The organism is Companilactobacillus musae (assembly GCF_003967595.1).
GTDB lineage: Bacteria > Bacillota > Bacilli > Lactobacillales > Lactobacillaceae > Companilactobacillus > Companilactobacillus musae.
In genome coordinates, this window is the sequence record NZ_BIFW01000004.1 from 57,672 (window position 1) to 115,342 (window position 57,671).

Genomic DNA, 57,671 nt, shown 5'->3' on the forward strand with positions numbered 1-57,671 from the left:
AATCACATTGCTGGTTATATGGTTGGACAAGATCTTTCCGATCGTCAGTTACAATTTGAAAATGATCAACCACAATTCTCATTAGCCAAATCCTACGAGAATTTCTCACCCATTGGACCTTGGCTAACAACTCCAGATGAAATCGATGATTTAGGAAAATTAACTATTACAACCGAATTAAACGGTGCCGAAAAACAACATAGTCAATTAGGTAATTTGATTTTCGATCCACAAAAATTAGTAAGTTATCTTTCAGCAATTACCGAATTATTCCCAGGAGACTTAATCTTCACTGGTACACCTGGTGGTGTCGGCGCAGGTCGTAACCCCAAGGAATTTATCAAACCAGGCGATCAATTGATCAGTAAAATTGATCAACTTGGTCAACTAACAATTAATTTCAATTAATAGCTTCAATTATCATTAATTTGATTTTTGAAAACGTTATAATCAAGATAGAAAAACAAAGAGAGGAATTTTGTTTATGAAAAAAGCAATTTTTGAAAAAGTAGGTCAAATGAAGGTCGAAGATGTTGAGATGCCAAAAATTCAGGCACCTGATGACGTTATCATCAAAGTAATCCGTGCCTGTGTCTGTGGTTCTGATCTATGGGCTTATCGTGGCTTAGAAGACAAAGCTGAAAACTCTGAAAATTCTGGACACGAAGCAATCGGTATTGTGCAAGACGTTGGTTCCGATATTACGACTGTCAAAGCAGGCGATTTCGTAATTGCTCCATTTACTCATGGCTGTGGACACTGTCCCGCATGTCTAGCTGGTTTTGATGGCGATTGCCAATCACATACTGATAACTTCAGTAATGGTAACCAAGCTGAATATATCAGATTTCAACATGGTCAATGGGCTCTAGTCAAAGTTCCCGGAAAACCTAGTGATTATAGTGAAAGCATGCTTAAATCACTCTTAACCTTGGCTGACGTTATGGCTACTGGTTATCATGCAGCAACCGTCGCTAATATTAAACACGGTGATACTGTTGTAGTTATGGGCGATGGTGCTGTCGGGCTTTGTGGAATTATTTCTGCTAAATTACTCGGCGCTAAAAAAATCATTTCAACAAGTCGTCATCCCGACCGTCAAGCACTTGCTGCTAAATTTGGAGCAACTGATAACGTTGCCGAACGTGGTGATGAAGGTGTCAAAAAGATTCTAGAATTAACTAATGGTTTTGGTGCTGATGCCGTTTTGGAATGTGTTGGTACTGAACTATCTACTGAAACAGCTTTGAAAGTTGGACGCCCTGGTTCAATTGTCGGTCGTGTTGGTTTGCCACACACTGGAAAGATGGACATCTCTACTTCATTTGGCAAAAATATCATTATTGCTGGTGGCCCTGCTTCTGTTACTACTTACGACAAGAATCGTTTATTGAAGGCTGTTCTAGATGGTGAAATCAATCCTGGACTTGTCTTTACTAAGAGCTTCAGTCTTGATCAAATCAACGACGCCTATCAAGAAATGACTGATAGAAAAGTTATCAAATCAATGGTTGTTGTTAGTGATTAATTTATAGTCGAAAAAGGCATTGCATAGAATTATATGCAATGCCTTTTTATTATCGAAGTATTGAGGCAAAACTAATAATAAACGCTAATATAAGTATCACCCACCAATAACCAGCAAGAAAATCCCAAAAATTCATCTTGCCTAATCTCCTTACATAACGATTGTGCTTGGGATCAAAAACAAACTCATCTTGATCTACTTTTGCATCTTTTTCAGATCCAAATACTAAAGTATCCAAACTGATATTGAAAATATCAGTTAACTTAATTAGATTATTCAAATCAGGTGTGGAATCCCCAGATTCCCACTTTGAAATTGCCTGCCTCGTTACAAACATCTTACTAGCAAGTTCATCTTGAGTAATACCTGAATTTTTTCTAATATTTTTTAATTGTTTTGGAAAATCACTCATAATAGTCCTTTCACATCAAATTATCTAAAATTTTTTCTTTTTAAAAATTACGTAACCTAAACTGAAGAATAATAATGAATAGAAAATATTTCCGATTAACAGTTGAGAATTACTTAAATGACTAACAATATGATATGAGCCATAATTATAATACTGTTTTGTTAAGTTAATCATATTCAAAGGATTCCATTTAATTATATCAATATATTTTAGGTTTGCGATCATAAGACTAGAAGATGCACTTTGCCCTAGGAAGACAATCATTAAATTCAAGGTAATTACTATTGCATTTAAATTAACAATACAAGAAGTAAAAAAAATTATACTAATTATCAAAGTAGATGAGACAATATCAACTAAGATAGTCATTAACAAATTTGATAATAATGTCTGCTGATATTGATTAATCATTAGCCAAGAAAGATGAACATTTAAAGGTGTAAGTTGTAGTACTATAGTAAAAATAATTGCCAATATATGCAAAACAATATTGTAAATAAAGACAAGTATTAATTTTGAGCCATACACTTGTAATTTATTATCGGACTTATACAACATTGTCAAAATTGTATTATCTTGAAACTCTAAAGTAAATATCGTAGATGACACAACGACCAATGCAAACAATATCCATTCACTTGAATCGTAACTTGTCATGATTAATAATTTTTGTTCGGAACCATTCATTAAAATACCCATAATAATCATAAGGATAAGCACAAAGAGTGGTGCAAACCAAGTTATTTTTTGATGAACTAATTTATAAGCTTCCTTATTTAAACTACTTACCATTTTCCATTACCTCTTTTAAACTCGACGATTTTTAAAGGTCCAATATCCGATTACCAAAAAGATCATTGCATAACCAATCGTTCCCAATACTAACTGCATATTATTCAACAAGGAATATTTAAAGTACTTAGAATCCGATAATTGATTAATAATATAAATCATATTCAATGGATTCCATCTTATTACCCTATCCCATGTATGAAATAAAGAAGTAAATATATTAGAAAATGTAGCTCCTAGAAAACCTAGCATTAATCCTATTAATATAACAATGGCATCAATTTTAACTAAAGAAATTAATAACAACGATAACGTAACGATAAAAATCGTATACAAAAATATCTCAATCATATTACATATCAATGCTCTTAAAATATTAATGGTTAATAATTGATGACTGAAAATTGTCTCTAAAATCGTGAACACTATTCCACATAAACTAAGCAATACACTATATAACACAAGTGTAATAATTTTTGAAAAATATATATTAAATTGATTTGAACTCTTATAAAGCATCGTAATAATAGTATTATCACGATATTCCATGGATAAAAAATCAGACGATATTGTAACCAAAATTATCGAAATCCATTGGCTAGCTCCAAACAATTGAATTATATCCATCTTATTGTGATGCCCCGTAATTAACGAATAATACATCAAAATGAATAAGGTCAAGATTCCCCAAAGTGGTTTTTTTTGATACCAAAACTTTTTCGTCTCCTGATATAAATTATTCCTCATTATTTGAACCTTCTTTGTCAGATAGTATTCTTATTACTTTTTCCTCTAAATTCAATTTCTCAGGTTCTAACCTATTCAAATAAAATCCATTTTGAAAAATCAAGTCTTGCATTAATTTTACGTCTTGAGAATCTATTTCTAAGCAATTATCTACCCATTGATAATCAATATTATTACGGCTAAGTAAATTTTCGATTAAATTTTTCTTATCTACTTGGACATAATATTTTTTACTACTATCTTGATTAAGTAAATCCATTGATCTATTCAAAATAACTTTTCCTGACCGCAAAAGCACCACTTGGGTCATAACCTTTTGTAATTCACCTAATATATGACTGGAAATCAGAAACATGCATCCTTGGTTTGCATACTTTCTAATTACATCACGAATCATAATGGTTGATTCGATATCTAATCCATTCATAGGCTCATCCAATATTACTAGTTCAGGATTATTTAATAAGGCTATTCCTATCCCTAATTTTTGTTTCATACCTAATGAATAATTTTTAGATTTTTTATCGATAAAATTTTCCATTTTTAAAGTGCTAATTATTTCTTCTAAGTCTTTATTACTTTCCGAATACAACAACAGATTTTGTCTACCTGTTAAAAAAGGATATATTGCTGGATGCTCTATTAATGCCCCTACTTTTTTCAAAGCTTGATGATTATTTTCAGTAATTCTTTGTTTATCAATTGATATACTCCCAGTAAACTTGGTCAATCCCAATACGGTTTTCATAAAAGTTGTTTTCCCCGTTCCATTAGGCCCTATCAAACCTACAATTTCTCCTGGTTTTATGTCTAAAGAAATATCATGGATAATTTTCTTACCTTGAATAAATGTAGTTACATCTTTTACAGATAACATTTCTATTCCCTCCATTCGTATCCTCGTTAACTTTAATTCTGCGCTAATTGCCTTTAGTGACAAGCAACCAATTTAAAGAATTAGTCAAAAGTAAATAGATATTTGCGCAACTCAAATACTCAAAGCTACTTATAATTACTGGTCTATCAATCTTCTAAGCGTTGCTTTTAATTTTTTAATCAAAGATTAACTTTATCCGTTATAACGATTCCTTAAAATCGACAAAAAAAGAACACCCTCCAAAATTATTATTGAAAGGTGTTTCTTTTCATTTAAACTACTTTTACTTGATCATAATATTTTACCTATACATAAATCTAATTAGCCTTTAAATACTGCAATTTAGATGACCACATTTCTAATTTCCATCCTCAATTGCATCAGTCGCATACATTGAAACTGTTGATTTATTATTATTCTGCGAATATAAACTGGTTGATGAATTACCCAGATCACTATTAGTTTTATTTAACTGAACTTCTTCATTTTCATAATCATAATTTGCAGGATCTACTGGTTTGAAACCAACAGGTGTATAAAATCTCAAAAGATTCTTTTGATTAACTGTGTCTGATATGTCCAATAGATGTCGCTCTTGATCATACTTTTTAGTAATCTTTTTGTACAATTTTGAATTTGAGTCAATGTCTAACAACTGTCCATTTTCATTGTCATAAATATTGTACAAGTCCTTAGATTTCTTAATGACTGTATATTTTTTATTAACAAGACCATTATTTCTAAATATAACGTTACTATCATGGTGTTTAGACAATAAATCTGTTCCTAATTGAATATAATCTTTAGTATTAACACCCAACAAATGCAATATAGTTGGTAAAACATCAATTTCACCACCGTATTCATTGTCAACTTGACCAGAGATACCTTTCATATGGATCATAAATGGAACTCTCTGTAATTGAATATCATCAAATTCATTCCATTCATCTGGATTCTTATCTAATAATGGCGCCAAAGTTTTATTTCTATCATCTGAAATACCATAGTGATCACCATAAAGGACAATAACTGATCGATCATATAACCCACTTTCTTTTAAGTAAGTAAAGAATTCACGCAAAGAAGCATCAAGATAATGGGCCGTTAGAAAATAATTATTAATAACATTATCCTGTGTTTCCGGCTTAACAAAACCATCATTATCCTCATCTGGTAAATCAAATGGATAATGATTCGTTAAAGTAATATATTTCACATAAAATGGTTGTTGCAATTTTTCTAAATACTTTACACTCTCTTTAAACATCAACTTATCTTTTAGTCCAAAACCAACGTTAGAATTTTCATTTTGTTCAAAATAACCTTGATCAAAGAAATAATTATAGCCCATATTCTTATAAATCTTATTTCTCGAATAAAAACTTCCGACATTCCCATGAAAAACGGCACTCTCATGGCCCTCTTTTTGACTTAGAATCGCTGGTACACTTTGAAAAGTATTAGTTGGTCCTAGTTTGTTAAAGAACGAACCTGTTGGCAAACCAAACAGACCTGATTCAAGCATCGTCTCCGCATCACTTGTCTTACCTTGACCTACCTCATGGAAGAAATTGGAAAAGCTGACAGTATTTTTATCTGAATACAAACTATTCAAAAATGGTGTTACTTCTTGGTCGTTAACTTTCATATTGATTAAGAACTGCTGGAAACTTTCCAAATGAATTACGATGACATTCTTCTTACGTGCAATCCCATAATATTTTTTATTGGGTTGTACATAAACTTTAGCTGTTTCTTGCAAAGGTGAATCAATATCAACTGTCGTTACTTTATTTTTTTCAGTATCTTCGTTGACTTTGTTTGCAGCATTGTATGCCATGTAAAAGTTCAAACCAAGATATTTAACGATATATGTTTGATCAAAAGTTCTACCTAATAATTGAGGTCGATTCATTTCTGAAACTGCTAGATTTAAAACAACCAAAAATGCACTAAAGCATGATAAAGCCACTTTATTAACCACTCTAATAGGAATGGATAGCAAACCATTTTTAGCAAAAAATGGTAGTCCAATAACAAGAATTAAATTTAATAAATAGATTACATCATGTGGTGAAATCAAAGTAACAATACTTTTCCCCATCGCTCTATTGAATTTTTGTGCACTCAACATCGTATTTATTGAAATAAAATCAGAAAACTCACGGTAATAAATAACATTGGCAACTAACAATATTGTTTCCAAAGTAAACAAAACCATTAAGGAAATCACAAATGATTTTTTACGGACAAAGAAATTAGCAAAACTCAAAATTAGCAATATAAAACCAACTGGATTAAAAATGGAAATAATCCCTTGTAAAGGACCTTCAATTCCCAATTTGAAATCTACGTAATAAACCATCAATGTCTCTAGCCAAATTACTGCACTTAATATTAAAATCATTTTTGTTCTGGTTAGCTTAATCATTTCATCCCCCTTGCTTTCTTTTCCGTGTCGTTACCGTTAATTCGTATACTTAAAGTATATGCTTAAAAAAATATGATTTTCAATGTCATTTGTGAATTAATTAACTATTTATCAAAAAAGATTATAGAATTCTCAAGTATCTATTTTAGAACTTTCTGATCTTTTATTCTAAATCAATCAAATCATGGATATTATCGGTCTTTTCCAATTCAGCTTGATATTGAGCCTTAGTATCAGGATCAACTAAATTTTCACCAGGCACAAAATGAATCTTTTCTGTCCCAGCTTCAACCGAAGTTTTGTAGTACCATTTCTTAAATCTAAGAAATGCTAATTTATCATTCAAATCAGAAATCTTCTTCTCCAAATTTACTTCTTCATTATTCAAATAATCGTAGCGCTCGCGTAATGTTTCATCCCCTTCCATACATAATCTTACAAAATGTGCAATGTCTTTTACTGGCACACCACTTTTCTTTAAACAGTCAATCACTTCCAAAAAGTTCATATCTTGTTGTTTAAACTTTCGACGTCCTGCCTCATCTCTCTCAATAAAAGGCAAAAGTCCTTTTTTATCATAAAATCGAATTGCTGAAGTGTTAATATTCATTTTTTTGGCTACATCGCCAATTAAATATTCCATTTTTAAAATCCTTTCTTGACTTAAACATTAGTTTAAGTTCTAACATAAATTTTGTTAAGAAATCAAAACTTTGGAGGCTTTTATTATGAATCAACTTAAAAATAAAGTTGCAATTATTACTGGTGCTAGTTCGGGTTTTGGCTTAGGTACTGCTTATAAGTTTGCTTCTGAAGGCTGTAATTTAATAATCACAGCCAGGAATGAAACAAAGTTAAAAGAGGTCGCTGACAAATGTCAACAAATGGGTAATCAAACATTTTATTATGCCGGCGATGCTCGTGATGAAAAAACTGCAAAAGCAGTTATCAGCCTAGCTATTAATAAATTCCACAAAATAGATATTCTAATCAACAACGCCGGAATTGGAAAACTGTTATCTATAGAGGAAACATCCGTTAAAGATTTTGAATTAATCATGGATACCAACGTAAAAAGTGCCTTTTGTTTCACTAAATGCGCTGTTCCAGAAATGAAAAAAGCACATTCCGGACAAATAATAATGACTTCTTCAGTCACTGGTATTAAAGGTCATGCTGACGAAACGGCTTATACATGCAGTAAATTTGCCATACGAGGGCTTGGTCAAGCACTTGATCAAGAGCTTTTGGATTATGGAATCAAAACTTGCGTCTTTTGTCCACATGCCGGAGCCACTAATTTTGAAGTCGGTTTTGGAAGAACCTCCAAAGAAGTTGCTCAATCAGATTTCTTAACACCAGAAGATGTTGCTAGTGCACTATTATCTGTCTGCGTACAGCCTAAACATTCACGTATTGTAGAACTGCGTCTAGCTTCCAATAATGTTAAATACTAATTTAAGGAGAAAATTTACTATGAATAAAAAAACTTGGCTTGTTACTGGTACATCTACCGGTTTTGGAAAATCGTTGGCCACTTATTTGGCTCAACAGGAGAATGTTAATCTTGTTGCCACAGCTAGAAATATTCAAAAACTATCATATTTAGATCAATTCGATCACGGTCAAATTGAAAAATTAACTCTCGATGTAACAAATGAAAATGACATCAACAATGCTGTTAACAATGCAAAAGTAAAATTCGATACAATTGATGTTTTAGTTAACAATGCCGGAATAGGTTACTTTGGAACCTTTGAAGAAAGTAATATCGCCGATGCTAGATATATGTTTGAAGTTAATGTATGGGGATTAGTTAATATGAGCCGAGCAGTTCTAAAAATTATGCGTCCACAAAAATCAGGTACAATCGTAAACTTTTCATCCATCGGTGGTTTAGCATCGTTCCCAACCTTGTCATTCTATCATGGAACAAAATACGCTGTTGAGGGTATTAGTGAATCACTAGCTGAAGAGGTTAAAGATTTGAATATCAAAATTCTCTTAATTGAGCCAAGTGGATTCAGAACTGATTGGGCTGGTCGTTCATCAAAGAAGGCTTTACCATCCATTTCAGATTATCAACAATTTGCCGAATTTATCGAAGGCAATGAAAATGGAGCTCATCATGAGGCAGGAGATCCTGATAAAGCAGCACAAATTATTTACGACCAAGTAACCAATAATTCCGACTTGCCTTTAAGATTACCGCTAGGAAAATATTCATCTGATACAGCCATTCAAAAGTATCAGTCTTCATTAAAATCATTTAAAGAATTACATAAACTATCTATTTCAGCGGATACTCCAAAACAATAATACATATTTAATAATCATTTAAATCAATAAATATGATAAACGTAAAAAAGTTCCATTAATTTCTCAATATTGAAAGAAATTAATGGAACTTTTTATTTTCCTAGCTTCTTAATTACCTTAGCGGGAACACCACCAACCAAAGTATCATCAGGTACATCTTTAGTAATGACTGCCCCAGCAGCAATCACAACATTATTGCCAATCGTAACACCTGGCATAATTGAAACTTTACCGCCAATCCAAACATCATTACCGATTGTTACAGGAAAGCCCTTTGCCATATATTTGCGTCGACCTTGAGCTGTCATTGGATGATTGACCGTATAGATATCAACGTTTGGTCCAATCATAACATTATTACCAATATTTACTGGTGCAATATCTAGAATAGTTAAATTATAATTGCTCAAGAAATCATTACCAACATGAATATTCTTTCCATTGTCACAATTAAATCGACTTTGAACCGAAATATTTTTTCCGTATGAACCAAATATCTCTTTAATTTTAGCAGTTTGTTTCTCAGGTTCAGTAGCTGATATTTCATTAAATTCTTGGCACAACTTAGCAGCACGAGCCTTTCTTTGAGCTACTTCTTGATCCAAAAAATAATACCATTCACCATTATCTAATTTTTCAATTTCCTTCATTAATATCACCTCAACTAAAAAAACGATAACACTTAAACCCTAGTCCAAGTCAAAAATTATTCACTTTTTGTCAGACAACTGAGAATGAATATACCAATAATTACATAGAAAACTGTAAAAATTCCTAAAATCAAACTAAATAAATCGAAAATACACGGTACTGCATATAGCGCATAGATAAATTGAAATGGATTGATCATCGTCAAAATATAATTCCATGTTCCCGCTGGCCTTACCTGCAATAAAAATAATCCTGCTAAAAGAAAGATATTCACGATCATCACAAAAGTTACTTGTTTTATTTTAAGTAATAGCAACAAGGACATCATCGAGATACTAACAATAGTAGTCAAAAATGAAACCAAAAATCCGTATAAAAATGTATATGGAGAAACTGGTGTCACTAAAAAATGAGTTGCCAGATTAAAAAAAACAATCTCTGCTTGAATAATTAACAACTGTGTAAAAAATGCCGTCATCAAAACTGAAAACTTCGATTCAATCAAAGGTGACGGTCGTTTGAAAAAGCCACTATTTCTAATTTGAATCAAATTCATTAAAAAACCGTTTAGCACAGTCGTTACAACAATATAGGCCCAATAAATATACAAAACTTCATTACCGTGAAAATTAGGACCTTTGTTCAAAAAGGCCATGATTATTGGAATTCCCAACGTATAAAAAAAGACAATTTTTTCTTTAGCTGCCATTTGCAACTGGATTTTAAAAATAACCCAATCATTTCCAAACATCTAATTTCTCCCCTATAACAGTTAAACAATTACACATAAAATTAATATAAGTTAATATTGAAGTCAATTACAATTATGGTATAGGAAAAAACGCTTTTTAATTATAAAATAAAAAAATATTCTAATAACTATACAAAAGCTCTTTCTCAAATCTGGTTATAACAAAAAAGAACAGTGCCTATTAAGTATTCAAAGTAGTAAAGCTACCTGAAACTAATAGAAATTGTTCTTCTTTTTTGTATTTAACATTAAATCACTAAAACAATAGTCTGGAACAGCAAAACCGATGGGCTCAGCCGCGAAATTCTACTTAGTGAGGTACTCACTTAGTAGAAGGTCAGTATTTGAAACAATTCGCAGAATTGATTCAAATCTGTGCCCGCAGCGTTCCAGCCCAATCGGGTTTGTTGTGGAGGACGGCAAAAACAAACTTGAGATAGTATCTCTTTACTTCTCTATTTACCACCGCCAAAAATATGATCCAAAGTACTATTAAATTTCTTTCGATCATCAACAGTATGTGGCTCACTACTCAATTGTAATCCATTATGGAAAGCTGTAATTAGGAAGTCCCAGAATGTTCCGTACAAGCCTAATTCTTCATGGTCAGCAGGAGAAATTGTATAGCGAATGGCTTTTTCATCCCCAGCAATAACTTTTTGAACCCAATGTGGTTCACGAAGACTTTCACGACCAATAGCCGCAAAATCAATACCTTCATCTAATACTTTTTCAGCATCAGCAGGTGTTTGAATATCACCAACACCAATCAATGGCAAATCACCAAGATGTTGTTTGATAGTCAAATTCAACGGAACCGTAACTGACTTGTCATTAAGTGACTTTCTCCAAACATCTCCCATTGAAACGTGAAGGTAGTCAATTGGTTTTTCCTTCAAAGCATCTATCAACTTCAATGTATCATCGAATCTAATACCTGGTTCTTCAATTTCCTCAGGTGAAATTCGATACCCCATTAAAAATGGCTTATCAGCGTATTTATCAATTGCTGATTGAACTTCATCAACAACTGCTAATGGGAAAGTCATTCTCTTTTCAACTGATCCACCCCACTTGTCACTTCTACGATTTGAATGTGGTGAGAAGAACTGTTGAATCAAATATGTGTTAGCCCCGTGAATTTCTACTCCATCAAATCCGGCTAAAATAGCACGTTTAGTAGCTTGACCAAAATCCTTGATTGTTTGTTCAACTTCAGTTTCAGATAACTCACGAGGTGTTTCTGAATTATTCCGAGTAGCTTTAACAGCACTAGCACTGACTGGTTGTTGCCCTCTTAAAATGGCAGTTGAAGACATTCTACCAGCACTAAAAATTTGTAAAATAGCTTTAGTTCCATCTTTATGCATAGCTTCAGCTAATTTACTCAAACTAGGAATAAATTTATCATCAGCAACACTAAGTTCACCCTCAAAGCCTTTACCTAGTGAATTGACATTAGCTGTGGCAGTAATAAACATACCAGCACCACCACTATGCATATGATAATAACGTAATTCATCGGCTGTTACCTCACCGTTTGAAAAACTCATTTCCTCAGTCATTGGTGGAATAACAATTCGATTTTTTACTGTAATACCTTTTTTAGCAAAAGTATATGGTTTCAAAAATTTATAATCTGTCATTGTAGTACCCTCTCTTTCCTTGTTCAGGTTATCACAATGATTATATTTGTAAATCATTTTAACTTTCTTTTATTGCCAAAAAGAATTTTTTTCATTTTAAGAAATAATTGGTGTATTTTTGAGAAAAATCAGGTATGATATTGAAAGAAAATTTTTAGCCGAGGAAAAGCCTATGAATTACTTACTACTATTAGTATCAATCGGTTTTGAAGTCTTAGGAACTTCACTTTTGAAAAAGACAGATGGTTTCACCAATCTCTTACCAACAATCGGTACATTGTTATCATATTTTATCTGTCTATTCGTTTTATCACACGTCTTGAAGAGATTGCCCTTAAGCCTTACTTACGCTACATGGGGTAGCGTTGGATTGATACTTGTTACTATTGCAGGAATTGTTTTCTACCACGAATCAATTTCAATAGCTTCAATTGCTGGACTTGTTTTAGTTGTTTCTGGCACTGTTTTAATTAATGTTTTTTAGATCATAAAGAATTAATATATTTATTTACTAATATTCAAATAGCACCTATTTTCTGCATAAAGAATCCCTGTATAATGGTCCTCTTTAAAGGTCATTACACAGGGATTCTTTTATTGAATAATATTCTTTTTAATCTATTTACTTCTTATTCTTTCTGTAAGCAAAAATTACACTACCGGCAATGATCACTAGAATAGCAATTCCTCCAAGAATGATCCAAATATCCTTAGAACGATTTGGAGTTGTCTTGTTGATCTTAGCAATTTGTTTATTAGTTACTGTGAAATTACGCTTTAGCTTCCAAGCGTTCTGCCCATTATTTGCTTTTACATTCAAATACATTGTATAAGTTCCAGGTTTTAGACGCTTATTTTTGCTAGGTCCTGTAACAGTGTTGACATTAACTGGATAATCAAAATCACTATCAGGTGCCATAGATAGATTCTTTTTACTTGAACTTAAAAGTACTTTACTACTACTATTCTTGGGTGTTACTTTAGCAGATACCGCAACTTTCTTTTCGAGAGTTGGAACATCATTATCCATTTCCGCATCAACTGAAACTTGACCGTTATTATTGGTTTCAAAAGCTTTAACTAATTTCAAATCTGGTTTAACGGCATCAGTATTTTGTTGAAGTTGTAGTCCTAAAACATAATTATATTCATTTCTAATCGTAACTCCTTTAGGTAATTTACCAGTATTTTGAGCTTGACCATTTTCATGTACTAAAATACCACCAAGCAATTCGCCAGAGAATTTTCCATCTGGAGCAGTAATTTGAATTGAAACTTCTTTGGAATTATTAGCACTAACGTCTACTTCTTTAGGATAACTAACTAGTTTTTCAATATTATATTTGAGATCTTTATTAGCTAATTTGCCATGATCATTATAATCAATAACCCCATTGGTATCAGTTTCAGCACGATTTACAGAAACTTTGTAAGTGTGGTCAATATTGTCATTATTATTAATTTTGAATTTAATTGTTTCTTTTTGACCAGGTGTGACTTTCAAATCATAATAACCAATACTTTTGTCAATCTGATTATCGGCTGGAATGCTGGATACACTGTAATTAACAGGTGATTGTGTTGCTGCATTGACCGTTTTTTGATTAAAAGTAAACGTTAAAAGTAAGCTTCCAAAAACCGTTAAGAGAATCATCAGATACTTTTTCACAATACTACCTCCCGAAAAAAAAGAGGCGGCATATTAGCGTTTAATATACCCCTCCTTCAATTATTTTATGATGGTGCATTTGTCAAAGTCCAAGATAGCGTTGATGTATATGATCCACCAATATTACCAGCTGGGACTGAGAGTAAAGCATCGCCATTGTTATATTTAGCTGTAAATGAACCAACACCTTGTCCAGCGGCCGCATTCAAAACGATTGCAGGAGCGCTAGTGATTGGTGTTTTGGCTGTAAAGGTTGGCAAAGTTGAAACGTTATCAGCATCATCAGCTGCAACAGGTGTCGTTTCAGTATCATCCATAGTTAAAGCTGCACCCTTCAAGGTTGCTCCACCAGTTGTTCCAGTCGTAAATGGTGTACCTGATACTGTCACTGACCAACCTGTAGCTTCACCAGGGTTAGCAACTTGCAAACCACTGCTAAAACTACTTGAAATATAATTAGTATCATCAGCGCTTGAATTTACGGTACCAAATTCAATACTTGGTGCTGACTTGATTGCAATCGTACCAGGTGTGATCGTGGTCGTTGCCGTAGCTGGTGTCGTTGTTGGCGTTGTGGTCGTATCAGCCTTTGCAACTAATCCACTGGCTCCAATTGAGCCAAGTCCTAAAAATGCTGCGCCTATTAATAAACTGTTCTTTAATAATCTTTTCATAATATTCCCCTCCATATCCGATATATTTATCGATATGAACTGGGACCAGTCTTTTTAAGATAGCCTTTAGTCTAGGGTCCCATAGGGAATGACACTTTCATGCCATCTTTTAGAGGAGATTTCCTAATCTCCAAACATAGTTATAAATCCATTCGAACCATTAGACAAATATAAAGGGCAAATATTGCTGTAACTGTACAGAAAGTAAATTATAATAGAACCAACGATAATTGGAGGGTGTCTTTTAGCATGGATGAGTTAAAGAAAACTAACAATTTTATTATCAACGTTATTAATATTATTTGGAGTTTCGATTCTACCAATAAGAAAGTTATGATTCTTTTAGTCAAAAATTCCTTGGGAATCAATGCTGACAAATGGGGATTGCCGACAACTATTTTACGTCCCGATGAAAATGCTGAAGAAGCATCATTACGTTTGATCCGTGAAAAAATTGGAATTAACCTACCCGATTTTTATACTGAGCAATTGGCAACTTTCAGTAATATTCATCGTTCTCCAAACCATCGAGAAATTGCTTTAACTTATATGACTTACCTACCTCACATGACCGAATTAAAGGCCGGCTATGGAGCTAAAGATGCAGAATGGTTTACAGTTGAATATTTGCCCGAACAATATCTTTTACAATATCATGACTTAAATTTCAAAACTTTATCGATTAAAATATCGGAAAGTGAATTTTATAACAATATTCAAGATTACTATACTGACAAGGATTTGGCTGCCGATCATGCTCTTATTCTCAAATTGGCTTTCCAAAGAATTACTAATCGACTTGATTACTTACCAACGATTTTACTAATCTTAGGTGATAGTTTTACCCTAAAACAAGCTCGTGAAGTCTATGCTACTTTTTGGAAAGAACCTGCTACAAGCATTGATAACTCTAACTTCCGAAAGACTCATTCACATCTTTTTACAGAAGTTGGAATCGAGCATGGTAAAAGCGGCCGTCCTGCCAAACTCTACAAACTTAGTGGAATACTTGACCCCCAATAAGACTAATGCTAGTCTTATTTTTATTCTATTAAAGGTAATTTTTACCTTTAATAAAATTCTTTATATATTTTATAAATAATTGGAGGTAAGTTTTGAACTCAAAAGAAATGGAATTCTCAGACAAAAGTGGTCTGAAATTGCTAATGGTTATTGGTACTGCCTGGTTATTTGACGCTGCCGACGTTGCTTTGCTGTCTTTCATAATGCCATTGCTCAAAAAAGAAATGACACTAACAGATGCTCAAGTTGGATTGGTCAGCTCTATTACTACTGTCGGTATGATTTTTGGTGCCATTCTATTCGGTTATCTTGCTGATAAATTTGGTAAAAAAAATATTATCATCATTACGTTATTATTATTCTCAATCAGTAACTTAGCTTTAGCTTTGACTACTAATCTATCTCAATTCCTATTAGTTCGTTTTATTACAGGTATTGGTCTAGGTGGAGAATTGCCAGTAGCAACGACAATTATTGCCGATTCTTTCTCAGGTCATCGTCGTTCTAAAATGCTTATTCTAGTTGATAGTTTTTGGGCTATTGGTTGGATCTTGGCATCATTATTAGCATTTTTATTCATGCCTGTCTACGGTTGGCGTCCTACCGTTATTATCACTTCTGTTATGGCACTTTATACTTTGGTTATTCGTCGCCACTTGCCGGAACAGACCAACGTTAAAAATGAAAAACTGAATTTAAAAATTGCTTTAAGTGAAATTTGGTCACCTAAATACCGTCGAGCTACCTTATGTTTAAGTATTCTTTGGTTCATTATTATGTTTACTTACTATGGAATGTTCCTTTGGTTGCCTAGTGTTTTGATCAAACGTGGCTTTTCAGTTGTTCACAGTTTTGGTTACACACTATTAATGAGTTTTGCACAACTACCTGGTTACTTTTTTGCCGCTTATTTAATGGGTAAAATAAGCCGCAAAAAAGTATTAGCAATTTATTTAGTCGGAACAATTATCGGTGCATTCATGTTTGGAACTGCTCAATCTGTATGGGTCGTAGTTTTGAGCAGTTGTATCCTTTCATTCTTTACTTTAGGTGCTTGGGGAATCATGATTGCTTTAACTCCAACGCAATATCCACTTGAAACTCGTGGTGTTGGAATTGGCTTTACTCAATCAATAGGACGAATTGGTGCCACTGTTGGACCATACTTGATTGGATTCTCATTGGGCTCAGGACTAAGCGTTACTACTGTTTTCTTTTACTTCGTTATAGCTCTAATTATCGGAATCATCGTACTTGTCTTTGGAATGGTCGATCGTGATCAAAAGTAATTTCTAAATAATTTAATTTATGGATAAAAAAGGTCCCCATGCGACAACCATTTTTGGTTATTGCATGAGGACCTTTTACTATTCGGAAATTATAGTTCAGCTGTTTCTCTATGATCACTTGTTAAATGTTCAATCTTACCCGTTACTTTAAAGTAATCTTCTGTCAAAGTCTTTAACTCTTCAATTGCTTCAGTAGCTCGCTTAGCTTGCTCAGCATTAATTGCTTCAATAACTAAGACTGAATCAGTAGTGTCCTCTGTCAACATTGTTCTTTGAGCTTCACGCCAGTTTAAGCATCGACAAATTGCACCAGAATTATCATAATAAATAATTTCTCCAGGTAAAGCTGGTGAATCTTCGGTTGCTCCAAGTGGCTTAAAACCTTCGCCACCCTTAGCTTCACCCAAGTGCATATCACCGTCAAAAGCATTCATGTTTTCACCACCGCAAGGTACACCATACTTCAATGAGATACTGTTATAAATATCTACCAAAGGTATAATTGGTGAAAACTTGTGTCCTTGGTTGGCCCGTTTCAAAAGAGCCTCAATTGAACAACGAGCACCCTTTTTTGTCTTAAATTCTCTAAAGGCCTGACGCCATTGGTCAATAACTTCATTCTCTCTAAAAGTTTCATTTGTCAAAAATTTCTCTGATTCTTTAGTTGCATCATCCAATAATTTAGCAAAATATGGATCATCTTTTTCATCCACATGATTATCAATACCATGGATTGTTAAAGTACTTATTTGTGCTTCTGGGAAAAGTTCCCAAAACTTATCATCTACTACTACTTTTGTCATATTATTTCCTCAATTCTTTTTTTAAAATATAATCTGTTTGTGACGATCCACCCATTACAAATCTATGTTCACTAAATCTTGTAAAGCCCATATATTTATAAAACTCTTGTGCTGGAAAATTACTTTCCCAAACTCCAAGCCATATTCGTTTACGATGTAATTCTTTAGCTCGGCTTATCGCCAGTTTAAGTAATATTTTACCTAAACCTTGTCGTTTAAATTGCTTACGAACATAAATTCTCTGGATCTCTAAAAAATCATCTGGCATTTTTTCACTTTGAGCATCTAAGATATTGATTTTTAAATAACCTGCCAATATCCCATCAACGTATAAAAAATAAAATTCTGAATTAACATTATTCATTTCTTGACTTAAAGTTGCTAAGTCATAAGCTTTATCCAAATATGCATTCAAATTTTCAATCGTATTATAATCACCAAAGGTATCAGTAAAAGTCTCCCGACTAAGCTTTTGTAAAACTTCAAGATCTTCAGTCGTACATCTTCTTATCTTAGTTACCATTTAATATATCCGCTTATTACCTTTCTTCACATACTCCCAATTTTCGGAAATATTGTCCTCTACACGTTCCAACAATTCAAAAATTTGCTTTCTTTCAGTTGGGGACAATCCCTCCAAGGCAATTTCATTTGAATAATGTTCTTCACGATCAAGAATCGGATAAGTTTGCTTTCCCTTTTCAGTGACATAAAGCTTTTTTTCTTTTTTATTATCTTCAGATTGTTTTCTAACTATAAAATCATTATTTTCTAATTTTTTTATTGCCCGAGCTGCCGTAGTGCGATCTACTTTGATCATTTCAGCAACTTTTTCCTGAATAATTCCTGGATGCTCATAGATTCGAGCTAAATAAATATATTGACCCTTTGTTAAATCATATTGTTTAAATTCAATATTACTAATCGAATCCAACGATCGGGCAATTACTCCAATCGATCTCAAAATATCTGCCACAACTTTGCCTCTCTTTCAAACAAGATATATCGTATAACTATTTTGTTGCAATTACAACAAAATTAATAAAATAAAAAAGTAGCAATCTTAATGAAATTGCTACCAATTATTATTATTCAGTTTTTAGTTGATGGCATAGCCAACATTATGTGCAAATTGATCAATCTGTTCAATGTATTCGTCACCGTTATCAAGTTTGGCTAAAGTATCTTGAACTTTGCGATCATCACGTAATCTACCAAACAGATATTGGAATGAATAGTTCTTATTCAACAAATTATATGTCTTTAGAACAAAATCCTTAGAATAATCCTCTTTATCCAAGTCCTTTGCATTATTAATATCGGTATACAGCTCCGATAAAATTCTCTTTGCTTCTGTATTGTCATTTAATTTCATCAATACGCACCACCTAATTAATTATTAAAGCTCATACTCGAAATAAGCAAATGTAAGCGTTTACTATATTCCGTATTTCTATTATACGACTAATAAGTTTAAATTTCACTTAAATGCCAAATATCGTTTAATTAATTATTTTGTGTTTTGAAATTATGTTTCAACGCTGGCCAAATCCACTTATCTGCTGTTGCAATCAGAATACCATTAAAGATAAATGAGAAAACAGTTCCAATATTAACCGAGTAGACATTGTGGATAGTAATACCAGATATAATAATTATTATAATTGGTGGGATAAAATCAATAATCTGTGCAGCCGTCGAATTTCCTTTTAAATACAAGAAACGCAAAATATTCGTCGTATCATCATTAGGATGCATAACAATATTAGCTCTCTGATAAAGTGAAATAGCTACGCAGAAGAACACTACCCCCAAACAAGATAAAATTGTTCTAATAACTATTGGTAAACTAGGTACTCCTACCATATTTAGCAAATTAGTAAAGACATTTACAAAATAGCTAAAAAACATTACATACAAAATTTCTCCAATTAATCTCTTGCCATCGAATCTTTTTATCAAAAATTGATTAATTATGGCATTCATTACCCCAATAATAAATAACAATAATCCGGTGTTCCAACCGAACCACTTATTCATATTAACAGCCGAAGCAGTCCACAAACCACTACCCATATTAGCTGAAATACATAAGCCATTTCCAAAAGCATTTAATACCAATCCCGAAACCAAACCGATTATTCTTGCTTGAATTGAATTTTTAATACTATCACTCCTCATCACATATGGTAAATATGGTACAACAAATACACCCCTAAAAACAAAAAAATCTCAGCATTCAACCATTATGTTTGGTTACACACTGAAATTTTTAATATTTATTCTTGATAGTTTTTTACAAGAAACTCTTTTAATGGCATGGCCGAATGTCCCATAATTTTTTGATAATCATTACTTATAACGTTCAACAAACCACGGCCACCAGCATCATACATTGAAGATAGCATATGTCCTTCGTTACCTTCATTATAGATCTGAGCAAATTCATCCAAACTAACTGGTTGATAGCCAATTTCTGATCCTGCTACCTCAGATAAAACTTCTGCCAATTGTGGCATCGTATAGTTTTGATCTTGAGTTAAGGTATAAATTTTACCATTTTTCAAAAGTTCTTTCGTGGCAGCAACTTTGGCAAAAGCTTTTGAACTATCTTCCAAACTTATAAAACTCAAAGCTTGATCTTTCATTGGGTAGATAACATTTTTACGCTCAATCAACTCTGGTAAATATGGTACCAATGGATCAGCGTAAAGGGCATTTTTAACAATTGTATAAGGAATACCTGAGGAAGCTAATCTTCTTGGTAGATAACCATAAAATGCTGACAAATCAAACGGATTGTTTTCTTGATCAGCAATGAATCCCATTGCCAAAATATGTCCAACTTGTGCTTTTTGAGCAGCCTTAATAACATTTTCTAATTCTGATACTCGACTAAAACTATCATGACTTTTACTTGGAATATAAATCAAAACATCTTTATTTTGAAAAGCAGTGATTAAAGTATCTTCATTTAAAAAATCAATTGCTTCAACATTTGCCCCAGCGTCAACAATGTGTTGAGCTTTACTAATCGTATGAACCCCAGCAGTTACATCTGAACTGGGTACCAATTTAATTAATTCATCAAAAATATGTTTGCCCAAATGTCCCGTGGCACCTGTTATTAAATACTTCATAGTTAATTACCTCCTGATTGCAAACTACATGTTACTTTAAAAATCACAGATAGTCAAACAATTAATCTTTAATAACCACAATTAAAAAAAAAACAGTACCCATTAAGCACTCAGGGTTGTAAAATACCCCAAACTAATGGACACCATTCTTCTTTATTATATAAGATAGAAACTAAATTACAGCACAAAACATACTACCATTGTTCATGATTCCAAAGACGACCATCGACTTCGCCTTTTAATTGTTCTAAACGTTTATTTTGCTCATTGACGACTTTATTCATGGCCACTAAAAAAGCTCTATTTTCATAAGCTTTTTGTTTATCAGATAAAGTTTCGATTTGTTTACTGAGCCATAGACCTGTATCATCCATTTACTCATCCTCCCCTTGCTTTATCAAACTAATAGTACTCTTCAACTGATCAATATCTTCTTTTTGCTGAATAAAGGTATTTAAGATTGTTTCGCATTCTGTACAAGTTGTTTCATCAAAATTTTTAAAACGGTCAGCAAATTCTTGTTCAAACCATTCTTGACGATGAGCCAAAGTATCAGGATATTCTTGTGTCAAAAAGCGTTGATAATCAATCAATAATTGCATTTGTTCTTGATCATTCAAATATTGAAATTGAGCAATTGTGAATGTAGGCAATATCTTCATTTTAGCCCGATCAGCAATCGCAAAATATGGTGCCATTATCTCATCAATCGTGATATTTTCGCTACCACCACGCTGAAATTCTTTTAAAGGCATTCCTGTACTGACAACAATTCCAAATTCTTTATCTCCTAAATTATCATCGCCATCACCATAAACAAAATTACGAGTTAAAACCTTATCTTCCCAGTTTTTCAAACCTGCCGGAGCAGCATACCAATAAAGTGGGAATTGAAAAATTATTCGATCATTCGCCATTAAAAGTGCTTGTTCTTTTTCGACATCAATTTCTTCTAATTCTTCAACATGATGCCATGTAACATCTTGCAATTTTGCACCCTGCAACAAAAACTGTTGCGTTTGAGAATTATTTATTTCCGGATGTGAAACCACTACTAAAGTCTTCAAAATTAACATCTCCAGTCACTAATAGAATAGCAAAAAACACCGAATCTTTAAACCAAACAAAACTACACAATGATATAATTTAAAAGATACTAGTTTTATTTAAGATTCTTTCTTCAATTTAGTAAGGGTTAACTCATAAATGCCGTCGTCCATGAAATCTCTGTGGACCGCTGGAACGTGGTGGGCACAACTTGGAGCCCCTTGGCCTGCCAAGTGTCTTCAAGATTGACCTTGTTCTAAACTTGCTACGCAAGCTAAGAACAATTTTACCACTGAGGGTCCACAGAGATTTCATTCCCGACTAGAGATTATTTTTACTTAAAGTTATACCCCTAAAATTTTAAGCATAAAAAATATAATAATAAATTAGTCCGGAATAACAAAAGCGATGGGCTCAGTAGTGAAATTCTACTTAGCTCGCAACGCGAGGTTAGTAGAAGGCCGAGATTTGAAACAATTGTGATTTTCAATTGGTTCAAATTCGTGCCCACTACGTTCCAGCCCAATCGCTTTTGTTATGGAGGACGGCACTCTTAACCAAACTCAAGAAAGAACCCATTAAGGAGATAAATAATGGAAAAATATTATATTGTCGATAGCTCTATTCTTCCTGAATCTTTCGATCGTGTCATCAAAGCCCGAAACTTGCTACAAACTAAAAAGGTCCACAATGTCAGTGAAGCTGTTAAAGAAGTCGGCATTAGTCGAGGAACTTATTATAAATATAAAGATTTGGTTTTCTTGCCTGATGAAGAAATGAACGATCGTAAAGCTGTTATTTCTATGATGCTACATCATCAACAAGGAATTCTTTCCAAGGTTTTGGTCGACATTTCCGAATCAAATGCCAGTATTCTAACAATCAACCAAAACATCCCTATTCACAATATTGCAACTGTTGTAATCTCCCTAGATATCGGTCATCTTAATGGAACTATTGACGACTTATTAGACAAACTGAGATTGTCTGATTCCGTCGATAATGTCCGTCTTATCTCTATTGAATAGTAAACCCAAAAGGCTCTCGAATCATCTAATTTGATTCGAGAGCCTTATTTATTTTCTAAAACTTTATTTTGGCCAAGCAATATACATTGCCAACAAAACATTAAATGCTCCTACTAAATAAAATATCTTCGCAGCAATTTGACTTTTGAGATGACCTCCAGATATTAAAAGGAAAAGTCCTAGAACAAAAACTAATGCCATTAACAAGAAATTCATTACGTCACCTATTTTTTTCGATTTAATATTTTACTCAATGTTACTTTAAAGAAAAAATGTGACGAAATAATGAACTTGCTATGTAAATTCGATAAATTTATTTACGGATCCACAAAAAATGTTCCATATCATGCAAAACTTTGGGATTACGGCGCGTTAAAGCACTGTGTTCTGCCATTGGTCCAGTGAACAATCTGGCATGATAAGTTTGATGAGGGCCTCGAAAAACTTTTCGTAAAGATTTTGCTGATGAAACTGGCACTGCTTTATCAAAATGATCTTCCGGACTTAATTGTCCCATAATATTTAGTTCTCTCACATGTAATTGCCTAATATTAGAATCAGGAGCTATATATGTTCTAAAATCTTTTCGCAATTGATTAGAATAACGCCAATCGTTACGGCGATAAATATCATGATTCAAGACTTGCATTGGGGCGGCAATATTAACCAAAGAATCAATTTGTGGCTGTCCAGACTTCTTACTGTAAGTTTCTAAATAATACATGATGGCGTTATTACCCCAAGAATGAGCTACTGCATTAAAACGAGTTACACCGTATTTTCGATGCAAAACCTTCAATATCGAATCAATCCACATTGCTGTATGATGGTAATCTGATTCATGATTATTTAAAAATAGTACTTGGATTTCTGGATTCTTAGCTTTTTTAGGCCAAATTCCATAAGTCCTAACCTTACCCTGTGGCGATACTGTAACCGTCAAAGTTCTAGTTGCATATCCATCAGCCTGCGATTGATCAATCAAATAATCCATTGAATGAACTGTACCACCAAATCCATGAAAAAAGAGTGTAGGCATTTGTCGTTTCTGATCTGACTGCACAGTACTAGCCGAAACTTCCTTTTCAACCACCGGACCAGCTATTAAAATAACTGAAATTGCTAAAAGAATTTTAATTAATAAACTAATTTTTTTCATAAAATTCACCAAATTTGATTTATTACCAAATTTTAAAGCAATTATTTTGTTAGTCAACTTTTCAATATCAAATTACAAAAATGAGAGCGGAACAAAACACGTTTAGCTTCCGAGCATTAATATAAATAAGGTTGGTAATTCGATTTTGAGTTACCAACCTTATTTGAATTAAGCGGAAGAAGCTGTGTTCTTGTTCCGCGTTTATGCTGCAATGTTGGGGAAAAAACTAGTTATGTCCCGATCTCATTTTAATTTATCTCCAAGAATAATGACATAAACTACAAATTCTGACCTTTTTCCCAAGTAGTCTTGGATAGCATAAGTCCCTTTTTGACAATATCGTTAAAGAGTTGGTGAGTTCTATTAGAAACTTCACCGGCCGTCTTCAAATTACTCTCGGTCAAGAACTCTGAAACATCACTTGTAAAGCCATCAATTACTTCATCAGTTATTTCCAAACGTTGACGTGCATACGATTGACAGCCTTCAAGATAGGCATGGATCATATCAGAATATTCGTGATAATGTGGTTCAATCATAACTGACAAGGTCTTTTCTAGCCAGTACACATTGTCTACTGAAACTTCATTAGTTGTATTCTTATAATCTTCAGGTGTATCAGTAATATTAGTGTAGAAAGGTACATATGGACTATAAGCAAAGAATCCTAACGATAGCCATTGAACTGCTGCATGATTTTCATCAACATCATTTCTAATTTGTAAAATTGAAGAAGCTTGGTTACGATCCATAGCAATGGAACGGAATTGACGTTGCTCTTTTTCATTACCGGAAGCAAAAGTACCAAATGGATCATACTTAGTTCCATTGTAATGTGAGGATAAGAAAGCCTCTACATCTTCAATGGCAATTTTTTTAGCAGGTTTTCTAATCATAGGCATATCTTGTGCTGTTGGGATTTGTTCAATTTCTGGGTTGAACATTTTTTGACCATACCATGTTCTAGGTGTGTTGTAATAGGCATCAGCTTCACTTTGAGTTCCAAAAATTTCACGGAAATTAAAGTGACCTGGTTGTGGATTCAAATGATGTTTTTCAACAAATTCTACTAAATCAGTGGCGACTAAGAAATTATCAGTATCATTAACATCAACCTCTTGCATCACCGTCTGATTAGGTACAATCGCATAAGTATCTTCTGGCAAACGCATTGCAGCCCAGTGGTGACCGCCAGCTGTTTCCAAAAGCCAAATCTCATCTTTATCATTGAAGGCAATACTATTACACTCGCCAGTACCATATTTTTCTAATAAAGCGCCTAAACGAATTGCACCTTCCTTAGCTGTTTTTACGTAAGGTAAAACTAAAGTCAACATTGCCTCTTCATCAACACCATCGTGAACTAAAGGATCATATCCTAAAACACGAGCATTAGTAGCAGTCGTTTCTGTCGAACTCATTCCCACATTATATTCATTAATACCAGCTTCTTCATACTTACCATCGCTTTGGTCAGCTTGTGGTGTAGCGGTGTAACGGAATGCATGTTCAGGCAATGGAACTTTAACACCTGTAGTCACTGATACGTAAGATGCATTCTTTTGATCTTTAGCCTCATGTGCTACAAATTTGATCGGATTAATTGGGCCATAGCCATCTTCATTACGAGCGACAATGGTAGAACCATCCATACTAGCGGCTTTCCCGACTAGGATTTCAGTACAATCGGAACTTAGATTTTTCATTTTTCGTTCCCCCTCTTTGATATCCAGTATAGAATTAAAATTTGATTTAAACTAGTAGTTTTATTAGAAATTTTATAATTTTTATCAACAAAAAAAGACTTGAAATTAATCAAGTCCTCTCTAAATTGACAAATATTTATATTAAAGTACTTCAACAGATGCTGTTGTAACACCGTATGAAGGAATTTGGTTATTTGGCATAGCAACGTCTAATTGGTTAGGGTTACTGTATGCAAATGTACCTGTATCATTAACTGTTCTGATCAATACTGTACCATCAGAAAGTGTGATTTTAAGTGTTGTACCCTTAGGGAATACTGAAAGGTTGGCAGCAACTCCACCGTAACCCATGTTTGAACCTAGAACAGCTGGATCATAGAAAGAAATCTTAAATGTTCCTTGTGATGTACCAGTTGCAGTTGTTGATTGTGTTTGTGCAGCACTTTGTGTTGTAGCTTGTGTTTGTTCTTGTGCAGGTGCTTGATAACTTGTATCTTCAGCGGCTGCTTGTGTTGTAGCATCTGTTGTTGATTCTTGTGTAGTTGTATCAGTTTGTGTTGTTGTAACACCTGGTAATGAAACTGTTTCACCAGGGAAAATCAAGTCAAATCCGCCAACTTCACGGCCGTTTGCTTGTTCAAGTTCAGCGACTGTTACGCCGGCATTAGCAGCGATACTCTTGTATGTGTCCCCTGCTTCAACTTGAACATGGTTACTGTCGAGTTGTACTGCAGCCTGAGCAGTTTGTGATGTTGCTGCAAGTGCTGTTAAAGCTGTTGTACTTACTAAAGCGATAGATAAAACTTTTTTCATGAATATATTACATCCTTATATTTAAAATTGTTTAGCCCTCATTTGCTATGTTGCATATACTAACAGGTATTTATTACACAACAACGTCTGTAAAGTTACAAAAAAGCCCTTTTCTGTAATTTTAGTAATACAATTGAAACAAACAAGTGTTCTATCGTTGGTGCATCAACATTCCTATTTTTATAAAAATGTGAATAAAACAGCAATTATTCTGAAAGTTTTTGATTATTTTATTAGTGATTGAGTTACAAAAAGATTAAAAAAAGCAATTCAAACATTGATATATCAGTGTTTAAACTGCTTTTTTCTTATAAATAATAATTAGAAACAAATTTTCAAAATGATAATTTAATTACCGTGTCTTTTCTGAAATTCGGCAATTTCTTTATATTCTGGTTCTAATATCTCAGATAAGCGAATCCAAATTGGTAATAATTCACGATAAACTTCAAAATTCTTTGGATTTGGTTCATGGACATCAGTTACACCAATCATCCCTTTAACTGCGGACAGATCATTTATATAACCTAAGGCATACATTCCTAAAACAGCGGCTCCTAAACAAGAACTTTCAAAACTTTCGGGAATTGTAACTTCCTGTTCAAAGATATCTGCCAACATTTGACGCCATAACGATGATCTAGCAAAACCACCAGTTGCTTGAATACTCTTTGGTTTACCAGTAATTTTTTCAATCGTTAGCATAACAACGTATAAGTTATAAACAATTCCTTCCAATGCGGCTCTAACCATATGCGCACGGGTATGTTTACGAGTTAAGCCAAAGAATGACCCTCTAGCATAAGCATCCCAAATTGGCGCCCTTTCACCACCTAAATATGGATGAAATAGTAGTCCATCTGATCCAGCAGGAATTTTTTCGGCTATCTGTGTCAAGATATCATAAGTTGAAACTTGCATCTGTTCAGCAGTGATTCTTTCAGGAGCAAATAACTGATCCTTGACCCAACGAAAAACAATTCCACCATTATTAACTGGACCACCAACAACCCACTTATCCTTAGTTAAGGCATAACAAAACAACTTACCCTCTGGATCAACAACTGGTTTATCAACCACAACACGAACAGCACCACTAGTTCCAATTGTTACAGCAACAACTCCCGGATCAATGGCATTAACCCCCAAATTTGATAAAACACCATCACTTGCTCCAAAAACAAATGGTGTTGTTTTAGAAATTCCCAATAAATCTCCATAACGTTTGTTGATACCGGTAATAACAGCCGTTGGTTCAACTAATTCTGGTAACTGTTCTTGGGTGATCTGTAACAAATCTAAAGCTTGTTGATCCCAGTCTAAATCAAGAATATTAAACATTCCTGTTGCTGAAGCAATTGAATATTCCATCTTATAAACACCAAACAGACGGAAAAAGACATAAGTTTTCAAATCAATAAACTTCTTAGTTTGTTTAAATAATTCCGATTTTTCATGTCGAAGCCAAAGTATCTTGGATAAAGGTGCCATTGGATGAATTGGTGTTCCAGTTTTTGCATAAATTTGAGCGCCGACACCATTATTCTTTAATTCCTCGCTATATTTAGCGGCTCGATTATCTGCCCAGGTTATCGCTCTAGTTAATGGTTGATCATTTTGATCCATCAAAATCAAACTATGCATAGCAGAAGAAAAAGAAATCCCCTTTATCTCCTGTGGCTTTACCTTACCTTTTCTAATTACTTGTCCCATAACTTCAACGACAGCGTCCAAAATATCGTCAGGATCCTCTTCTGCCATATCAGGAACATCTTGATACAATTGATAGCCGCTATTAGCATAAGCCATTACTTTACCCTTCATATCATAAAGGACACTCTTAGTACTAGTTGTTCCAATATCGACACCAATCATATAATCCATCATTCAAAACTCCTTTTATATAAGTAGAAACTTTTCTAATTGTAAGCAGAGATTCAAAAATTGTCTACCTTCCACCTAGTAATGGGAGCTATTTTTCCAACCACTCTGAACGTAAAATACCATATTTAAGTGAATCATAGTATTCTCCTTCATAAAATCTAACCTGTCGAATTCTTGCTTCTTGTTTTAAACCAATCTTAGTTGCCAAATGCATCATTCGTGGGTTCCCCGACCAAGTCGTCAAACCCAAATGAGGCAAATCATAAAGTTTAAAGAGATAATCAATGAATAAGTTCAAAGCTTGCCTACCAATATGCTTGTCCCACATATTCTGAGGATAAATTGTAATACCCATGTCGATCCATTTCTTCAATGGTCCATCCTCAAAATTTGCTCCAACAGAACCAACTATTTGATCATCATTTATTATCAATAAGTGATTTTGATTATTAATCCAATATTTATAAGCTAGTGTATTAACAAATTCATCCTTACTAGGTAGATCATCATGAAAGTATGGTCCATTTAATTTAGTCCAAGCGGCTTGAGAATCACTAAAAGCAATTTCCCAAAATTCTTCGACCTCTTCTGGTTTCAACTGTCTAATTTCGACTTTTCCCATCTTTACATCTCCAAATAAAAAAAGATTTGCCACTTATTATATGACAAACCTTTTAATAATCTAGTGAAAATTAATAATAAAATAAATTCTTTAATATTAGTTAGCTTGTGCAGGTTCACGACTACCTAATCTTACCTTTTCAACGGCATGACTCTTCTCAAGATCCTCTTCTTTGAATCCAAAGAAATATGTACATGTGAAGGAAACGATAATTGTGGCAACTGAAGCAATTAGATAACCTGTGAAACTACTATCGATACCTTTAGGATTAATGAATGATGCAAAACCAATTAGAGATCCAGCGAATCCCCACATATCAACATGCATCAAACCAGTAATCAAACCGCCAACAGCACTACCAATATTAGCAGTCCAGAAAATACGACCGTATTTCAAATTAATACCATACATTGCAGGTTCTGTAACTCCGGCAAAAGCTGAAAGTGTTGCGGCACCGGCAATTTGTTTCATATCAATATTCTTCTTTGTCTTAACGAAGACAGCCATAGCTGCGGCACCTTGAGCAACCATTGTAGCTGAAACAATGGCGTTCAAAGCACTGTGTCCAGTTGTAGCAATTTGGCTAGCAACAACTGGAATAACTGCCCAGTGTAAACCGAAAATAACCAAACATTGATAGAATCCACCAATAATCAATCCTGAAATAGCAGGACTAAACTTCAATAGAGCAACAATACCGCCAGCTAAGTACGAACTTAGCAAAGTGATAATTGGTCCAACAATAACAATAATGATGGCACTGACAATAAATACTTCTAGTAATGGACTTAAAATCATACGTAATGACATAACAATATGTTTCTTGAGCCATGGTTCAACTTTTGAAGCAATCCATGCAGCAGCAATCATTGGGAAAATTGAATAAGTATAATTTGCAATATGAATCGGAATACCAAAGAAATCACCATTGATATTCATAGCTGTACTACTTGTTTTACTTGCAATCTGTACCAAAGTTGGATATGCCAAAACACCACCGATAACACCCATGATGATTTGATTTGCGCCTAATCTCTTAGCAGCAGTAAATCCAACTAAAATAGGTAGAAAGTAGAATACAGAATCACCCATTGCATTAATAATCATGTAAGTAGAACTTGTTGCCGAAAGCCATTTTGCCGAAACAATCAGTGACAAAAGACCTTTCAAAATACCTGAAGCAGCCAACAAACCAATAACTGGCATCATGCTGGCAGTGATTACACCAATTAGAGCACTAAAATAAAATTTGGTCTTTGGCCAAGCACCCTTAGGTGCCACAGCCTTTTCTGCCTTAACTTCAGAATCTCCACCAAATCCAGGTCCTAAAGCTTTAACTACGGCATCAAAAACGTCTTCAACAGCTGGTCCGATAACAACTTGATATTGTCCACCTGCCTTAGCAACATCTAAGACGCCTTTCATATTCTTGATAACGTCATCGTTGGCCTTGTTATCATCCTTTAAATAGAAACGAACACGGGTGATACAATGGATAACATTTTCAACATTACTTACGCCACCAACATTCTTGACAATGTCTTTACCTAACTCATCATAATCAACATTTTTACTTGGTTTGGCTGTTGTCTCACCTGGAGCCATTGGTTCAACTTCAGCAACCTCTTGTCCGGCCTTAACAGTACCCTTGTCAACATGTATTGACTTAACTGTTTTAGCTGTATTAGTAATAGCTACGATAACATCTGTTACCTTACCAGCTTTCTTAACTGCATCAATATCCATTGTTGCAATCTTATCGCCAGCTTTAACGGTATCCCCTTCTTTAACATAAAGTGTAAAAGGATCTCCGTTTAATTCAACTGTATCGACACCCATATGAACCAATACTTCTAGCCCATCATCTGTACTGAATCCAACAGCGTGTTTGGTTGAAGCTACCAACATAATTTTACCAGAGACTGGAGCGACCACCTCTTGACTAGTAGGAATAACCCCATAGCCTTCACCCATATCTTTTTCAGAAAACATAGGATCATGGACTTCAGTGATATCAATTGCTTGTCCAGAAATAGGAGCAAGCATCTTAACTGTACCTTTCATCGAAAGCACCTCCTTAAGCATTAGTAACCGGTTACATCTACATCTATTACTATAATACATCTTGTCATGTATAAACATCAAGTTTTGATATAACTTATTATAAAATCTGCGTTAAAACAACATATTGAGGGTGTATAATATTGACTGTACGGATATGTTTAAACATATAGACTAATTATACTTTGCTATTTTTTGGAGGAATTAATTATGAAACCATTATATTTAACAATTACTGATGATCAGATTATGTACTCAGATAGTGAAAGTACCACAGATGAAAAGTCCTATAAATTTACTTTTGATGATGGACTAAAACAGGATTTACAAAACTTCAAAGATAGTCTTACCGACTCTAATGACCTTTTAATTATTACTAATCCTCGTCAATATCTTTTAAAGGAAAACGCTCTTAAATATCAAGATAAAGTTATTGATTTTGGAAATGAATTGGAAAATATCTTTCACGTTCCTGTTGTTAACTTGGAAGACACGATTGATACTAAATTATCAATTGCCCGTGAAAAGGAATTAAAATATTCCACTTGGCACTTGGATTATTATGGAATTGATCACAATAAACGCCAATACGGACAAGAATCAATGCAAACGGTTGGCAATGGTTTCTTTGGATTGCGTGGTACTTACTTTGAATCGAAGGCTAATGATGATAATTATCCTGCTACTTATGTTGCCGGGGTCTTCAATCAATTAGCTACCCCTATTAATGGAAGAAAGATTATTAATGAGGACTTAGTTAATTTACCTAACGCCCAATATATAACCTTTAGTATTGACGATGGTCCTTATTTTCAAATCAAAGAATCTGACATTCAGGAATCTTTACGTTCATTAAATATGAAAGACGGCTGTTTTACCACTATTTTGATAGTTCAACTGAATGATGGTAAAAAGTTACGTATAACAGAAAAAAAGGTTGCTGACATGATCAATTACCACGACTATTACTTACAATATTCAATTCAACCTTTGAACTTCTCCGCCAAAATAAAAATTCATACTGAAATTGACGCTTCAGTTATTAATTCCAATGTTGAAAGATATCGTAATTTAGCTAGTAAACACTTAGTAACTGATTCAATCGACAATCGTGGTGATGCAGCTATTTTATTAGCTCATACAACTCAATCCAAAGTTAACTTAGCATTTAAAACTCAACTAAATTATTCAACAATCGAAAACTCAACTTACACTGCTCAAAACTCTGATGAAATTGCCAGTCAAAATGTTACCTTCCACGCAGAAGAAGGAAATATTTATACTCTTGAAAAATTCGTTGCAATTTTTACTTCTTTAGAAACTAAAGATAATCTTGACCAAATTATTATTGATCACAAATTTTTACCAAACTTTGAACAAGCAGCTCAACAAACTCTTGATGCTTGGAAAAAGATTTGGAAAAAAGAAAATATCATCGTTACTGGAGATATCACTGCTCAAAAGTTGCTTCGATTAAATACTTACAGCATGACTACTGCTGCTCAAATCAATGCCAACAAATACCTCGATGCATCAGTTGGTTCACGTGGTTTGACTGGTGAAGGATATCGTGGTCACATTTTTTGGGACGAATTATTCGATATGAATTTCTATGTGCTACATTATCCCAAACTAGTTAAAGCTCTTTTAAAGTACCGTTACAACCGTCTTGGCGCTGCTATGGATTATGCATCTGACGACAATTATCGTGGTGCTATGTATCCTTGGCAAAGTGGTATGTATGGCGATGAACAATCCCAAGAAGTTCATTTGAATCCTATCACTAACACTTGGGACCCTGATAATTCGCGTAAGCAACGTCATGTTTCTTTAGCAGTTGCCTACAATATTCTTAATTACTACAATTTAAGTCAAGATGAACATTTCATGGCTCATTATGGATTAGAAATGTTATTGAATATTACTCAATTCTGGATTGGCATGTCAAAATTCAATAAAAACACTGGTAAATATACCATCGCTAATGTCATGGGCCCTGACGAATTCCATGAAGGCTATCCTGGTAAAGATGACGAAGGACTTAAAAATAATGCTTATACCAATATCATGGTCAGCTGGCTTTTCAAACAAGTTAGCCAATTAATTGACCAAGAACCAGTCGGCGTTATCGAAAGTAATCTTAAACGAACTAAATTTAGCAGCGAAGATATTCAACTAATTGATGATATCAGACACAATCTCAAATTGGATTTCAAAGAGGATATTTTAGGACAATTTGAAGGTTACTTTGACTTAAAGGAATTGAACCTCGATAAATATCGTCAAAAATATGGCAATATCTCTAGAATGGATCGTATCCTTAAAGCCAATAATGATTCCCCTGATAATTATCAAGTTGCCAAACAAGCTGACACTCTAATGGCGCTTTTCAACATTCGTGAAAGTGACTTTCTTCAGATCATGTCCGATTTAGGCTATCCAATTGGCAATTCAGAAGAGTTCATTAACGATAATATTCAATACTATATTGATAGAACTACTCACGGATCAACTTTATCAAGAATTGTTTACTCAATGTTAATGTTAAGAGTCAACAACAATAAAGCTGCCTGGAAATTATTCTATGAAGCGCTAACTAGCGATTATTACGACATCCAGGGTGGAACTACCGCCGAAGGTATCCATCTTGGTGTAATGGGAGCCACATTAAGCGTAGTAACTTCATATTTTGCTGGAGTTGACTATCGTGGCGATAAATTGGAAATCAATCCTAATATGCCAGAACAATGGGGGAAAATTGATTTCAAGATGACCTTCAAGAATATCAACTTTGCTTTCCAAGTAGCACAAGAAACTATTACTATGCGCGCTGATCAAGATACCGAAGTTATCTTTGGTGGCAAAAAGCTTCCATTAACTGCTGACCAAGAAATCGAATTAACTTATTAGTGTTCGATTAAAAAAAACAGGATCTATTGAGAAATTCAGGCATATTTTATACGCCTCGAATACTTTCAACAGATCCTGTTCTTTTTTTCTAATTCGAAGCTTAAAAAGATATTTTTAAGCTCTATGCCATGCAGCATAACCAATTGTTGGGAACAATCCAACCAAACGGCTTACTTGTTCACGATCCATCTTAAATTCAATAGCTGGTAACAAGGAATTAACTGCATCTTGCGCTTGATCGCTTATTTCTGTAACCCCAACTAAATGCCCTTCTTTATCATGAATCTGTTTGCTTTCGGCAATCGGTTCTTTATCAACACGATAATACCAATAATTAGCTAAATCATTGGTTGAAACGTCGAATCCTTTCTGCTTTCCTTCTTCAACAGAAACTCCGGCTTTGGCAATTCGAGGTGAAGTGAAGACGACTGAAGGGATAACTGGAAAATCGATTGGTTCTGTAGTTTGACCTGAAAAGAGTTTCATCAAATATTTCGATTCAAAGTAAGCAGCTGGTGTAACTTTAGGTTGATCATTGGAAACAACGTCCCCCGCAGCATAAATATTATCGACATTTGTTTGTAAATAATCATTCACAAAAATACCAGTCTTATCAAATTTGATACCAACCTTATCTAATCCTAAATTATCCAAATTAGGAATTCTACCAGTCGCATCCAAAATCCAATCAGTTTCTAAAGACTGATCTTTTCCGTAATTGATTCTGTAACTGTCATTATCTTTTTCAAATGACTTAACTTGAGCATTTTCAATAAACTCAACGCCACGTTCCTTCAAATCAGTTACAACTTTTTGGACATATGGTTGATAGAAGTTTCTCAAAATTTTGTCAGAATGCAACATCACTGTCACTTCAGCACCGGCAGCATTAGCGATAGTAGCAAATTCCATACCGATATAACCAGAACCAATAACAGTAATCTTAGATGGTAAATGTTTAAGATTCAAAAAATCTTCGCTATCATGTGCTAATTCTGTTCCAGGAATATCTAGTCGATGAGGTCTTAATCCTGTGGCAATCACAATCTTTTCAGCTGTCACTTTTCTACCATCAACTGACAAAGTGTGGTTATCAATAAATTCAGCATATCCTTTAATAATTTTAGCGCCATTACTCTCTAGACGATTTGTTAAATCTTGTGGCAAATTGTCAATGATATCTTGCTTATGTTCAATATTCTTAGACCAATTAATGGCCAAATCTCCTTGCAAAATATCTCCCATGCGTTCAGCTTCACGAGTCATCTTCACTGGCTCATCAATTGTTATCTTTGCATTACAACCACGGTTAGGACAAGTTCCGCCGATCAGACCACTTTCAATCACACCAACTGAAATACCTGTTGCAGCCAATGGTGCAGCACCGTCAAAAGTGGCATGTCCAGCACCTATGTATAAAACATCAAAATCGTATTTTCCAGACATAAATTTTCCTCCAGTAATTGTTAATATAACTTTAAGATAATTCATTTCTAATATCATGACAATATATTTGATTATATAGACAAATTTACCTTTTAATGACTTTTATCAGCACTAACAATTTTAAACATGCTAAAATAGTCGTAATCTTTATGAAAGGGAATTTAGACATATGATAGATCTGACACAAGGAAGACCTATGAAAGTCATATTTCTGTATACGATTCCTTTATTATTAGGTAACTTTTTCCAACAATTTTATAGTTTTATTGATACTTTGATCGTTGGAAAAACAATCAGTGTTGATGCTTTGGCTAGTGTCGGTGCTACGGGGGGATTAACCGGTTTAGTCATTGGTTTTGCTCAAGGTATGACTAGTGGTTTAACTATTTTAACTGCTAAAAAATATGGGGCCGATGATGAAGAAGGTGTTCGTAAAAGCTTTGCATCAGGAATTATTATTTCTATTTGCATTGCTGTTGTTTTTACGGTTTTAGCTCTTTTAATTGCTTATCCACTACTCGTTGCTATGCAAACGCCAAAAGTTTTAATTCATGATTCATTTATCTTTTTGGAAATTATTTTTGCAGGAATATTTTCTTTTGTTGGTTTCGACTTTTTGGGTAATACTATGCGAGCTTTAGGGGATTCTCGAGTACCGCTCTTCTTTTTAATTGTAAGTACAGTTCTCAATATTGTTTTGGAGCTAATTTTTATCCTTTACTTACATATGGGCGTAGCTGGTGCTGGTCTTGCTACAGTTGTTGCACAGACAATTACCTTTATTATTTTATATTTCTACATTCGTAAACATATTCCTTATTTGATTTTAACTCGCAGTGATTTTAAGATCGACAAAGCGGAAATCAAAGAGTTATTAACAATCAGTTTACCTATGGGATTTCAATCTTCAATTATTGCAATTGGCTCCATTATTCTACAGGTTATGCTAAACACTTTGGGGGCAAACGCCGTGGCTGCCTATACTGTAGCTGGTAGAGTTGAACAGATTGCTACTTTACCTGCTTTCAGTTTTGGACTTGCTTTGGTTAACTACACCGCTCAAAACCTTGGTGCTGAAAAATTCAAACGAATTCTTGATGGCGTTAAGGCTGGAATTATCATCTCAGTTACATCTAGTCTAGTCATCGGTGGTCTCTTGATTGTTTTCGGACGTAGTATCTCTCACTTATTTATGAATGGAAGTCAGGACCAAGTTCTAAATTTGGTTCAAATTTACTATTATTTTAACGGATCAAGTTACTTTATTCTTTCAATTCTTTTTATTGTCAGATACACACTACAAGGTCTTGGCAATCAAAAGGCTCCAACTATTGCCGGTATTGCTGAACTATTAATGAGAGTCTTTGCGGGCATTGTTTTGATCAGATTATTTGGATTCTATGGTGCCGCTATGGCTAACCCATTAGCTTGGGCTGGTTCGGTTTTGGTTTTAGTAAGCACTTGGAATATGGAAATTAAGAAACTCAGAAATATGAATCATCTATTGCATCAAACCGAAGACTTGTCTTAATTAACAAATAAAACCGACTTGAATTTTTTGACAAATTCAAATCGGTTTTTTATTTACATTATTATGACTTCTATTTTAGTTCAATTCCTTGGCACATTCGTTTAAAGCGTCTTCTACAGCAGGAATTCTACCAACATAATTTAGAAAAGCGTGTCCTAATCCACCATAGCGAATATATTTAGCTCGATATCCTGCCATACCAACTTTTTGAATAAAAGCTTCATCTTGTAATCTAAAAGGATCAAATTCTCCGGTCATAACTACGATATTCTTAAAGAATAACGGTTCTGCATAGAGTGGCGACAATATCGGAGCGTTCAAATCAATCTCTTGATGATTTAGGTAGTAGCCCGTCATAATAGTATCTAGTTGTTTAAATTGCGTATAATTATTGTGCAATGCCCGTCTTTGCTTGTCATTAATAGGAATCAAACGGTCATTCCACAAAGATCCATTGTGATCTGAACCATGCACAACAGTGGGATAAAACAATATATGTTTATAAATTTCCACAATTCCCATTGCATGAGACATCTGACTGACACCTAATACAATAGAGGCACCGGCTGAATCTCCTGATAAAGAAATTTGCTGATATTTATTTTTAATAGCCATTAAAACCGATAAACAATCCTCAATTGCTGATGGATAAGGATTTTCTGGAGCTATTCCATAATCAACGCTTAAAATAACTCCATTAAATTTTGTAGCTAAAAGTGTCAAAAATGGTAAAGTATCTTCTGGCGTACCACCGTAATATGCACCACCATGTAAATAAAGCAAAACTTTTTTAGAATTAATTTTCTTTTGAGAAATTTGCAAATAGCGAACATGTCTTCCTAATGTATCCGCATACTTACTCTCGACTGAAATATTATCATATTTAATTTGGGGAATGTCGTCATGACTGTTGCCATCACGCAATTGAGTTAAATCATCTGGCAAACTTGGCTCATCTGAAAGAGTTTTTAAATGGTCATAGATCATAGGATCATAAGTATGCTTGTCAATTCGATCCTTTACAATCATTTGGACATTCTGCAAATGTGGAATATCCACAGATTCAATCTGATTTAAGCGACTTAATTCTATATTATAGTCATTTTTAATCATAACTATCGCCATCCCTTTTACTAATAATATAAGTATTTATTTATACCATTAGTATACATGATGTTTAAACATCTTAGCATCTAATTCACAATAATTATTTTTATCAAACTTGATACTATCCAAAGGAGTTTACTCTAAAATATGAACAACAAACTATCCACCCGACAACAAAATTTACAAATCATTTTGAATTTATTGGATGAACATTCACAGTTATCTGCCAAGGAATTAGCAAATTTAACTGGACTAAGTATTGTCAGTATTAATAAATTGCTAGACATCATTAACTCCAAAAGTAATATTATTACTAACGATTTTCTCAATACCAAAGGCCGAAGGGCCAAAGTTTATAAAATAAATTACGATGCGAAATCATTAGGCGTTCTCGAACTAGTTGAAATAGACAAAAAAATGATGGCTATTTACTATTTAACTAATCTTAGAGGTCAAGCTCGATTCAAAACTCTAAGTCATCAGGAAATAACCTCAATCAAACAACTCACCAAGTTTATAAAAACTGAAATCAGCGAAAATAAACCTGATCGAATTATCATCGGCTTCCCTGGAGCAGCATTAGATGGGTATTTACAAACCAGCGATATCAAAGATCTCCAAGGCATCAATCTATCCCAAACGATTCAAAATGTTACTGGAATTTCCACTACAATCGTCAATGATGCTAACGCCAGTACTTATGGTGCTGCTAGAGAATTAAATGAATCTCAAAACATTGCCGTAGGACTTTATTTTCCCCACTACCTTGGATTAGGAATTGGTATCGTAATTAATAATCAATTGATAAACGGTGCCGATGGTTTAACCGGTGAAGCGCAATACAGTACCATTTCTAGTGATTTAAATGCCGTCGAAAAAATTATTCAATACGCTCAAAATATCATTAGTTTCCTTAATCCTAATCTGATCATCATTTATACTGAAAAAATCAAATTAACCGATAATCAAATAGAAACAATTAAACAAACTCTCAAAAAAAGATTACCTGTATTTCAAAACTATCGTTTAGACTTTAAACGCAACTTTGAAAATGACTATTTAATCGGACTAGCAACAATTGGGCGACAAAACATTTTGAAAGAAATCATCATTAATTGAAAGCGCTTTTTAATTTTGGTATAATGTCCATAACTTAATTAACTAAGTTTAAAAAGGATGTAACTATATGCTAATACTCAATTTTCGTCAATGTAGAACTAATCACATTACTACGAGGAATTCACTTTATTGACCATCAAACATGAAATAGTCCAACTCAATTCTAAGCTCCCCTTTAAATATTACTTACACAATGAAAATTCATCAAAATCAGTTGCTCCACATTGGCATCAGAGTATAGAATTAGGTTTCCTAGTATCGAATAATCACCTTGAATGTAAAGACAATAACTCAACTTATCATTACCAAAAGGGTGACATTTGGGTTATTAATTCTAGAAATATTCATTCTGAAGTATTGGATACAACAAAGTCCCTTACGGAATTTTGTTTAATAATCGACTACGAATTTCTCCAACAGGCCTATCCTAAAATTGATCAGCTCAAATTCAATTTGCATGGTCGGCCTAACTCTATTAAGGAATTAATAGCCTATCAAGATTTAGAAAAGCATCTCAAACTGATGATTCAACTTCTTCAGGAACCAAGAACCGGCGGTATTACTTTGGAACTGACAGGTCAAGTTTACTTAGTTTTAGCTAACCTAATTGAAAATTTTTCTTATGAAGATTCTGAATCTTCAACAAGAATTAATGACAATTTTATTGATCAAGCCTTGAAATTAATCAACAGCAATTATATGACTGATTTAACTAGTAATAATTTGGCCAAACAACTTAACATCTCTATTACTGCTTTAAATCGCCAATTTAATCAAACCGTACAAATGCCGATTACCCGTTATATCACCACTGTTCGACTTTTAAACGCTCAAAAGGAACTGCTAAATACAACTAAGAATATCGATTTAATTGCAATTGATTGTGGTTTTTCCAGTACCAAATCTTTTGTAAGAAATTTCAAAAAATGGAAAAAAATCACACCATTCCAATACCGCAAAGTTTTTCACTAAAATTCGAGAGGAATTTACTATGACAATAAAATTAGTTGCAACCGATATGGACGGAACATTTCTAAACGACGCTAAACACTTTGACAAAAATCGTTTTCAACGCGTTTATGATTATATGCTTAAAAATAATATTCAATTCGTATCTGCCAGTGGTAATCAATATTACCAACTAAGAGATTTCTTTAAAGATTTCCCTGAAACACTCTTCGTGGCTGAAAATGGTGCTTTGATTGGTAGTCATCAAAAAGTCTATCGAGCTGACACTTTTGAAACAGGCACAGTAGAAAAGACACTTCAAGTCCTTGACAAACTCCCTGCCATTAAAGTTGTTATGTGTGGCAAAAAGTCAGCTTATCTCTCTAAAAATGTTGACGCTGATTTCTTTAAAATGAGTAAATTCTACTTTCCAGAAATTCAAAGCGTTAATAATCTAAATGATATTGATGATGGTATACTCAAATTTTCTGTTAATTGTCCTAATGATGAAACGGAATTTTACATGGATAAACTAGCCGATTTGATTGGACCTGAAGTTTCGATCGTATCTAGTGGTCACGGTGATATTGACGTTATTCGTGCCGATGTTAATAAAGCTACTGGTCTTCAATATCTTTCAGAAAAATTGAATATTAAACCCGAAGAGATGTGTGCCTTTGGTGATGGCGGTAACGATTTAGAAATGCTCCGTTATGTTGGACATGGTGTTGCTATGAAAAATGCCACTCCTATTGTTCATCAAACCGCTGATTTTGAAACAGTTGACAATAATCAACAAGGTGTAATTAAACACTTAGAAGAAATTTTTGAACTTTAATATATCTGTCTATCTTCATATTTGGATATTTATATAAAAATAAATAAGGCATTCGGTCAATGACCGAATGCCTTTTCTCGTTTAATTCTCAAAATATTTTTGTTTTTCTAATTCCCAATACTTTTTATCGTCAGCATTTATTTTTCTTAAAACTCGACAAGGATTACCAACTGCAATCACGTTATCAGGGATATCTTTAGTAACAATGGCTCCCGAACCGATAACTACATTATTACCAATCGTTACACCGGGATTAACTACCACATTGCCTCCAACCCAGACATTATCGCCAATCGTTATTGGTTTACCATACTCCAAGGCCTCATTACGAACAACTGCATCTATTGGATGTCCCGCCGTATAAAGACCTACTCGTGGTCCGAATAAAACATTATTACCAATTTTGACATTAGCAATGTCTAAGATAATACATTCGTAATTAGTATAAAAGTTATCGCCAACTTCTGTATTGCATCCATAATCTGTATAAAACGGTGGCTCCAAATGTACTCCTTGACCACTCTTCTTGAATAGCTTTTGAATAATTTCAAGTCGTTGTTTGTCTTGATATTCAGTGGTTTGATTATAGGTACGTACTAATTCTTTAGCCCTGAAAAAATCTTTTCTCAATTCCGAATCATTAGCAATATAAAGATCCCCAGATAACATTTTTTCTTTCTCGCTACGCATAAATTTACCTCAACTTTGCTTGATCACTTTAAGGATATCAGTTTTTAATAATAAAAAATGCCCACTTTTAAAAGTAAATATGGTCATTCTTGTAACCCTATCTAAAAACAGGTTTGCTATTACGGTATTGAATATCATCTACTCCATCCAAAACATTACTGAAACGGGCAGCGGCAAAAAAATAATCAGATAAACGATTAATAAATTTCAAGACAGCCTCATTAATTGGTTCATTTTGCATCAATAAAACAATTTCTCTTTCGGCTCTTCGAGTAACGGTTCTAGCCAAATGCAAATTTGCGGCTGTCTTTGAACCACCTGGTAAAATAAATTTTTGAGTTGTTGGTACTTTGTCTGAATATTCATCAATTTTTCTTTCTAACCAATCAACCGCACCATTCTCATCCTTAAAAATAAACTCATGTTTCTTATCAGTTGGAGAAATCGCCAAGTCAGTTCCACAATCAAATAACAATTGTTGGATTTCTTCCAATTCATCTTTCAAGACACTAGTTTTAGTAGACAAATTGGCAATAACAACTCCAACCAATGAATTTAATTCATCGATTGTGCCATAAGAATTTATTCTTGGAGCAGATTTATAAAGAATATCGTTGCCAATAATCCTTGTTTTTCCTTTATCACCGGTTCTTGTATAGATTTTCATTTTTATACTCCTAGTTTAAATTAGCTATGAATTAATATCATACATTCTATAATAAATTATCAATACTTTCACAATCAAATTACATAGCTTTATCCACTTTATCTATGTATAATATCAAATGTAAGCGTGGTCATTGTGAAACTGGAGGAAAACTTATGCATGATAGTTTGATGTTACAATTAGTCGGCGAATTCATTGGTACCATGATTTTGATTCTACTTGGTGACGGTGTTGTTGCTGCTGTAAGTCTAAAAAAGTCTAAAGCTGAAGGTGCTGGTTGGATTGCCATTGCCATCGGTTGGGGATTAGCAGTTACTTTAGGGGTTTATTGTTCCGCCTTTTTAAGTCCAGCACATTTAAATCCCGCCGTTACTTTAGGAATGGCTATTGCTGGGGTTTTCCCATGGTCATCAGTTATTCCTTACATGATTGCTCAAACTTTAGGTGGTATCGTTGGTGCTGTTATTGTTTGGCTCAACTACTATCCACACTGGGAAGAAACTGACGATCCACAAGCAATTTTAGGTGTCTTTGCTACTGGACCTGCCATTAGAAATTACCTCTTTAACTTTATTAGTGAATTTATTGGTACATTCGTTTTAGTTTTCGCTTTATTAGCATTTACTCGCGGTAAATTTACTGAAGGTCTAAATCCTATTGTTGTTGGTCTTTTAATTACAGCAATCGGTTTTTCACTTGGTGGAACTACTGGATACGCCATCAATCCAGCTCGAGACCTTGGACCAAGAATTGCTCATCAAATTTTGCCAATTGCTAACAAGGGCAAATCCGATTGGGCATATAGTTGGGTTCCTATCTTCGGACCATTAGCTGGTGGTGCCGTTGGTGCTTTACTATATTTATTAATTCCATAGAAAATTTAAGTGAAAAAGAAGGCTGTGACACAAGTCCTCAAAAGAAAAAGCCAACAAACGAAATTTTATATTTCATTTGTTGGCTTTTTCTATATTATAAGGCACTTTTCCCGAAAATAGCTCCAAATCCAAGTAAACAAAAACACCAAAAACTGAATATCAGAAAGCTGGTAACGATGCCTTTTTTAGAAACAAAAAGCTTCAATGTGAGTTTTTAGAAATTCACATTGAAGCTTTTCTAATTAAGAGTCTGTTTTGTCACAATCCTTTTTTATTTCTTTAAAATTCTGGCCTCATAAGGTCTCAGTATTTTTAATTTTTCACTCTCGTAATTACTTATGATAGTTTTATAATCGCTATATTTGGATAAAACATCCACTTGTTGAAGTTTATCAGACAAGTTAGCTACAACTACCCATTCGTCAGCACCCAAAGTTCTAGTGTAAATAAAAATACTTTTATCATCCGGCAATAATAATTTAAATTTACCATCTTTTAAAATATTTTCTTTGTGACGTAATTCAATCAATTTTTGGTAATACTTAAAGACTGATTTATCAGATTTAAGATCCCTTGAAACATTTAGATTTTTATAATTAGGATTTAATTTAAACCATGGATCTCCTTTAGTAAATCCGGCGTTTTCACTACTATCCCATTGCATTGGTGTACGAGCATTATCACGGCTTATCTTTCTGGCAGCCTTTAAGAAATCAGCTTCACTGATAGTCTTCTCTTTCCTTACTAGCTTGTCATAATTAGTTCTCAGCTCTATATCTTCGTAATCTTTCAATTCAAACTCAGGGTTAGTCATTCCTATTTCTTCGCCTTGATAAACAAAAGGTGTTCCCTTTAATCCATGCAATATCGTCGCAAAGGCCGTGGCTGATTCATAACGATAGTTCTTATCATTACCCCACCTTGATGGTGTTCTTGCACGGTCATGATTTTCAAAATATAACGCATTCCAACCGTGTCCATCCAAAGTATTCTGCCAATTGGCTAAAGTTCTCTTAAGCTGGACAACATCAACTGGTTGAATTGCCCATCGACCATTTACATCGCCTGGTTTACGGTCCACATGCATGTGTTCAAAAGTAAAAATCATATTCAGTTCTTCGCGGTCGGGTTCAACTAGTAATCGGGCATCCTTACTTTTACTGTCTGGAGCTTCACCGACACTCATCATTGAAAATGGTTTAAATACTTCCTGATTCATTTCGTGAATAAACTCATGCATTCTTGGTCCATTATTCTGATTTCCAACAACGTATTTTAACTGATGTGGATTAGGATTGTTAGGAAATTCTTGATTCTTAGAAATAGAGGTGATCACATCCATCCTCCATCCGTCAACACCATGAGCTTTCCAATATCTCATAACATCGTAAATAACCTGTCTAACCTTGGGATTTTCCCAATTCAAATCTGGTTGTTGCTTTCCATAATAATGCAAATAGTATTGTTTTCGATTATCATCATAAGTCCAAGCTGACCCACCGAAGTTTGAACCCCAGTTGTTGGGTTTGCTTCCATCCGATTTAGGATCTTTCCAAATGTAAAAATCACTGAAATAATTATTCTTAGATTTACAACTTTCTTCGAACCAAACTGATTTATCAGACGTATGATTAGCGACCATGTCCATAATAATTCTGATATTTTTCCTATGAGCATCTTTAATTAACTGTTCAAGGTCCTTATTATTCCCAAACATCGGATCAATCTTACGATAGTCAGCTATATCATAGCCGTTATCAATTTGCGGAGATAAATATATAGGACTAATCCATAAAGCATCTACACCTAGCTCTTTTAAATAATTCAGTTTAGTATCGATGCCTTTTAAATCACCGATTCCATCGTTATTAGTGTCTAAAAAACTCTTGGGATAAACCTGATAAATTACCGCATTTTTCCACCATTCTTCATTCATTAAACAACACCTACTAATGCTAATAGAATTGAAATAACAATAGTTCCTAAAATTAACCAATTAATTGAAACGTTCTTTTTCTTTAATAACCAGAAGCATAATAACGTAATTGATAATGGTAAAATACCAATGAAAATTTGATTTAACATTTGTTGCGATCTAAGAATTGTCTTACCGCCTACAACCATGTTCCACTTCAAATCAAATTTGACCATGTTACTAGTCATAGCTCCAACCATCATTAAACCAACGATACTTGCGGCCTTTGTCAAAATATTGATCAAACCTTTTTCATACAATTCACCGATATAATTTGATCCCAAAGTATAACCCAATTGTCCGCCATACCAACGAACCAACTGTACAGGGATATTAAATAGCAATAAGAAAATAATTGGTGCAGCGATATTACCGTTCTTAGCCAAACTAATAGCAATACCTGCAGCAATAACCCTTAAAACACCCCAGAAGATTGAATCACCAATACCTGCTAGTGGCCCCATCAAACTGGTTTTGATAGCGTTAATAGATTCAGCGTTGAAATCATCACTTTCACTATTCTGTTTTTCCATAGAAGCTGTAACACCCATAACAAATGGTGCCATGGCTAGATTCGTATTGAAATATGACATCTGACGAATCATAGCTTCTTTTTTGTCTTCTTCTTTTTTGTAGAATTTATTAATGAATGGCAACATTGAATATTCAAATCCTGACGCACCTTGCTTAGCTGGAGTAACAGCTGAATACAAAGTAAATGAACGCCAATACATTTGTCTCATTAACTTCTTTTCGTCTTTCGACATATTTTTCGATAATTTACTCATAATATTCTTCTCCTAATAATTATTAACTAAAGAAATCATCATTTTCTTGTTCATCTTTTGTCTCATTGTTTGTTGTAGCTGAGGCAACAGGTTTTGCGGATACTTTTCCTTCAAGACCATGTAATTGATAATCTCTTTGCGCTACTAAGATAGCGATAATTGTTCCCATAACAGCTACGGCAATAAGTGGCATCTTCAAATATGCAACGATCAAGAATCCTAAGAAATAGAAAGCTGAAATGTTCTTATCCCAAAGAATCTTCATCAACATCGCCATACCAACTGCAGGTAAAACATTACCAGCGACTGTTAATCCATGAACAATAATATTAGGAATCATTTTTAATACCTTTTGTGTTGCTTCTGAGCCAAAAAGCATTGCGAAGAATGGAATTAGTGAGTAAAGGAACCATTGCAAAGTCCACAAGCCAAAGTGCAACCTGACGATTCCCTTTTGATTGCCCTTTTCGGCCATACTATCAAATTTACTTGCGAAAGGACCAACGACAGCAACATAAATCAAAGTCTTAATTTGTAATCCAATAATACCTAAAGGAATTGCAAGTGGTAGAGCGACTCCTAAACCACCATGCATCATAATGGCAAAGGCAACGGCTAGAGCACTGGCAAGTCCTGGTTCGGCAGCACTGGCACCACCGATATTAACGATACCCATAAAAATAGTTTCTAGAGATGCACCAATCATCAAACCAGTTTTTACATCTCCCAATAATAAACCGACCAGTGGCCCAATGACGATTGGTCTTCCTAACATTGAAAAACCTAATAATTCTTGACCACCAACGGTTAAGAATACAACTATGGCAACTGCGAATGCTTCATACATTTTTACTTCTCCTCATCTTATAGATTCATTTTTTGAATGAAATCAGTAGCTTTTTCTTTTTTATCTGTTGGCAAATTTTGTAATGCTGTTTCGGGATAAATTTCAACCAATTTCTTCAGCGACTCGATTTCTGGCTTAGTCAACATTACAAACTGAGTTAATGTTGTCTTAGGATCTGTTGATGCCTTACCAACATTTCCTAAATTGACGTATTGAATATCTGAAACTTTTTCTGCCAATTTTTCAGCATCCCCAACTGTTCTCACTAGAACAAATAATTTCATATTTTGGGCACGAGGGTCGTTTAATAACTCAATAGCACTGTCGACAGTTTTAATAATTACTTTGATTCCAGATGGTACAGCCATTTTCAAAGCCATTTGTTGAGTTTCATTAGCGGCAGTTGCATCATTAGCGACAACAATGCCATCAATGCTCATTTCCCTTGACCAAACCATTGCAATTTGTCCATGAATTAATCTTTCGTCAACTCTCATAATTCTAATCATTATTATTTCCTCCTAATTGAAAAAATCTTCATTATCATTTTTTGAATCATTATTATCATCATTTAATTCGACAGTTCCTAAACTACTTCTGCCGACTTCTATAAGTTTCTTAATATATGTGGAATTCACATCCTCTTTTGAGAGGATAGCCTCAATTACCACCGGCAAGTTAAAACCATAAACAATAAAAATGTTCTTATTATCTTGTGCCTTAACAGTTAATCGTTGATTAACACTACCACCCATTAAATCTGTAAAAATAATTACTTTATCATCATCTGTAAACGTATCGAATAATTTATCAATTGTTTCGTTTAAATCATCATTCTTTTTTGTATAAGCTGAAATATAACTAACATTATCATTGTGCCCGGCAAAGAGCTCAATTGTGTTCTTCATACCTTCAGCCATACTGCCATGTGAAGCAACAACTATCTTTTTCATTTATTTTTTCCTCCTCACTTTTATATAAGCAAGTTTCATGCCAACTTTTATAAATAGCTTTAAATTAAGCTTTTGAATCATAAAAAAAATAAGTGCTTAACAAAAGTTAAGCACTTATTTTACTTATATATAAAAATGTAGGAGTTGATACATCAACGATATCTCGTAATCGTTAACTTCAAAATTGTATTTTAATTCAATTCCTTTAAATATTGTCTTAGAAACTGAATAGAATTCCTTTTCCTTATCTCCTTCAAATGAAACACTTGGATTCTCCTGTTTATGGGAATTTACCAGCATTCGTTCAATCATTAATGACAAATGCATATAAAGATTCAATTTGGTTTTACCATCTAAGGAGATATCATAGTATTCTTGATATCTTTGGGTAATGAGTTGAACTTCATCAATAACAACATCCGGATTAAGAAATTGTAAACGGTCTTTAATTCCTTCTATTGTAAAGAACTTCAGCATCTTATTCATCAAGGATTCAATATTAGGTTTTTGTTCACCAGAGTTAAGTAATAATTTTTCAAATTTAGCATAACCATCCTTTTCCATGATGTCATATATATTGATAATATCGATATCTAAATTAGTATCTATATCAGTTGTAGTCACCACAAATTTAGTTTTATCAAAAAATTTTTGCTTGTGATTCTCTAAAGTCTGTTTCAGATCCTTATAATCCATAGTTATGATTTCAAATTTATTAGATAAGCTTTCCAACATCATTCTTTTAATTTCTTCAGACAGACCAACTCCAGACATACAAGAAACTACGATATTAGATTTATCGGAAAGCCCCTCATAATATTGAGTACCACATGCCTGACCAAATTTATTGGCTGCCTGCGTAACTTCTTTAAATCCATCGTTACGCTGAATCCTTATTCCAACGTCAAGAGCTGTTGCTGTTGTGACATTATTAATAACTAATAATTCACAATTAGAATACTTTTTAATTTCCGAAAACATTTGCGTTAATGAACCCATATCAAACAGTACGAAGATTCCCTTATGATCATGATCTTTCTGCTGTCTAATGTACTTCTGTACATAATTGTTAATTTCACGAATGGAGACATCAATTGGCATATCAAATGCTTCAAAAATATAATTGCCACACAAGTTATTAACAACACTCTGAATACTTGTAGCCGTGCTATCTCCATGTGCCAAAATAATACCTGTATATTGGATACTCTCAATCTGCTGAATTTTATCTTTAAACAACAATACTAACCAAGGTATATTAAATTCCTTAAAGCTTTTATCATCACTAATCTGACTTAATAGTTGTTTATAAACGTACATTGTTCGTGGATAAAGTTCTTCAAAGTCATTATTAAGTTCTGACATATTGATTTTTCTATAGTCTGTAAAGTAATATAACGACAAGCCAAAACTAATCTGTTCAATATCTGCATCGGATAATTGTAATTTGATTCCATACCTTTTTGATAAAGTAGTGCTAATTCCCTTTTTCAATTTGTATTTAATAGACTTAACCAGATTTTCATCCATTAAGTAATTAAGCTTTCTTAAAAATTTCATCAATAATAATATCTGATTGAAAATTGTATCCTTTTTAGAAGTCGACTCTTTCAAGGCCCTATGTAGTTCATCAATTAAATTCGTTTCATTATCGATATCTGTAGTCCGATCATTTATATCAGATTCTTTATCAATAACTAAATAGTTACCTTTACCATCTGACTTAGAACCTATATAGATTTCTTTATCCTGAGAATTCTCGGTATAGGCCGAAGCACACAATAGTTTAACTTGATTCTCCATGGCTCCAATATTACCTGATGCATTATTCTTCGTTAAACCTTCAATTACTTTATTAGAAACATAAAACCGTCGATCAATTCGTTTGGCTTCTTCTTTAAAAGCATTGGTAATCAATGCCAATCTCTCCGTAAGTGGACGATCTTTGAATGCTGGTAAAGATACATGTAGTGGAACTCTTCTAACAAAAGTCTTTAATAGAAAATTGTCTAGGTTCTCTGTCGTAGCAAAGATAAAACGCACATTTACTTTATGAGCATTTTCATTCTCACCTAAAGGATAAAACTCACCTAAATCTAGTAGGGAGAATAACTTTTCTTGACTCTCCTTTGGCAGTCTATGTACTTCGTCTAAAAAGAAGTATCCATTATCAGCTTGATCAATTAATCCTAATGTATCCTCATTGGCACCGGTGAAGGCTCCCTTTTTATATCCAAACAATACTGAAGAAAGTAACTCCGGATTATTGGCATAATCAGCCGCATTGAGTGTCACAAATTTTGCATCTTCGTCGATAACTTTCATTCTTTTCGCTTCATTATAGATATTTTTGGCTAAAAAACTTTTCCCCACACCACTAGGCCCAGTAATAATCAAAGGAAAACCCTTTGGAGGGTAAACGATGGATTCTCGACATTTTTTAACAATATCTCTTAAACTGCCAGAATGACCAATCAAATTTTGGAATGGAGTATTATTTTTTGCAATTTTCCATAAAACTGGTCTACCATTCTTTTTACTAAGTTTACCTTCTTTATATAATTGCGACAGATAAATACTAATAACATTTCGGCTTAATCCCGCTGCATCAGCAATACTCTTAGTATCAACCCAGTCATTTACATATTTTTCCTGTATTAACTCAAATATTTTATCTACTGATTTAGTCACAATTCGTCCTCTTTTTAAGCACTTTAAAAAAATTAAGCACTATTTATGATAATACAAGTGCTTGGCTTTAGTTTAACTGTTTAGTATCAATTAAGCACTTATTTTTTTAAATCCTATAAATTCAGTCATAGAATAAATTTTTATTCCTCTTAACAGTCGCAAACTAAGGATGATCTATGACATCATAATTTTGACCAATATGCTGGAATCCGAAAGTATCTCCTAATTCAAACAAGCAAAAAAACCAAAAATTAAAATCATATTCTCAAACTAATAATATTGAATATCAGAAAACTAGTATCAATGTTTTTTTTAAGACCAAAAAGGCTTCCATGTGAGTTTTTAGAAATTCACATGGAAGTTTTTCTAATTAAGAGACTATTTTGCACAGTCCTTTTTTGAATACTATTCTTAACTAATTTCTCATTACCAAGAACAATCACTTTTCTTAATTCTCAAACAAATCATATTTTCTCTTATAACCATTAAACAACTTGATCCAACGCTTCCCTACTATCAGTAACAAAACACCAGTAAAGAGTGCATGAACAAAGTCAAAGTAGAAACTAGCTAAAATTGATGTCAAAACACTCTTAAAAGTAATCGGATCAACGTATCCAATAATGTAATAAATATCCATGATCCAACCCATTATAAAACCACTGGCAAATCCCCAGACAACTAATACCCATCTAGGAACTCCTTGATTCAACAAGCCTGACACTAGTCCAATTACACCTAAAGCAAACATCTGCCATGGTGTCCAGACGCCCTGTCCAAAGTACATATTTGATGTTAAAGCAATAATTGTCCCCATCAAAAATCCGGTCTCTGGACCACTAACAATGGCTCCCATGATCAAAATAAACAACTCTGGCTTAACAGCCGGTAAGGCAGCAAATATAATTCGACCAACGACTGCTAAAGCACAGATAATGGCGATAAAAACTACTTCTCTTGAATTATGTTGTCTTCCTTCAAATTTAAAAAAGTAAATTCCTAAAGTTAAAATCAAAAAGCCAAAGGAAAATAATAAGTAATTTTGACTAGAGAAAATCATCATTAATACTAATACAGCAACTGACAAAACTAATAGTGAAATTGATTTACGATTCAATTTTTTGAATATCCTTCCATGATAAGGCGTACGGGAATATTTCTCGCAAAGCCTTATTTATTTCCGTTGTATAAAAGAACTTGTCACTAAAAAATTCTTTTGGCGTTGAAAAATCACTTAATTTACCGTCAAACATCATCGCTACTTCATCACAGTAATTAGCCGCAAATAATAAATCATGACTGTTGACGTAAAGCGTACCACCAGCTCGTTGGAATTTTTTCAACATCTCTCCTAATTGAATTCTCTTATTAGGATCTAAGCCCTTAGTTGGTTCATCTAAAAATAACAATTGTGATTGTTTGATAAATCCTAACGCCAAAGCTAAGAATTCCTGTTGACCACCACTTAAATCATAGGGACTTTGTTTGGCAAAGTCGGTTAATGAAAATTCTTTTAAGACATCTGCTAACTCAAGTTCTGAATGACTCTGTTTCAACTGATACTGCAATTCTTCTTCGACCGTATCTTTAATGAATAAAGTTGCTGGATTCTGCGGCAAAACAAACACTTGTTGATAAAAGCTATCGGTTAACTTTTGACCATTAAACTTTAACTTACCAGACTGCTTCGTTAACTGGCGAGTAATAGTTTTTAACAAAGTAGTTTTTCCCATCCCATTAGGTCCTACAACACAATAAGAACGACCTTGTTTCAACTGAAAACTAACATTATCGACAACCTTTCGACCATTAAAATCAAATTGGAAACTGACTTTTTTGACCGAAAAAATTGATTTATCACTTGATCTATTATAAATAGGCTCCAAAAAATCTAATCGTTCTTGATTCTGTGAGACCAATCTACTAAATTCCTTATTACTAACGGGCAACTGAATTTGCGGTGTTAATTGCAATTCAAGCACTAATCGATCAACTTGAGTTAAATAATTTTTATAGTTAGGCAAGGTATAAATTTCTTTCAAAGCTTGATCAACTGCTTCATCTAAAATTAAATTACCCTGTTCCATAATAATTAAACGATTCGCAAACTTAATAACCTGCTCTAATTCATGTTCTACTAACATTATCGACATTGAAAACTCTTCATTGACCTTATGAACAACTTGTAAAAGCTTCTCAGAAGCAACTGGATCTAATTGTGCTGTTGGCTCATCCAACAATAAAACTTTTGGTTTCAATATCAATGCACTAGCCAAATTGATCAACTGTTTTTGACCACCAGATAAGTTCGTAACTGGTTGATCTAACAATTCAATAATTCCTAGGAAACTGGCAATTTCAGTGATCCGTAACTGAATTTCATTTGTGGAACAGCCCTGATTATCCAAGACAAATTTCAATTCATCTCGAGGTGTCTCCATTATCAACTGATTATCGACAAACTGCGAAACATAGGCAAAATTAGTTGTATCACGATTCAGTGACGTTTCAATTTCTCCACTAACTACTTTACCCGTGGCTAACTGTGGCAATAATTGTTTTAAAAAAGTACTTTTTCCACTACCAGTGGCACCAATCAATGTCACGAAATCACCTTGATACAGAGTAAAGTTCACATCTTCTAGCGATAATTTTTGGCTGTTATTGTATCGGAAACTGTAGTTTTTGAAACGTAATACTTCCACCATAAGTAATTTAAGCCTCCCATCAGCCATGGTAATAGGATCATCAAACAATTAAGCACAATGATCAATAAAATATTTCTATTAAAAGAAATTCTTAAATTAGCCGAACCAAAATTGATCTGACCAACCTTTAAACTCAACATAATTAAATTAAAAATAACTGACATCACAATTAAACCAATGATACTCCAGTCATATAATTTAAATTCGATCTTACCTAATTTTTTCTGACGCTGCTCGTAACCTTTTAAAATTAAAGCATCGGATACATTCATAAAATTAGCTACGACCTTGTTCAAAATAATTTCATTCAGATCAATCGCCTGTCGAAGTTTTTTCCACAGACCCTGTTCATTATTAACTTGACGAAATTTCAAAACTTCCTTGGTATCTGTATAGATTTCAATAATTCGTGGAATAAATTTTATCGTTAAGATAAAGATGATTGCAATACTTCTAAAAAAATTCGACAACAATTCAAAAATAGCTTTTACCCGAATCAAAGCATCGTATAAATAAAACGACCACAATAAATTTACAAACGAAATCCCTAGAATAATCCCGTTCAATAGCGATTCGGTAGTAATCTTTAACAGTGGCAATGTCAGTAAAATAGTTGTCCCCCGTTGATTCAAAATCAAATTGAATAATACGGTTACGATAAAAATTACGCTAGAAAACTTGAGATATTTTTTAATTCTGTCTCTACGAGTCAAAGTTGCTATCAGTAACAAGGAGATAAAGCCTACAATTGAAATAATTGGGTTGTTATAGAGCAAGGCTATTAAGATAACATTGATCAAATAAGCAAACATCGTAATACTATTACTGTTCTTTTGAAAATTTTCAATCATTCGATTCATCGCCTTACCCCCTTAGTCAATATTCTTATTCTAACTTATTACTAAAAAAAATCTAATTGATTCAACGAGATTTTATTTTGATATAATTAAGAACGAGTTATTACTCAAGTTCGGTTACAGTGTAAATTTGCCGTCCTCCGCAACAAAGAAAATTGGGCTGGAACGTAGTGGGCACGACTTGGAGCCTCTTGGCTACGCCAACAGTCTTCAAGCTCGGCCTTCTACTAACCTCACTTCGTGAGCTAAGTAGAATTTCACTACTGAGCCCATTTTCTTTGTTGCTCCGGACTAGTATATTACTTTGTTAATTAGTTACTTTTAAATTCAAATGATTTTAGACATTGCAATTTTTATTAGTAATACTAGAAACAAAAAACTAGTCGGTAGTGAAATCTCTGTGCCCACCACGTTCCAGCGTCCACAGGGACTTCACGGACAACGGCATATTTAAATATATTAGTTGTAACCGAACTTAAGTAAAAACGTAAACGTATTGTACAAATATGAGGAGGAAGATTATGAAAAAATTTGCTGCATTTCTTGCTTCATTGCTAATGTTACTTGGTGTTTTTGCCCCAGCTTCTGCTACAACTGCTCAAGCTAGTGCTACTAAAAACATCAAAGTTACATACACTTTGAAGAAAAACAAGAAACAAATTGCCAAAAAGACTATTACCTTGAAGAAAAATGCCACTGTTGCTCAAGGTCTAAAAAAGGGCTGGAAGGTTAATGACAAAGGTGGTTTCATTTCTGAAATCGACGGTCATAAACAAAACAACAAGAAAAAAATCTACTGGACTTATACCGTCAACAAGAAAAAAGTTAATGTTTCAGCTGACAAGAAAAAATTACACAACAAAGATAAAGTTGAATTCAAGCTTTCTAAATACAATGGCTAAAAAAAATCACCTCATAATTGGATGATCCCAATTATGAGGTGATTTTTTATTTAATTATTAGTTGTTTTAAACTCTTTTCAATAACATCTAAAGGTGATTCAATCTGTGCTAACGTAGCAGCAGTATAAGCTCCTTCAACTAAAGCAACGTCATACTTATGAATAGTTCTATCAGTCATTTCCAAAAGCATCTCTAAGTTCATTTTAGAACTGCCTAAATCGTAAAATGCCAATATTTCATCACCAGTATTATCATCAACTGCTTGTTGAATTTTCTCTAATGATGAACCGATACCACCTTCATCTGTACCACCAGCAGTAGTAATCGACAAGTCAGGTGCTGCTTGAGAAATCAACTCTTTGACACCTGCAGCAATTTTGGCTGAATGTGAAACAATTAAAATTCCATATTTCATAATTAAGCTCCTATCACTTCGATCAAGGATTCAAACAGATAAGCACTCGATTGTGCACCTGGATCGATATGTCCCTTTGATTTTTCTTCTAAGTAACTAGCACGGCCCTTAGTAGCCACCAAATCCTTAACTTTACTTAAGGCGTTATCAACGACACTTTGATCAAATTTATCAGCTCTTAAACTGTCGCTAACTGGTTGCCAAACATCAATCATTGTTTTCATACCAACATCAGATTGACCACGGCGCTTAATACCATCTGTTCCAACTTGAATCAAATCGCTCAATTCAATATTTTCTTCTTTAACAGCCTTAGACATATCCAAAAAGGCTGTTCCGTACAATGGACCTGAAGCTCCACCAACTTTTTGAATCATAGCAAAGGCAGTAGCTTTATATAAGTCAGCCAAATTATCCGGATCCTTTTTAGTCAATGAATCCGTCACAGCCTTAGCACCACGGTCCATGTTAGTTCCATGATCACCATCACCAATAGCAGTATCTAATTCATTTAAAGTTGCTTGATTATTTTCTAATTTTTCCACAAACAAATTGATCCACTTTTTTGCATCTGTTAATTCTAACTTCATAAAATTACCTCTTCCTACCAAGCGATTGTTGTAACAGGTTCCTTTAAGTAACCGATCCAACTACTATCAGCTTTCATAATTGTTAAAGAAATTCCCCGCATATCTAGCGAAGTTACTAAGTTACCAACCTTGCTGAATTTAACAGAAACTTTTTTTTCAGTTAATTCTTTCAAAACATCATTAGCAAAGATGTATTGTTCCATTAAAGGAGTACCACCCATACCATTTACTAAAATAGCAAAATCACCTGATTGATCATCAAATTCTTTGAGAATTTTTTCAATCAATTCATGAGCTAATTTTTTAGAAGGTTGGATTTTTTCAACTGCATAACCACGCTCATTGTGAATACCGATACCATATTCAATTTCATCGTCAGCTAATTCAAAGCCTGGATGTCCAACAGCAGGAACTGTAGCAGCATGTAAGGCAATTCCAATTGTTTTAGTATTATCGATAACCTTTTGTCCTAAAGCTGCCAAAGCGTCTAATGATAGTCCTGAACGAGCAGCGGCTCCGACAATTTTTTCAACTAAAGCAGTTCCGGCAACACCACGTTTACCTTGAGTGAATTCACTATTTTTAACTGAAATATCATCGTCAACGACAATTGTTTTGATTTCAATATCGTCAGCTTCGGCCATTTCTTTAGCCATGTCAAAATTCATAACATCGCCAGAATAATTCTTAACGATCAACAAAACACCTAGACCTTGATCAACAGCCTTGATAGCCTCATAAATCTGATCTGGAGTTGGTGAAGTAAAGACCTCGCCAGCCACAGCAGCACTGAGCATACCATCTCCAACATATCCTGCATGCAATGGCTCATGACCACTACCACCACCAGAAACGATACCTACTTGTTTATTGGCGTTAAACTTAGCATCATTTCTAACAACGGCAGTTGTACCTTCAATCTGCCTTACTAAATCTGAATTGGTTTTTACAAGTCCTGAAATCATTTCAGGAACAATATCCTCAACGTTATTAATAATTTTTTTCATGGTTGCCTCCTTGTTTACGCTTACAAAAATTATTATACAGCTTTTCAGTTAGCTTCGTCTTTTTCGACGATTTTTTATTAACGTATTTGTCACCTTAATAAAGACATAAAAAAGCTCAATTTGATAACTAATTAGAAGTTATCAAGTTGAGCCTTTCCCCAATAATAATTATGCCAAACTAGCTTTTGGCAAAATGTTGATGATGTAAAGTAAAATCACAAAGACAACGAACAATCCGTACATAATTGGATTGATTTCTTTTCTTTTACCAGCTGCCAACATTGTAATTGGATAAACTAAGAATCCAAAAGCAATACCATAAGAGATATTGTATGTTAATGGCATTCCGACAATCGTTAAGAAAGCTGGCAAAGCAATTTCGAATCTATCCCATTGAATTCCACGCATTGATTGTGCCATCAAAGTACCAACGATGATTAATACTGGTGCCGTTACATTACTTGTAACAACTGACAACAATGGTGAGAAGAACATTGATAATGCAAACAAAACACCAACTGTAATAGAAGTTAATCCGGTTCTACCACCGACAGCAATTCCGGCTGATGATTCAACATAAGCTGTTGGAGGTGTTGTACCAAAGACAGCTCCACTAACCATAGAAATTGAATCAGCCATCAAAGCGTGACCAATTCTTGGCATCTTACCTTCTGAATCTTGCATAACGTCAACTTGTTCTGCTAGACCGATCAAAGTACCCGCTGTATCAAA

Annotated in this window: 57 protein-coding genes (2 of these 57 cut by a window edge); 15 read left to right on the plus strand and 42 right to left on the minus strand. The window is 33.9% G+C overall.

Going from position 1 to position 57,671, the window contains the following annotated elements:
- Both LAB100_RS06775 and LAB100_RS06780 read left to right on the plus strand, forming a co-directional pair.
- Window positions 1-408: the 3' portion of a fumarylacetoacetate hydrolase family protein gene (locus LAB100_RS06775; protein WP_119326439.1), read on the plus strand. 393 nt of this gene lie to the left of the window's left edge; 408 of the gene's 801 nt are visible here — the last part of the coding sequence; its start codon lies off the left edge, out of view; its stop codon occupies window positions 406-408.
- Between the two features lie 76 nt (window positions 409-484).
- Window positions 485-1,528: an alcohol dehydrogenase catalytic domain-containing protein gene (locus LAB100_RS06780; protein ID WP_119326440.1), complete on the plus strand. Its 1,044-nt coding sequence runs from the start codon at window positions 485-487 to the stop codon at window positions 1,526-1,528.
- 49 nt (window positions 1,529-1,577) lie between these two features.
- Here the strand turns inward: LAB100_RS06780 and LAB100_RS06785 are convergent, their stop codons facing one another.
- From LAB100_RS06785 to LAB100_RS06810, 6 genes are all read right to left on the minus strand, one after another.
- Window positions 1,578-1,940 carry a helix-turn-helix domain-containing protein gene (locus LAB100_RS06785; protein ID WP_119326441.1) on the minus strand — a complete coding sequence of 121 codons (363 nt, stop codon included), beginning with the start codon at window positions 1,938-1,940 and terminating at the stop codon, window positions 1,578-1,580.
- 24 nt (window positions 1,941-1,964) lie between these two features.
- Complete coding sequence (locus LAB100_RS06790; protein WP_119326442.1) at window positions 1,965-2,732, minus strand: ABC transporter permease; 768 nt, start codon at window positions 2,730-2,732, stop codon at window positions 1,965-1,967.
- 15 nt (window positions 2,733-2,747) lie between these two features.
- The gene (locus LAB100_RS11820) at window positions 2,748-3,479 is read right to left on the minus strand and encodes a DUF2705 family protein (RefSeq protein WP_119326443.1); all 732 of its coding nucleotides are present in this window, start codon (window positions 3,477-3,479) and stop codon (window positions 2,748-2,750) included.
- Entirely contained in the window at window positions 3,469-4,356 is an 888-nt protein-coding gene (locus LAB100_RS06800; protein ID WP_119326444.1) for an ABC transporter ATP-binding protein, read from the minus strand. The genes LAB100_RS11820 and LAB100_RS06800 overlap by 11 nt, the downstream gene beginning before the upstream one ends.
- 358 nt (window positions 4,357-4,714) lie before the next feature.
- Window positions 4,715-6,790: an LTA synthase family protein gene (locus LAB100_RS06805; protein WP_119326445.1), complete on the minus strand. Its 2,076-nt coding sequence runs from the start codon at window positions 6,788-6,790 to the stop codon at window positions 4,715-4,717.
- 163 nt (window positions 6,791-6,953) lie between these two features.
- The gene (locus LAB100_RS06810; RefSeq protein ID WP_119326446.1) at window positions 6,954-7,433 is read right to left on the minus strand and encodes a MerR family transcriptional regulator; all 480 of its coding nucleotides are present in this window, start codon (window positions 7,431-7,433) and stop codon (window positions 6,954-6,956) included.
- 85 nt (window positions 7,434-7,518) lie between these two features.
- Here LAB100_RS06810 and LAB100_RS06815 point away from each other — a divergent pair, with 85 nt between their 5' ends.
- Together LAB100_RS06815 and LAB100_RS06820 are read left to right on the plus strand one after the other, a co-directional pair.
- A complete protein-coding gene (locus LAB100_RS06815; protein ID WP_119326447.1) occupies window positions 7,519-8,247 on the plus strand; it encodes an SDR family oxidoreductase in 729 nt (242 codons plus the stop codon).
- Window positions 8,248-8,266: 19 nt separating this feature from the next.
- Entirely contained in the window at window positions 8,267-9,109 is an 843-nt protein-coding gene (locus LAB100_RS06820; protein WP_119326448.1) for an SDR family NAD(P)-dependent oxidoreductase, read from the plus strand.
- A 92-nt stretch (window positions 9,110-9,201) separates the two neighbouring features.
- Here LAB100_RS06820 and LAB100_RS06825 read toward each other — a convergent pair whose 3' ends face one another.
- From LAB100_RS06825 to LAB100_RS06835, 3 genes are all read right to left on the minus strand, one after another.
- Window positions 9,202-9,759 carry a sugar O-acetyltransferase gene (locus tag LAB100_RS06825; protein WP_119326449.1) on the minus strand — a complete coding sequence of 186 codons (558 nt, stop codon included), beginning with the start codon at window positions 9,757-9,759 and terminating at the stop codon, window positions 9,202-9,204.
- 56 nt (window positions 9,760-9,815) lie between these two features.
- Window positions 9,816-10,511, minus strand: a complete 696-nt coding sequence (locus LAB100_RS06830; protein ID WP_119326450.1) for a hypothetical protein — start codon at window positions 10,509-10,511, stop codon at window positions 9,816-9,818.
- Window positions 10,512-10,966: 455 nt separating this feature from the next.
- On the minus strand, window positions 10,967-12,157 hold the full coding sequence (locus tag LAB100_RS06835; RefSeq protein ID WP_119326451.1) for an NADH-dependent flavin oxidoreductase: 1,191 nt from the start codon (window positions 12,155-12,157) through the stop codon (window positions 10,967-10,969).
- 172 nt (window positions 12,158-12,329) lie between these two features.
- Here LAB100_RS06835 and LAB100_RS06840 point away from each other — a divergent pair, with 172 nt between their 5' ends.
- Window positions 12,330-12,641 carry a DMT family transporter gene (locus LAB100_RS06840; protein ID WP_119326452.1) on the plus strand — a complete coding sequence of 104 codons (312 nt, stop codon included), beginning with the start codon at window positions 12,330-12,332 and terminating at the stop codon, window positions 12,639-12,641.
- Between the two features lie 138 nt (window positions 12,642-12,779).
- Here the strand turns inward: LAB100_RS06840 and LAB100_RS06845 are convergent, their stop codons facing one another.
- Together LAB100_RS06845 and LAB100_RS06850 are read right to left on the minus strand one after the other, a co-directional pair.
- Entirely contained in the window at window positions 12,780-13,826 is a 1,047-nt protein-coding gene (locus LAB100_RS06845) for a WxLIP family cell surface protein (protein WP_119326453.1), read from the minus strand.
- 65 nt (window positions 13,827-13,891) lie between these two features.
- Window positions 13,892-14,500: a WxL domain-containing protein gene (locus LAB100_RS06850; protein ID WP_162894208.1), complete on the minus strand. Its 609-nt coding sequence runs from the start codon at window positions 14,498-14,500 to the stop codon at window positions 13,892-13,894.
- 249 nt (window positions 14,501-14,749) lie between these two features.
- Here LAB100_RS06850 and LAB100_RS06855 point away from each other — a divergent pair, with 249 nt between their 5' ends.
- Window positions 14,750-15,523: an NUDIX hydrolase gene (locus LAB100_RS06855; protein ID WP_119326455.1), complete on the plus strand. Its 774-nt coding sequence runs from the start codon at window positions 14,750-14,752 to the stop codon at window positions 15,521-15,523.
- 107 nt (window positions 15,524-15,630) lie between these two features.
- On the plus strand, window positions 15,631-16,812 hold the full coding sequence (locus tag LAB100_RS06860; protein WP_119326588.1) for an MFS transporter: 1,182 nt from the start codon (window positions 15,631-15,633) through the stop codon (window positions 16,810-16,812).
- 89 nt (window positions 16,813-16,901) lie between these two features.
- On the opposite strand, the gene LAB100_RS06865 is transcribed toward LAB100_RS06860, so the two are convergent.
- The 8 genes from LAB100_RS06865 to LAB100_RS06900 all read right to left on the minus strand — a co-directional run bounded on the left by LAB100_RS06865 (window position 16,902) and on the right by LAB100_RS06900 (window position 21,822).
- Entirely contained in the window at window positions 16,902-17,615 is a 714-nt protein-coding gene (locus LAB100_RS06865) for a B3/B4 domain-containing protein (RefSeq protein ID WP_119326456.1), read from the minus strand.
- Window position 17,616: 1 nt separating this feature from the next.
- Complete coding sequence (locus LAB100_RS06870; protein ID WP_119326457.1) at window positions 17,617-18,138, minus strand: GNAT family N-acetyltransferase; 522 nt, start codon at window positions 18,136-18,138, stop codon at window positions 17,617-17,619.
- Entirely contained in the window at window positions 18,139-18,591 is a 453-nt protein-coding gene (locus LAB100_RS06875) for a MarR family winged helix-turn-helix transcriptional regulator (protein WP_119326458.1), read from the minus strand.
- Window positions 18,592-18,714: 123 nt separating this feature from the next.
- A complete protein-coding gene (locus tag LAB100_RS06880) occupies window positions 18,715-18,990 on the minus strand; it encodes a hypothetical protein (protein ID WP_119326459.1) in 276 nt (91 codons plus the stop codon).
- Window positions 18,991-19,121: 131 nt separating this feature from the next.
- On the minus strand, window positions 19,122-19,796 hold the full coding sequence (locus LAB100_RS06885) for a DUF6198 family protein (RefSeq protein WP_119326460.1): 675 nt from the start codon (window positions 19,794-19,796) through the stop codon (window positions 19,122-19,124).
- Between the two features lie 98 nt (window positions 19,797-19,894).
- A complete protein-coding gene (locus tag LAB100_RS06890; protein ID WP_119326461.1) occupies window positions 19,895-20,755 on the minus strand; it encodes an NmrA family NAD(P)-binding protein in 861 nt (286 codons plus the stop codon).
- Between the two features lie 194 nt (window positions 20,756-20,949).
- A complete protein-coding gene (locus tag LAB100_RS06895) occupies window positions 20,950-21,129 on the minus strand; it encodes a hypothetical protein (protein ID WP_119326462.1) in 180 nt (59 codons plus the stop codon).
- Complete coding sequence (locus LAB100_RS06900) at window positions 21,130-21,822, minus strand: NAD(P)H-dependent oxidoreductase (protein ID WP_119326463.1); 693 nt, start codon at window positions 21,820-21,822, stop codon at window positions 21,130-21,132.
- Window positions 21,823-22,395: 573 nt separating this feature from the next.
- Between LAB100_RS06900 and LAB100_RS06905 the strand changes: the two genes are divergently transcribed.
- The gene (locus LAB100_RS06905) at window positions 22,396-22,830 is read left to right on the plus strand and encodes an ACT domain-containing protein (protein WP_119326464.1); all 435 of its coding nucleotides are present in this window, start codon (window positions 22,396-22,398) and stop codon (window positions 22,828-22,830) included.
- 313 nt (window positions 22,831-23,143) lie between these two features.
- Here LAB100_RS06905 and LAB100_RS06910 read toward each other — a convergent pair whose 3' ends face one another.
- The 6 genes from LAB100_RS06910 to LAB100_RS06935 form a co-directional block, all read right to left on the minus strand.
- Window positions 23,144-23,989: an alpha/beta fold hydrolase gene (locus LAB100_RS06910; protein ID WP_119326465.1), complete on the minus strand. Its 846-nt coding sequence runs from the start codon at window positions 23,987-23,989 to the stop codon at window positions 23,144-23,146.
- A gap of 278 nt (window positions 23,990-24,267) precedes the next feature.
- Window positions 24,268-25,695, minus strand: a complete 1,428-nt coding sequence (locus LAB100_RS06915; protein WP_119326466.1) for a C69 family dipeptidase — start codon at window positions 25,693-25,695, stop codon at window positions 24,268-24,270.
- A gap of 141 nt (window positions 25,696-25,836) precedes the next feature.
- Complete coding sequence (locus LAB100_RS06920) at window positions 25,837-26,508, minus strand: DPBB and LysM peptidoglycan-binding domain-containing protein (protein WP_119326467.1); 672 nt, start codon at window positions 26,506-26,508, stop codon at window positions 25,837-25,839.
- Between the two features lie 348 nt (window positions 26,509-26,856).
- Complete coding sequence (gene gntK, locus LAB100_RS06925) at window positions 26,857-28,392, minus strand: gluconokinase (RefSeq protein WP_119326468.1); 1,536 nt, start codon at window positions 28,390-28,392, stop codon at window positions 26,857-26,859.
- Window positions 28,393-28,480: 88 nt separating this feature from the next.
- Window positions 28,481-29,014, minus strand: coding sequence for a GNAT family N-acetyltransferase (locus LAB100_RS06930; protein WP_119326469.1), 534 nt, complete (start codon window positions 29,012-29,014; stop codon window positions 28,481-28,483).
- A 96-nt stretch (window positions 29,015-29,110) separates the two neighbouring features.
- Window positions 29,111-31,078 (minus strand): PTS sugar transporter subunit IIABC, encoded by a 1,968-nt coding sequence (locus LAB100_RS06935; protein ID WP_119326470.1) that lies wholly within the window; start codon window positions 31,076-31,078, stop codon window positions 29,111-29,113.
- Between the two features lie 207 nt (window positions 31,079-31,285).
- Between LAB100_RS06935 and LAB100_RS06940 the strand changes: the two genes are divergently transcribed.
- Window positions 31,286-33,985: a glycoside hydrolase family 65 protein gene (locus LAB100_RS06940; RefSeq protein WP_119326471.1), complete on the plus strand. Its 2,700-nt coding sequence runs from the start codon at window positions 31,286-31,288 to the stop codon at window positions 33,983-33,985.
- 114 nt (window positions 33,986-34,099) lie between these two features.
- Here LAB100_RS06940 and LAB100_RS06945 read toward each other — a convergent pair whose 3' ends face one another.
- On the minus strand, window positions 34,100-35,431 hold the full coding sequence (locus LAB100_RS06945; RefSeq protein ID WP_119326472.1) for a dihydrolipoyl dehydrogenase family protein: 1,332 nt from the start codon (window positions 35,429-35,431) through the stop codon (window positions 34,100-34,102).
- Between the two features lie 169 nt (window positions 35,432-35,600).
- Between LAB100_RS06945 and LAB100_RS06950 the strand changes: the two genes are divergently transcribed.
- Window positions 35,601-36,962 carry an MATE family efflux transporter gene (locus LAB100_RS06950; RefSeq protein ID WP_119326473.1) on the plus strand — a complete coding sequence of 454 codons (1,362 nt, stop codon included), beginning with the start codon at window positions 35,601-35,603 and terminating at the stop codon, window positions 36,960-36,962.
- 75 nt (window positions 36,963-37,037) lie between these two features.
- On the opposite strand, the gene LAB100_RS06955 is transcribed toward LAB100_RS06950, so the two are convergent.
- Complete coding sequence (locus LAB100_RS06955) at window positions 37,038-38,075, minus strand: alpha/beta hydrolase fold domain-containing protein (protein ID WP_119326474.1); 1,038 nt, start codon at window positions 38,073-38,075, stop codon at window positions 37,038-37,040.
- Between the two features lie 141 nt (window positions 38,076-38,216).
- Between LAB100_RS06955 and LAB100_RS06960 the strand changes: the two genes are divergently transcribed.
- The 3 genes from LAB100_RS06960 to LAB100_RS06970 all read left to right on the plus strand — a co-directional run bounded on the left by LAB100_RS06960 (window position 38,217) and on the right by LAB100_RS06970 (window position 40,974).
- The gene (locus LAB100_RS06960) at window positions 38,217-39,188 is read left to right on the plus strand and encodes an ROK family protein (RefSeq protein ID WP_119326475.1); all 972 of its coding nucleotides are present in this window, start codon (window positions 38,217-38,219) and stop codon (window positions 39,186-39,188) included.
- 129 nt (window positions 39,189-39,317) lie between these two features.
- Window positions 39,318-40,160 (plus strand): AraC family transcriptional regulator, encoded by an 843-nt coding sequence (locus tag LAB100_RS06965; RefSeq protein WP_119326476.1) that lies wholly within the window; start codon window positions 39,318-39,320, stop codon window positions 40,158-40,160.
- A 19-nt stretch (window positions 40,161-40,179) separates the two neighbouring features.
- Window positions 40,180-40,974: a Cof-type HAD-IIB family hydrolase gene (locus LAB100_RS06970; RefSeq protein ID WP_119326477.1), complete on the plus strand. Its 795-nt coding sequence runs from the start codon at window positions 40,180-40,182 to the stop codon at window positions 40,972-40,974.
- A gap of 81 nt (window positions 40,975-41,055) precedes the next feature.
- Here LAB100_RS06970 and LAB100_RS06975 read toward each other — a convergent pair whose 3' ends face one another.
- Both LAB100_RS06975 and LAB100_RS06980 read right to left on the minus strand, forming a co-directional pair.
- The gene (locus tag LAB100_RS06975) at window positions 41,056-41,664 is read right to left on the minus strand and encodes a sugar O-acetyltransferase (protein ID WP_119326478.1); all 609 of its coding nucleotides are present in this window, start codon (window positions 41,662-41,664) and stop codon (window positions 41,056-41,058) included.
- A gap of 97 nt (window positions 41,665-41,761) precedes the next feature.
- Entirely contained in the window at window positions 41,762-42,331 is a 570-nt protein-coding gene (locus LAB100_RS06980) for a cob(I)yrinic acid a,c-diamide adenosyltransferase (RefSeq protein ID WP_119326479.1), read from the minus strand.
- A gap of 155 nt (window positions 42,332-42,486) precedes the next feature.
- Between LAB100_RS06980 and LAB100_RS06985 the strand changes: the two genes are divergently transcribed.
- The gene (locus tag LAB100_RS06985) at window positions 42,487-43,206 is read left to right on the plus strand and encodes an MIP/aquaporin family protein (protein ID WP_119326480.1); all 720 of its coding nucleotides are present in this window, start codon (window positions 42,487-42,489) and stop codon (window positions 43,204-43,206) included.
- 271 nt (window positions 43,207-43,477) lie between these two features.
- On the opposite strand, the gene LAB100_RS06990 is transcribed toward LAB100_RS06985, so the two are convergent.
- From LAB100_RS06990 to LAB100_RS07025, 9 genes are all read right to left on the minus strand, one after another.
- Window positions 43,478-45,142, minus strand: a complete 1,665-nt coding sequence (locus LAB100_RS06990; protein WP_119326481.1) for a glycoside hydrolase family 13 protein — start codon at window positions 45,140-45,142, stop codon at window positions 43,478-43,480.
- Window positions 45,142-45,969 carry a PTS system mannose/fructose/sorbose family transporter subunit IID gene (locus LAB100_RS06995; RefSeq protein WP_119326482.1) on the minus strand — a complete coding sequence of 276 codons (828 nt, stop codon included), beginning with the start codon at window positions 45,967-45,969 and terminating at the stop codon, window positions 45,142-45,144. Before LAB100_RS06995 ends, LAB100_RS06990 begins: the two co-directional genes overlap by 1 nt.
- 22 nt (window positions 45,970-45,991) lie before the next feature.
- Entirely contained in the window at window positions 45,992-46,816 is an 825-nt protein-coding gene (locus tag LAB100_RS07000) for a PTS mannose/fructose/sorbose/N-acetylgalactosamine transporter subunit IIC (protein WP_119326483.1), read from the minus strand.
- Between the two features lie 17 nt (window positions 46,817-46,833).
- Window positions 46,834-47,325, minus strand: a complete 492-nt coding sequence (locus LAB100_RS11685) for a PTS sugar transporter subunit IIB (protein WP_246001289.1) — start codon at window positions 47,323-47,325, stop codon at window positions 46,834-46,836.
- A gap of 12 nt (window positions 47,326-47,337) precedes the next feature.
- Window positions 47,338-47,769, minus strand: a complete 432-nt coding sequence (locus tag LAB100_RS11690; protein ID WP_246001290.1) for a PTS sugar transporter subunit IIA — start codon at window positions 47,767-47,769, stop codon at window positions 47,338-47,340.
- A gap of 123 nt (window positions 47,770-47,892) precedes the next feature.
- Complete coding sequence (locus LAB100_RS07010) at window positions 47,893-50,460, minus strand: sigma 54-interacting transcriptional regulator (protein ID WP_119326484.1); 2,568 nt, start codon at window positions 50,458-50,460, stop codon at window positions 47,893-47,895.
- Between the two features lie 448 nt (window positions 50,461-50,908).
- On the minus strand, window positions 50,909-51,577 hold the full coding sequence (locus LAB100_RS07015; RefSeq protein WP_119326485.1) for an ECF transporter S component family protein: 669 nt from the start codon (window positions 51,575-51,577) through the stop codon (window positions 50,909-50,911).
- Window positions 51,567-53,168 (minus strand): ABC transporter ATP-binding protein, encoded by a 1,602-nt coding sequence (locus LAB100_RS07020; protein WP_162894209.1) that lies wholly within the window; start codon window positions 53,166-53,168, stop codon window positions 51,567-51,569. The genes LAB100_RS07015 and LAB100_RS07020 overlap by 11 nt, the downstream gene beginning before the upstream one ends.
- Window positions 53,102-54,028 (minus strand): energy-coupling factor transporter transmembrane component T, encoded by a 927-nt coding sequence (locus tag LAB100_RS07025; protein WP_119326487.1) that lies wholly within the window; start codon window positions 54,026-54,028, stop codon window positions 53,102-53,104. The genes LAB100_RS07020 and LAB100_RS07025 overlap by 67 nt, the downstream gene beginning before the upstream one ends.
- A 518-nt stretch (window positions 54,029-54,546) precedes the next feature.
- On the opposite strand from LAB100_RS07025, the gene LAB100_RS07030 reads away from it, so the two are divergent.
- Entirely contained in the window at window positions 54,547-54,927 is a 381-nt protein-coding gene (locus LAB100_RS07030; RefSeq protein WP_119326488.1) for a DUF4430 domain-containing protein, read from the plus strand.
- Between the two features lie 46 nt (window positions 54,928-54,973).
- Here the strand turns inward: LAB100_RS07030 and dhaM are convergent, their stop codons facing one another.
- From dhaM to LAB100_RS07050, 4 genes are all read right to left on the minus strand, one after another.
- On the minus strand, window positions 54,974-55,342 hold the full coding sequence (gene dhaM, locus LAB100_RS07035; RefSeq protein ID WP_119326489.1) for a dihydroxyacetone kinase phosphoryl donor subunit DhaM: 369 nt from the start codon (window positions 55,340-55,342) through the stop codon (window positions 54,974-54,976).
- Between the two features lie 2 nt (window positions 55,343-55,344).
- Entirely contained in the window at window positions 55,345-55,932 is a 588-nt protein-coding gene (gene dhaL / locus LAB100_RS07040) for a dihydroxyacetone kinase subunit DhaL (RefSeq protein WP_119326490.1), read from the minus strand.
- Window positions 55,933-55,946: 14 nt separating this feature from the next.
- Window positions 55,947-56,939: a dihydroxyacetone kinase subunit DhaK gene (dhaK, locus tag LAB100_RS07045; protein ID WP_119326491.1), complete on the minus strand. Its 993-nt coding sequence runs from the start codon at window positions 56,937-56,939 to the stop codon at window positions 55,947-55,949.
- Between the two features lie 168 nt (window positions 56,940-57,107).
- On the minus strand, window positions 57,108-57,671 hold the final stretch of the coding sequence (locus LAB100_RS07050; RefSeq protein ID WP_371851216.1) for an NCS2 family permease. Its footprint extends 801 nt past the window's final position; only the last 564 of its 1,365 coding nucleotides appear in the window; its start codon lies off the right edge, out of view; it ends in the stop codon at window positions 57,108-57,110.

Bases quoted from the DNA above. Each gene is read 5' to 3' on its own strand.
- LAB100_RS06780 (WP_119326440.1), top strand. From the start codon at position 485: ATGAAAAAAGCAATTTTTGAAAAAGTAGGTCAAATGAAGGTCGAAGAT.
- LAB100_RS06785 (WP_119326441.1), bottom strand. From the start codon at position 1,940: ATGAGTGATTTTCCAAAACAATTAAAAAATATTAGAAAAAATTCAGGT.
- LAB100_RS06790 (WP_119326442.1), bottom strand. From the start codon at position 2,732: ATGGTAAGTAGTTTAAATAAGGAAGCTTATAAATTAGTTCATCAAAAA.
- LAB100_RS11820 (WP_119326443.1), bottom strand. From the start codon at position 3,479: ATGAGGAATAATTTATATCAGGAGACGAAAAAGTTTTGGTATCAAAAA.
- LAB100_RS06800 (WP_119326444.1), bottom strand. From the start codon at position 4,356: ATGTTATCTGTAAAAGATGTAACTACATTTATTCAAGGTAAGAAAATT.
- LAB100_RS06805 (WP_119326445.1), bottom strand. From the start codon at position 6,790: ATGATTAAGCTAACCAGAACAAAAATGATTTTAATATTAAGTGCAGTA.
- LAB100_RS06810 (WP_119326446.1), bottom strand. From the start codon at position 7,433: ATGGAATATTTAATTGGCGATGTAGCCAAAAAAATGAATATTAACACT.
- LAB100_RS06815 (WP_119326447.1), top strand. From the start codon at position 7,519: ATGAATCAACTTAAAAATAAAGTTGCAATTATTACTGGTGCTAGTTCG.
- LAB100_RS06820 (WP_119326448.1), top strand. From the start codon at position 8,267: ATGAATAAAAAAACTTGGCTTGTTACTGGTACATCTACCGGTTTTGGA.
- LAB100_RS06825 (WP_119326449.1), bottom strand. From the start codon at position 9,759: ATGAAGGAAATTGAAAAATTAGATAATGGTGAATGGTATTATTTTTTG.
- LAB100_RS06830 (WP_119326450.1), bottom strand. From the start codon at position 10,511: ATGTTTGGAAATGATTGGGTTATTTTTAAAATCCAGTTGCAAATGGCA.
- LAB100_RS06835 (WP_119326451.1), bottom strand. From the start codon at position 12,157: ATGACAGATTATAAATTTTTGAAACCATATACTTTTGCTAAAAAAGGT.
- LAB100_RS06840 (WP_119326452.1), top strand. From the start codon at position 12,330: ATGAATTACTTACTACTATTAGTATCAATCGGTTTTGAAGTCTTAGGA.
- LAB100_RS06850 (WP_162894208.1), bottom strand. From the start codon at position 14,500: ATGAAAAGATTATTAAAGAACAGTTTATTAATAGGCGCAGCATTTTTA.
- LAB100_RS06855 (WP_119326455.1), top strand. From the start codon at position 14,750: ATGGATGAGTTAAAGAAAACTAACAATTTTATTATCAACGTTATTAAT.
- LAB100_RS06860 (WP_119326588.1), top strand. From the start codon at position 15,631: ATGGAATTCTCAGACAAAAGTGGTCTGAAATTGCTAATGGTTATTGGT.
- LAB100_RS06865 (WP_119326456.1), bottom strand. From the start codon at position 17,615: ATGACAAAAGTAGTAGTAGATGATAAGTTTTGGGAACTTTTCCCAGAA.
- LAB100_RS06870 (WP_119326457.1), bottom strand. From the start codon at position 18,138: ATGGTAACTAAGATAAGAAGATGTACGACTGAAGATCTTGAAGTTTTA.
- LAB100_RS06880 (WP_119326459.1), bottom strand. From the start codon at position 18,990: ATGAAATTAAATGACAATACAGAAGCAAAGAGAATTTTATCGGAGCTG.
- LAB100_RS06885 (WP_119326460.1), bottom strand. From the start codon at position 19,796: ATGAGGAGTGATAGTATTAAAAATTCAATTCAAGCAAGAATAATCGGT.
- LAB100_RS06890 (WP_119326461.1), bottom strand. From the start codon at position 20,755: ATGAAGTATTTAATAACAGGTGCCACGGGACATTTGGGCAAACATATT.
- LAB100_RS06895 (WP_119326462.1), bottom strand. From the start codon at position 21,129: ATGGATGATACAGGTCTATGGCTCAGTAAACAAATCGAAACTTTATCT.
- LAB100_RS06905 (WP_119326464.1), top strand. From the start codon at position 22,396: ATGGAAAAATATTATATTGTCGATAGCTCTATTCTTCCTGAATCTTTC.
- LAB100_RS06910 (WP_119326465.1), bottom strand. From the start codon at position 23,989: ATGAAAAAAATTAGTTTATTAATTAAAATTCTTTTAGCAATTTCAGTT.
- LAB100_RS06915 (WP_119326466.1), bottom strand. From the start codon at position 25,695: ATGAAAAATCTAAGTTCCGATTGTACTGAAATCCTAGTCGGGAAAGCC.
- LAB100_RS06920 (WP_119326467.1), bottom strand. From the start codon at position 26,508: ATGAAAAAAGTTTTATCTATCGCTTTAGTAAGTACAACAGCTTTAACA.
- gntK (WP_119326468.1), bottom strand. From the start codon at position 28,392: ATGGATTATATGATTGGTGTCGATATTGGAACAACTAGTACTAAGAGT.
- LAB100_RS06930 (WP_119326469.1), bottom strand. From the start codon at position 29,014: ATGGGAAAAGTCGAAATTAGACAGTTGAAACCAGAAGAGGTCGAAGAA.
- LAB100_RS06935 (WP_119326470.1), bottom strand. From the start codon at position 31,078: ATGAAAGGTACAGTTAAGATGCTTGCTCCTATTTCTGGACAAGCAATT.
- LAB100_RS06940 (WP_119326471.1), top strand. From the start codon at position 31,286: ATGAAACCATTATATTTAACAATTACTGATGATCAGATTATGTACTCA.
- LAB100_RS06945 (WP_119326472.1), bottom strand. From the start codon at position 35,431: ATGTCTGGAAAATACGATTTTGATGTTTTATACATAGGTGCTGGACAT.
- LAB100_RS06950 (WP_119326473.1), top strand. From the start codon at position 35,601: ATGATAGATCTGACACAAGGAAGACCTATGAAAGTCATATTTCTGTAT.
- LAB100_RS06955 (WP_119326474.1), bottom strand. From the start codon at position 38,075: ATGATTAAAAATGACTATAATATAGAATTAAGTCGCTTAAATCAGATT.
- LAB100_RS06960 (WP_119326475.1), top strand. From the start codon at position 38,217: ATGAACAACAAACTATCCACCCGACAACAAAATTTACAAATCATTTTG.
- LAB100_RS06970 (WP_119326477.1), top strand. From the start codon at position 40,180: ATGACAATAAAATTAGTTGCAACCGATATGGACGGAACATTTCTAAAC.
- LAB100_RS06975 (WP_119326478.1), bottom strand. From the start codon at position 41,664: ATGCGTAGCGAGAAAGAAAAAATGTTATCTGGGGATCTTTATATTGCT.
- LAB100_RS06980 (WP_119326479.1), bottom strand. From the start codon at position 42,331: ATGAAAATCTATACAAGAACCGGTGATAAAGGAAAAACAAGGATTATT.
- LAB100_RS06985 (WP_119326480.1), top strand. From the start codon at position 42,487: ATGCATGATAGTTTGATGTTACAATTAGTCGGCGAATTCATTGGTACC.
- LAB100_RS06990 (WP_119326481.1), bottom strand. From the start codon at position 45,142: ATGAATGAAGAATGGTGGAAAAATGCGGTAATTTATCAGGTTTATCCC.
- LAB100_RS06995 (WP_119326482.1), bottom strand. From the start codon at position 45,969: ATGAGTAAATTATCGAAAAATATGTCGAAAGACGAAAAGAAGTTAATG.
- LAB100_RS07000 (WP_119326483.1), bottom strand. From the start codon at position 46,816: ATGTATGAAGCATTCGCAGTTGCCATAGTTGTATTCTTAACCGTTGGT.
- LAB100_RS11685 (WP_246001289.1), bottom strand. From the start codon at position 47,325: ATGATTAGAATTATGAGAGTTGACGAAAGATTAATTCATGGACAAATT.
- LAB100_RS11690 (WP_246001290.1), bottom strand. From the start codon at position 47,769: ATGAAAAAGATAGTTGTTGCTTCACATGGCAGTATGGCTGAAGGTATG.
- LAB100_RS07020 (WP_162894209.1), bottom strand. From the start codon at position 53,168: ATGGTGGAAGTATTACGTTTCAAAAACTACAGTTTCCGATACAATAAC.
- LAB100_RS07025 (WP_119326487.1), bottom strand. From the start codon at position 54,028: ATGAATCGAATGATTGAAAATTTTCAAAAGAACAGTAATAGTATTACG.
- LAB100_RS07030 (WP_119326488.1), top strand. From the start codon at position 54,547: ATGAAAAAATTTGCTGCATTTCTTGCTTCATTGCTAATGTTACTTGGT.
- dhaM (WP_119326489.1), bottom strand. From the start codon at position 55,342: ATGAAATATGGAATTTTAATTGTTTCACATTCAGCCAAAATTGCTGCA.
- dhaL (WP_119326490.1), bottom strand. From the start codon at position 55,932: ATGAAGTTAGAATTAACAGATGCAAAAAAGTGGATCAATTTGTTTGTG.
- dhaK (WP_119326491.1), bottom strand. From the start codon at position 56,939: ATGAAAAAAATTATTAATAACGTTGAGGATATTGTTCCTGAAATGATT.